The organism is Knoellia remsis (genome assembly GCF_003002895.1).
GTDB lineage: Bacteria > Actinomycetota > Actinomycetes > Actinomycetales > Dermatophilaceae > Knoellia > Knoellia remsis.
Genome location: NZ_PVTI01000025.1, coordinates 1 through 55,423, shown reverse-complemented (window position 1 = coordinate 55,423; position 55,423 = coordinate 1). Strand labels below are relative to the sequence as shown.

53 protein-coding genes, 1 tRNA gene, 1 pseudogene and 1 riboswitch are annotated in these 55,423 nt (G+C 71.9%); of the genes and pseudogenes, 21 read left to right on the top strand and 34 right to left on the bottom strand.

All coding sequences use genetic code 11. The annotated features are described in order from the left end of the window. Positions 1-253: 253 nt before the first annotated feature. The 3 genes from BCF74_RS13835 to BCF74_RS13825 all read right to left on the bottom strand — a co-directional run bounded on the left by BCF74_RS13835 (position 254) and on the right by BCF74_RS13825 (position 5,530). Positions 254-1,678 carry an aminotransferase class V-fold PLP-dependent enzyme gene (locus BCF74_RS13835; RefSeq protein ID WP_106298544.1) on the bottom strand — a complete coding sequence of 475 codons (1,425 nt, stop codon included), beginning with the start codon at positions 1,676-1,678 and terminating at the stop codon, positions 254-256. 45 nt (positions 1,679-1,723) lie between these two features. Next, positions 1,724-1,840, bottom strand: a riboswitch (SAM riboswitch). A gap of 170 nt (positions 1,841-2,010) precedes the next feature. Further along, positions 2,011-4,911 carry a leucine--tRNA ligase gene (leuS, locus tag BCF74_RS13830; RefSeq protein ID WP_106298543.1) on the bottom strand — a complete coding sequence of 967 codons (2,901 nt, stop codon included), beginning with the start codon at positions 4,909-4,911 and terminating at the stop codon, positions 2,011-2,013. 34 nt (positions 4,912-4,945) lie between these two features. Then, the gene (locus BCF74_RS13825; RefSeq protein WP_170070254.1) at positions 4,946-5,530 is read right to left on the bottom strand and encodes a lysoplasmalogenase; all 585 of its coding nucleotides are present in this window, start codon (positions 5,528-5,530) and stop codon (positions 4,946-4,948) included. A 117-nt stretch (positions 5,531-5,647) separates the two neighbouring features. Here BCF74_RS13825 and BCF74_RS13820 point away from each other — a divergent pair, with 117 nt between their 5' ends. Beyond that, complete coding sequence (locus BCF74_RS13820) at positions 5,648-7,768, top strand: heavy metal translocating P-type ATPase (protein WP_106298541.1); 2,121 nt, start codon at positions 5,648-5,650, stop codon at positions 7,766-7,768. 90 nt (positions 7,769-7,858) lie between these two features. Further along, the gene (locus tag BCF74_RS13815; protein WP_106298540.1) at positions 7,859-8,653 is read left to right on the top strand and encodes an arginase family protein; all 795 of its coding nucleotides are present in this window, start codon (positions 7,859-7,861) and stop codon (positions 8,651-8,653) included. Between the two features lie 119 nt (positions 8,654-8,772). On the opposite strand, the gene BCF74_RS13810 is transcribed toward BCF74_RS13815, so the two are convergent. Then, positions 8,773-9,567, bottom strand: coding sequence for a deoxyribonuclease IV (locus tag BCF74_RS13810; RefSeq protein ID WP_106298539.1), 795 nt, complete (start codon positions 9,565-9,567; stop codon positions 8,773-8,775). Positions 9,568-9,588: 21 nt separating this feature from the next. Next, a complete protein-coding gene (locus BCF74_RS13805; RefSeq protein ID WP_177426669.1) occupies positions 9,589-11,217 on the bottom strand; it encodes a flavin-containing monooxygenase in 1,629 nt (542 codons plus the stop codon). 108 nt (positions 11,218-11,325) lie between these two features. On the opposite strand from BCF74_RS13805, the gene BCF74_RS13800 reads away from it, so the two are divergent. From BCF74_RS13800 to BCF74_RS13780, 5 genes are all read left to right on the top strand, one after another. After that, entirely contained in the window at positions 11,326-12,477 is a 1,152-nt protein-coding gene (locus BCF74_RS13800; protein ID WP_106298538.1) for a metallophosphoesterase, read from the top strand. Positions 12,478-12,544: 67 nt separating this feature from the next. Next, positions 12,545-13,090, top strand: a complete 546-nt coding sequence (locus BCF74_RS13795) for a hypothetical protein (protein ID WP_146132976.1) — start codon at positions 12,545-12,547, stop codon at positions 13,088-13,090. 26 nt (positions 13,091-13,116) lie between these two features. Continuing rightward, positions 13,117-13,740: a DNA-3-methyladenine glycosylase I gene (locus BCF74_RS13790; protein WP_106298552.1), complete on the top strand. Its 624-nt coding sequence runs from the start codon at positions 13,117-13,119 to the stop codon at positions 13,738-13,740. A gap of 115 nt (positions 13,741-13,855) precedes the next feature. Continuing rightward, on the top strand, positions 13,856-14,506 hold the full coding sequence (locus BCF74_RS13785; protein WP_106298536.1) for an HNH endonuclease family protein: 651 nt from the start codon (positions 13,856-13,858) through the stop codon (positions 14,504-14,506). Between the two features lie 11 nt (positions 14,507-14,517). Next, positions 14,518-14,886 carry a hypothetical protein gene (locus tag BCF74_RS13780; protein WP_106298535.1) on the top strand — a complete coding sequence of 123 codons (369 nt, stop codon included), beginning with the start codon at positions 14,518-14,520 and terminating at the stop codon, positions 14,884-14,886. Between the two features lie 88 nt (positions 14,887-14,974). On the opposite strand, the gene BCF74_RS13775 is transcribed toward BCF74_RS13780, so the two are convergent. The 6 genes from BCF74_RS13775 to BCF74_RS13750 all read right to left on the bottom strand — a co-directional run bounded on the left by BCF74_RS13775 (position 14,975) and on the right by BCF74_RS13750 (position 18,451). After that, positions 14,975-16,240: a GNAT family N-acetyltransferase gene (locus BCF74_RS13775; RefSeq protein ID WP_146132975.1), complete on the bottom strand. Its 1,266-nt coding sequence runs from the start codon at positions 16,238-16,240 to the stop codon at positions 14,975-14,977. 119 nt (positions 16,241-16,359) lie between these two features. Continuing rightward, positions 16,360-16,432 (bottom strand) — tRNA-Ala (locus BCF74_RS13770). Positions 16,433-16,511: 79 nt separating this feature from the next. Continuing rightward, complete coding sequence (locus BCF74_RS13765; RefSeq protein ID WP_106298533.1) at positions 16,512-17,165, bottom strand: histidine phosphatase family protein; 654 nt, start codon at positions 17,163-17,165, stop codon at positions 16,512-16,514. Then, entirely contained in the window at positions 17,162-17,542 is a 381-nt protein-coding gene (gene rsfS, locus BCF74_RS13760; protein ID WP_106298532.1) for a ribosome silencing factor, read from the bottom strand. The genes BCF74_RS13765 and rsfS overlap by 4 nt, the downstream gene beginning before the upstream one ends. Beyond that, on the bottom strand, positions 17,529-18,176 hold the full coding sequence (gene nadD, locus BCF74_RS13755; RefSeq protein ID WP_106298551.1) for a nicotinate-nucleotide adenylyltransferase: 648 nt from the start codon (positions 18,174-18,176) through the stop codon (positions 17,529-17,531). Before nadD ends, rsfS begins: the two co-directional genes overlap by 14 nt. A 32-nt stretch (positions 18,177-18,208) precedes the next feature. Continuing rightward, a complete protein-coding gene (locus BCF74_RS13750) occupies positions 18,209-18,451 on the bottom strand; it encodes a hypothetical protein (protein WP_106298531.1) in 243 nt (80 codons plus the stop codon). A 525-nt stretch (positions 18,452-18,976) separates the two neighbouring features. On the opposite strand from BCF74_RS13750, the gene BCF74_RS13745 reads away from it, so the two are divergent. Next, positions 18,977-19,954, top strand: coding sequence for a glycosyltransferase family 2 protein (locus BCF74_RS13745; RefSeq protein WP_106298530.1), 978 nt, complete (start codon positions 18,977-18,979; stop codon positions 19,952-19,954). Positions 19,955-19,965: 11 nt separating this feature from the next. Here the strand turns inward: BCF74_RS13745 and BCF74_RS13740 are convergent, their stop codons facing one another. From BCF74_RS13740 to BCF74_RS13730, 3 genes are all read right to left on the bottom strand, one after another. Then, a complete protein-coding gene (locus BCF74_RS13740) occupies positions 19,966-20,316 on the bottom strand; it encodes a HepT-like ribonuclease domain-containing protein (protein ID WP_106298529.1) in 351 nt (116 codons plus the stop codon). Next, on the bottom strand, positions 20,313-20,756 hold the full coding sequence (locus tag BCF74_RS13735; RefSeq protein WP_106298528.1) for a helix-turn-helix domain-containing protein: 444 nt from the start codon (positions 20,754-20,756) through the stop codon (positions 20,313-20,315). The genes BCF74_RS13740 and BCF74_RS13735 overlap by 4 nt, the downstream gene beginning before the upstream one ends. A gap of 68 nt (positions 20,757-20,824) precedes the next feature. Beyond that, entirely contained in the window at positions 20,825-21,439 is a 615-nt protein-coding gene (locus tag BCF74_RS13730) for a TetR/AcrR family transcriptional regulator (protein WP_106298527.1), read from the bottom strand. An 85-nt stretch (positions 21,440-21,524) separates the two neighbouring features. On the opposite strand from BCF74_RS13730, the gene BCF74_RS13725 reads away from it, so the two are divergent. After that, positions 21,525-22,250 (top strand): GAP family protein, encoded by a 726-nt coding sequence (locus tag BCF74_RS13725; protein WP_106298526.1) that lies wholly within the window; start codon positions 21,525-21,527, stop codon positions 22,248-22,250. A gap of 28 nt (positions 22,251-22,278) precedes the next feature. On the opposite strand, the gene BCF74_RS13720 is transcribed toward BCF74_RS13725, so the two are convergent. Beyond that, entirely contained in the window at positions 22,279-23,577 is a 1,299-nt protein-coding gene (locus BCF74_RS13720) for a glutamate-5-semialdehyde dehydrogenase (protein ID WP_106298525.1), read from the bottom strand. A 218-nt stretch (positions 23,578-23,795) separates the two neighbouring features. Between BCF74_RS13720 and pdxY the strand changes: the two genes are divergently transcribed. Continuing rightward, complete coding sequence (gene pdxY, locus BCF74_RS13715) at positions 23,796-24,650, top strand: pyridoxal kinase PdxY (protein ID WP_245889365.1); 855 nt, start codon at positions 23,796-23,798, stop codon at positions 24,648-24,650. Between the two features lie 57 nt (positions 24,651-24,707). Here the strand turns inward: pdxY and BCF74_RS13710 are convergent, their stop codons facing one another. The 11 genes from BCF74_RS13710 to BCF74_RS13660 all read right to left on the bottom strand — a co-directional run bounded on the left by BCF74_RS13710 (position 24,708) and on the right by BCF74_RS13660 (position 37,614). Further along, entirely contained in the window at positions 24,708-25,151 is a 444-nt protein-coding gene (locus tag BCF74_RS13710; protein WP_218279277.1) for a guanyl-specific ribonuclease, read from the bottom strand. A gap of 200 nt (positions 25,152-25,351) precedes the next feature. Beyond that, positions 25,352-26,479 (bottom strand): glutamate 5-kinase, encoded by a 1,128-nt coding sequence (proB, locus tag BCF74_RS13705; protein WP_106298549.1) that lies wholly within the window; start codon positions 26,477-26,479, stop codon positions 25,352-25,354. A 9-nt stretch (positions 26,480-26,488) separates the two neighbouring features. Further along, complete coding sequence (gene obgE, locus BCF74_RS13700) at positions 26,489-28,045, bottom strand: GTPase ObgE (protein WP_106298523.1); 1,557 nt, start codon at positions 28,043-28,045, stop codon at positions 26,489-26,491. A gap of 10 nt (positions 28,046-28,055) precedes the next feature. Then, positions 28,056-28,646 carry a GNAT family N-acetyltransferase gene (locus BCF74_RS13695; RefSeq protein WP_218279276.1) on the bottom strand — a complete coding sequence of 197 codons (591 nt, stop codon included), beginning with the start codon at positions 28,644-28,646 and terminating at the stop codon, positions 28,056-28,058. A gap of 197 nt (positions 28,647-28,843) precedes the next feature. Further along, the gene (rpmA, locus tag BCF74_RS13690; RefSeq protein WP_106298522.1) at positions 28,844-29,116 is read right to left on the bottom strand and encodes a 50S ribosomal protein L27; all 273 of its coding nucleotides are present in this window, start codon (positions 29,114-29,116) and stop codon (positions 28,844-28,846) included. Between the two features lie 36 nt (positions 29,117-29,152). Continuing rightward, on the bottom strand, positions 29,153-29,458 hold the full coding sequence (gene rplU, locus BCF74_RS13685) for a 50S ribosomal protein L21 (protein WP_106298521.1): 306 nt from the start codon (positions 29,456-29,458) through the stop codon (positions 29,153-29,155). 127 nt (positions 29,459-29,585) lie between these two features. Then, on the bottom strand, positions 29,586-32,615 hold the full coding sequence (locus tag BCF74_RS13680; RefSeq protein ID WP_106298520.1) for an Rne/Rng family ribonuclease: 3,030 nt from the start codon (positions 32,613-32,615) through the stop codon (positions 29,586-29,588). Positions 32,616-32,791: 176 nt separating this feature from the next. Continuing rightward, positions 32,792-33,568, bottom strand: a complete 777-nt coding sequence (locus BCF74_RS13675; RefSeq protein WP_106298519.1) for a TIGR03936 family radical SAM-associated protein — start codon at positions 33,566-33,568, stop codon at positions 32,792-32,794. A 110-nt stretch (positions 33,569-33,678) separates the two neighbouring features. After that, a complete protein-coding gene (locus BCF74_RS13670) occupies positions 33,679-34,920 on the bottom strand; it encodes an endonuclease/exonuclease/phosphatase family protein (protein WP_106298518.1) in 1,242 nt (413 codons plus the stop codon). Between the two features lie 227 nt (positions 34,921-35,147). Beyond that, on the bottom strand, positions 35,148-35,603 hold the full coding sequence (locus BCF74_RS13665) for a GNAT family N-acetyltransferase (RefSeq protein WP_106298517.1): 456 nt from the start codon (positions 35,601-35,603) through the stop codon (positions 35,148-35,150). Between the two features lie 10 nt (positions 35,604-35,613). Continuing rightward, entirely contained in the window at positions 35,614-37,614 is a 2,001-nt protein-coding gene (locus tag BCF74_RS13660) for a TIGR03960 family B12-binding radical SAM protein (RefSeq protein ID WP_106298516.1), read from the bottom strand. A 79-nt stretch (positions 37,615-37,693) separates the two neighbouring features. On the opposite strand from BCF74_RS13660, the gene BCF74_RS13655 reads away from it, so the two are divergent. After that, the gene (locus tag BCF74_RS13655) at positions 37,694-38,299 is read left to right on the top strand and encodes an RNA polymerase sigma factor (RefSeq protein ID WP_106298515.1); all 606 of its coding nucleotides are present in this window, start codon (positions 37,694-37,696) and stop codon (positions 38,297-38,299) included. Further along, on the top strand, positions 38,296-39,201 hold the full coding sequence (locus BCF74_RS13650) for a hypothetical protein (protein WP_106298514.1): 906 nt from the start codon (positions 38,296-38,298) through the stop codon (positions 39,199-39,201). Before BCF74_RS13655 ends, BCF74_RS13650 begins: the two co-directional genes overlap by 4 nt. Before the next feature lie 126 nt (positions 39,202-39,327). Here the strand turns inward: BCF74_RS13650 and BCF74_RS13645 are convergent, their stop codons facing one another. Continuing rightward, complete coding sequence (locus tag BCF74_RS13645) at positions 39,328-40,644, bottom strand: sensor histidine kinase (RefSeq protein WP_106298513.1); 1,317 nt, start codon at positions 40,642-40,644, stop codon at positions 39,328-39,330. Beyond that, positions 40,644-41,354 carry a response regulator transcription factor gene (locus tag BCF74_RS13640; RefSeq protein ID WP_106298512.1) on the bottom strand — a complete coding sequence of 237 codons (711 nt, stop codon included), beginning with the start codon at positions 41,352-41,354 and terminating at the stop codon, positions 40,644-40,646. Before BCF74_RS13640 ends, BCF74_RS13645 begins: the two co-directional genes overlap by 1 nt. Positions 41,355-41,526: 172 nt before the next feature. Here BCF74_RS13640 and BCF74_RS13635 point away from each other — a divergent pair, with 172 nt between their 5' ends. From BCF74_RS13635 to BCF74_RS13610, 6 genes are all read left to right on the top strand, one after another. Beyond that, positions 41,527-41,973, top strand: a complete 447-nt coding sequence (locus BCF74_RS13635; protein ID WP_106298511.1) for a hypothetical protein — start codon at positions 41,527-41,529, stop codon at positions 41,971-41,973. Further along, complete coding sequence (locus BCF74_RS13630) at positions 41,970-43,124, top strand: AAA family ATPase (protein WP_245889364.1); 1,155 nt, start codon at positions 41,970-41,972, stop codon at positions 43,122-43,124. The genes BCF74_RS13635 and BCF74_RS13630 overlap by 4 nt, the downstream gene beginning before the upstream one ends. 4 nt (positions 43,125-43,128) lie before the next feature. Continuing rightward, positions 43,129-44,073 carry a DUF58 domain-containing protein gene (locus BCF74_RS13625; protein ID WP_106298510.1) on the top strand — a complete coding sequence of 315 codons (945 nt, stop codon included), beginning with the start codon at positions 43,129-43,131 and terminating at the stop codon, positions 44,071-44,073. Continuing rightward, positions 44,070-45,128: a VWA domain-containing protein gene (locus tag BCF74_RS13620; RefSeq protein ID WP_106298509.1), complete on the top strand. Its 1,059-nt coding sequence runs from the start codon at positions 44,070-44,072 to the stop codon at positions 45,126-45,128. Before BCF74_RS13625 ends, BCF74_RS13620 begins: the two co-directional genes overlap by 4 nt. 27 nt (positions 45,129-45,155) lie before the next feature. After that, positions 45,156-46,127: a S1C family serine protease gene (locus BCF74_RS13615; protein WP_106298508.1), complete on the top strand. Its 972-nt coding sequence runs from the start codon at positions 45,156-45,158 to the stop codon at positions 46,125-46,127. A 133-nt stretch (positions 46,128-46,260) separates the two neighbouring features. Then, a complete protein-coding gene (locus BCF74_RS13610; RefSeq protein ID WP_106298546.1) occupies positions 46,261-46,890 on the top strand; it encodes a protein-L-isoaspartate O-methyltransferase family protein in 630 nt (209 codons plus the stop codon). 30 nt (positions 46,891-46,920) lie between these two features. On the opposite strand, the gene BCF74_RS17980 is transcribed toward BCF74_RS13610, so the two are convergent. The 6 genes and pseudogenes from BCF74_RS17980 to rbfA all read right to left on the bottom strand — a co-directional run bounded on the left by BCF74_RS17980 (position 46,921) and on the right by rbfA (position 52,552). Then, complete coding sequence (locus BCF74_RS17980) at positions 46,921-47,463, bottom strand: hypothetical protein (protein WP_483868522.1); 543 nt, start codon at positions 47,461-47,463, stop codon at positions 46,921-46,923. Beyond that, positions 47,461-48,810, bottom strand: a pseudogene (locus BCF74_RS13605) (AMP-dependent synthetase/ligase); the annotation flags it as partial. The pseudogene BCF74_RS13605 and the gene BCF74_RS17980, both read right to left, overlap by 3 nt. Before the next feature lie 188 nt (positions 48,811-48,998). Beyond that, positions 48,999-50,198 (bottom strand): FtsW/RodA/SpoVE family cell cycle protein, encoded by a 1,200-nt coding sequence (locus BCF74_RS13600; protein WP_342747579.1) that lies wholly within the window; start codon positions 50,196-50,198, stop codon positions 48,999-49,001. Beyond that, positions 50,162-51,124, bottom strand: coding sequence for a bifunctional riboflavin kinase/FAD synthetase (locus tag BCF74_RS13595; protein ID WP_170070253.1), 963 nt, complete (start codon positions 51,122-51,124; stop codon positions 50,162-50,164). Before BCF74_RS13595 ends, BCF74_RS13600 begins: the two co-directional genes overlap by 37 nt. Before the next feature lie 10 nt (positions 51,125-51,134). Then, positions 51,135-52,052, bottom strand: a complete 918-nt coding sequence (gene truB, locus BCF74_RS13590) for a tRNA pseudouridine(55) synthase TruB (protein WP_106298506.1) — start codon at positions 52,050-52,052, stop codon at positions 51,135-51,137. Further along, a complete protein-coding gene (gene rbfA / locus BCF74_RS13585; protein ID WP_106298505.1) occupies positions 52,049-52,552 on the bottom strand; it encodes a 30S ribosome-binding factor RbfA in 504 nt (167 codons plus the stop codon). The genes truB and rbfA overlap by 4 nt, the downstream gene beginning before the upstream one ends. A gap of 117 nt (positions 52,553-52,669) precedes the next feature. On the opposite strand from rbfA, the gene BCF74_RS17400 reads away from it, so the two are divergent. The 3 genes from BCF74_RS17400 (at position 52,670) to BCF74_RS13570 (ending at position 55,272) form a co-directional block, all read left to right on the top strand. Then, complete coding sequence (locus BCF74_RS17400; protein ID WP_170070252.1) at positions 52,670-53,320, top strand: hypothetical protein; 651 nt, start codon at positions 52,670-52,672, stop codon at positions 53,318-53,320. 165 nt (positions 53,321-53,485) lie between these two features. Beyond that, positions 53,486-54,055, top strand: a complete 570-nt coding sequence (locus tag BCF74_RS13575; RefSeq protein ID WP_106298503.1) for a copper chaperone PCu(A)C — start codon at positions 53,486-53,488, stop codon at positions 54,053-54,055. Continuing rightward, complete coding sequence (locus BCF74_RS13570) at positions 54,052-55,272, top strand: Dyp-type peroxidase (RefSeq protein ID WP_106298502.1); 1,221 nt, start codon at positions 54,052-54,054, stop codon at positions 55,270-55,272. The genes BCF74_RS13575 and BCF74_RS13570 overlap by 4 nt, the downstream gene beginning before the upstream one ends. Positions 55,273-55,423 lie beyond the last annotated feature (151 nt).

Genomic DNA, 55,423 nt, shown 5'->3' with positions numbered 1-55,423 from the left:
CACTCCTGACCATCATCTGGCACCTCCTGACCGACCCGACCCAGAGCTACACCGACCTCGGCGCCGACTACTACGACCGCCACATCGACACCACACGCCGCACCCAGCGACACGTCCGCGACCTCCAAGCCCTCGGCTACCGCGTCACCCTCGAACCCGTCGCCTGACCAAAACCCCACACACCACCGCGCCACCCGCAGCACTCACCCCTGCCCCCATCACCTTCATTTTCTGGATCAGTCGCAGGGAGGGGTCACCAGGGCAGGTCGGTGAGAGCTGGACGCTCGTCGGCGCGGGGCTGCCAGCCCCGACCGTCGACGTGGTCGAACTCGACGCCCGGGCCGTCGGCGGCGAGGCCGGCGACCGCGGCGAGCAGCCGCTCCACGTGCTCGTCGGTCGTCGCGAGCCCAGCGCTGACCCGCACCGCGGTCGTCACCTCGGCGTCCTCGTCGGAGAGCAGCGTGTCGACGAGGAGGTGGGCGCAGAACTTGCCGTCGCGCACGCCGATGCCGTGCTCGGCCGACAGGGCCGCGGAGACGAGCGAGGAGTCGAGGCCGTCGACGGTGAACGTCACGACCGGGGCGCGGTCGGAGTCGTCGCCGAAGATGCTGAACGTCTCGACTCCGGCGATCGCCCGCAGCCCCTCGACGAGGCGTGCGGTGAGCCGCTGCTCGTGCGCCTCGACCGCGCCACGGTGCTCGCGGATCGCTGCGCAGGCGGCGGCGAGGGCGACGGCGCCGAGGACGTTCGGGCTGCCGCCCTCGTGCCGCGCCGGACCGGTCTGCCAGGTCGTGGACAGCGGGGTCACCGCGGCTGTCGCGCCGCCACCGGCGAGGTACGGCGGGGCCGCGTCGAGCCAGTCCGCGCGCCCGACGAGCGCGCCCGCACCGTACGGCGCGTAGAGCTTGTGCCCGCTGAAGGCAACCCAGTCCACCCCGAGCGTCTCGAGGTCGACCCGGCGGTGGCCGACGAGCTGCGCGCCGTCGAGCGCGACCCGGGCACCGCGAGTGCGGGCGATGGCGGCGAGCCGCTCGACCGGCCAGTACTCACCGGTGACGTTCGAGGCGCCGGACAGGACGACGAGGACGTTCGACGAGGTGGCGCGGCGCAGCGCGTCGGTGAGGAGCGCCTCGGCGTCGCGGTCGGTCAGCGGGACCGGCAGGCGAGTCGTCCGGCGGGCTTCCCACGGGAGCAGCGTCGCGTGGTGCTCGGTCGCGAAGACGATGACCTGGGTGCGCCGGGGCAGCGCCCGGGCGAGCAGGTTGAAGGAGTCGGTCGTGTTGCGGGTGAAGATCACCTCGTCGCCCCCGCGGGCGCCGACGAAGCGAGCGACCTCCTCGCGCGCGGCCTCGTAGTAGTGGCTCGACACCTGGCTCGCCCAGCCCTGGCCGCGGTGGACGCTGGAGTACGTCTCGGTCGCCCTCTCGACGGCGGCGCGGACGCTGAGCAGTGCCGGGGTGGAGGCGCCGTGGTCGAAGTTCGCGTACTCGACGGTGCGGCCGTCGCACGTCGGGACGAGCGGGGCGGGGGTCACGGCCGGCAGGTCGAGCGGGCGCTCGGAGTGCGGCGAGGGCTGCGTTGTCGGCCGCGGCTGCGGGACGGAGCGGAGCCAGGGCTGACGACGCTGCGGCTGGGCCGTCGTGGTGCTCGGGCCGGTGAGGGTGGTGGCGATGGACATGTGACGGGTCCCCTTCGGGAGTCGTTGGACTCCCGACTGCTCGCGAGTCCGCGCTTGCCGACCACCGAGATGGTGAGTCGACCAGGTCGTCACCCGGAGCACCCCACCGCGGAGGAGGGTTGCCGGCCAGCGAGCCGGGGCTTGTCACTGGCACTCATGACCTACGTCCGTGACTGTATGCCGTCCCGCGCGGCGTCGTCAGACCGTGTCCACATCCCGAACCCCTCGCCGTCGTCTCCGTCACCGCCGCCCTTGCGCTGCGTTGCGTCTGCGTGGCTGGTCAGGTTCTCAACCATCCACGCAGACGCAAACGAGCCGGGCGGCAGAGGTGCTCAGGCGGGGACGACGTTGACGAGCTTGGGTGCGCGCACGATGACGGTGCGCACTCCCCCGGCCGTGGCCTCGACGACCTTCGGCAGTGCGAGGACCTGCTCGCGCAGGGCGTCCTCGCTGATATCGGACGGCACCTCGATGCGGTCACGGACCTTGCCCTTGATCTGGACGACGCAGGTCACGGTGTCCTCGACGAGGAGCGCCGGGTCCGCGACGGGGAACGGGACGTAGGTGATCGTCTCGTCGTGCCCGAGCCGGCGCCACAGCTCCTCGGCGATGTGCGGCGCGATCGGTGCCACCATCTGCACGATGGCCTCGGCCGCCTCGCGCGGCACCGCATCGAGCTTGGTGAGCGCGTTGTTGAGCTCGATGAGCCGGGCGATGGCCGTGTTGAAGCCCAGGGCGGCGTAGTCGCGGGTCACGGCGTCGATCGTCCGGTGCAGCACGTGCAGGGTGTCCTGGTCGAGCGGCGCGTCGACGACGCGCACCTCACCCGTCTCCTCGTCGATCACGTTGCGCCACAGGCGTTGCAGGAACCGCTGGGCGCCGACGACGGCCCGGGTCTCCCACGGCTTGGACTGCTCCAGTGGCCCCATCGACATCTCGTAGACGCGCAGCGTGTCCGCGCCGTACGCGTCATACATCTCGTCGGGGCTGACGACGTTCTTGAGCGACTTGCCGATCTTGCCGAACTCGCGGGTGACGGGCTGGCCGTTCCACGTGAATGCGACCTCGCCGTCGGGGCCGGACTCGCCCTCGACGACCTCGGCCGCCGGCACCGGCTGCCCGCGGTCGTCGCGGTAGGCGTACGCCTGGATGTAGCCCTGCGAGAAGTACTTGCGGAACGGCTCCTCGCTCGTGACGTGACCGAGGTCGAAGAGCACCTTGTGCCAGAACCGCGCGTAGAGCAGGTGCAGCACCGCGTGCTCGACGCCGCCGATGTAGAGGTCGACGCCGCCGGGGTCCGCGGCACCCGCCGGCGCGCCCTCGACCGGAGCGTCGTGCCGGCCCATCCAGTAGGCCTCGTTCTCCGGGTCGACGAACGCCTCGTCGTTGGCCGGGTCGAGGTAGCGCAGGTAGTACCAGCACGACCCGGCCCAGTTCGGCATGGTGTTCGTCTCGCGGGTGAACCGGCGCGGCCCACGCCCGTCGCCCAGGTCGAGCTCGACGTCGACCCACTCGGTTGCTCGCGACAGCGGCGCCTCGGGGCTGGAGCTGTCGTCGTCGGGGTCGAACGTCTTCGGCGAGTAGTCGGGGACGTCCGGCAGCTCGACCGGCAGCATCGACTCGGGCACCTTGTGCGCGACGCCGTCCTCGTCGAAGACGATGGGGAACGGCTCGCCCCAGTAGCGCTGGCGGCTGAACAGCCAGTCGCGCAGCTTGTAGTTGACGGTCTCCTCGCCGTAGCCCTTCGCGACGAGCCACTCGATGATGGCGGCCTTGGCGTCGGCGACCGCGAGCCCGTCGAGCGAGATCTCGTCGTTGGCCGAGTTGATCGCGGGGCCGTCACCGGTGAAAGCGGTGCTGTCGTCGTGACCCTCGCTCGGCTGCACGGTGCGCACGATGGGCAGTCCGAACTTCTCGGCGTACTCCCAGTCGCGTGCGTCCTGCGCCGGCACCGCCATGATCGCGCCGGTGCCGTAGCCCATGAGGACGTAGTCGGCGACGAAGACGGGGATCTGCTCGCCGTTCACGGGGTTGGTCGCGTAGGCGCCCGTGAAGACGCCGGTCTTGTCCTTGCCCTCGGTCTGCCGCTCGACGTCGCTCTTGCGCGAGGCGGCGAGCCGGTATGCCGCGACCGCGTCGCGCGGGGTCGCTGCGCCTCCCGTCCACACCGGGTTGACGTCAGGGTCCCAGTCGCCCTGCGAGACGAGCGATTCCAGCAGCGGGTGCTCCGGTGCCACGACCATGAAGGTCGCACCGAAGAGGGTGTCGGGCCGCGTCGTGAAGACCTCGAGCGTCGCGTCCTGCCCGACGACGGGGAAGCGCACGAGCGCACCCTGGCTGCGCCCGATCCAGTTGCGCTGCATGAGCTTGACCTTCTCGGGCCAGTCCACACGGTCGAGGTCGTCGGCGAGCCGGTCGGCATACGCGGTGATCCGCATCATCCACTGGCGCAGGTTCGTCTTGAAGACGGGGAAGTTCCCGCGCTCGGACCGGCCGTCGCTCGTGACCTCCTCGTTGGAGAGCACGGTGCCGAGGCCGGGTGCCCAGTTGACCGGCGCCTGCGAGGTGTAGGCGAGCCGGAACCCGTCCAGGACCTCGGCCTGCTCGCGCTCCGACAGGCCAGCCCAGTCCCGACCGTCCGGTGTCGCCCGCTCCCCCGACGCGAACTGCTCGACGAGCTCGCTGATCGGCCGAGCGCGCCCCGTGCCGCCGTCCTCACGGACCGCGTCGACGTCGTACCACGCGTCCCAGATCTGCTCGAAGATCCACTGGGTCCACTTGTAGTACTTCGGGTCGATCGTCTCGATGGCGCGCCGGTCGTCGTGCGCCAGCCCCAGCCGCCGCAGCTGGCGCTTCATGACGACGATGTTCTCCTCGGTCGTCTTGCGCGGGTGCTGCCCGGTCTGCACGGCGTACTGCTCGGCCGGCAGCCCGAAGGCGTCGTAGCCCAGGCAGTGCAGGACGTTCTTGCCCGTCATCCGCTGGTAGCGCGCGAAGACGTCGGTCGCGATGTAGCCGAGCGGGTGGCCGATGTGCAGCCCGGCGCCCGACGGGTACGGGAACATGTCGAGCACGAGGAGCTTCTCGCGGTCGTCCACCTTGTCGGGCTCGGCCCAGGGCCCGGCCGGGTTGGGCGCGTGGAACGTGCCCTGCTCCTCCCAGCGGTCCTGCCAGGCGGTCTCGATCGTGTCGGCCAGCTCGGCGGTGTACCGATACGGCGTCGTGTCGCTCATCTCGTCCTTTGAATCCGTCGCGTTTGGACGGAGGTTAGCGCAGCAGGCCGATCACGATGAGGGCCTGTCCGACGTGGTAGGTCACCATGACGGCGACGTGACCGTGCCGCAGCGGCGCGACGAACCGGTTCCACGCGAGGATCGCGTCGCTGGTCATGAAGACGGTCGCGCCGAGCGCCACGAGCGGCCGCCCCGTCGCCCAGGCCGTCACGACCATCGTGCCGATGACGAGCAGGTATGCCGCACAGGCGCCTCCCAGCGCGGCCCCGCCTTCGCGGGCCGCCGCCGGGATGACGCGCCGGCCCACGGTGACCCCGGCGAGGACGACGAGAGCGGCACCGACGAGGGCGAGGCGCGCGGCCGGCATACCGGTGAGGGCGAAGGCGACGACGTAGGCGACGTGGGCGAGGAGGAACGCGGACAGCCCGGCGACGAACCTCGGCTCGCTCTCGGAGAGCAGGGCGATGTCGCCGAGCAGGCTGAGGACCAGTGCGGCGAGCACCCAGCGCCCTGCCGCGGTGTCGCCCGCCCCCATCCCCCACGCGGCGGCGATGAGCGCGACGAGGACGAGCGGCTTGAGGAGCCACTCACCCCTCCTGCCCGGGCGGCGACGCTCCACCAGTTCAAGGCGGCGGCGACGGTGGCGATGGCCCAGGCGGCTTCAGGCATGGGCGACAGCGTGCCACGACCGGCGCCAGGCCTTGCGCCAGATACCCCTAGGGGGTATACTGAAGGCATGAGCACACATCAGGGGCACGAGGGCCACGACATGGCGACGATGACCGAGGACCACGCCGGCCATGGCGGGGACACGAGTCGTGAGGGTCACGCGATGGCTGACGGCGGCCATGGGGGCCACGGCAGCCACGGTGGGCACGGCGACCATGTCGGGCAGTTCCGGCGGCTGTTCTGGGTCATGCTCGTCCTCGCCGTCCCGGTCGTGGCGTTCAGCCCGATGTTCGCCGACCTCGTCGGCTACGACCTCCCGCACGGTGGCTGGGTGCGGTGGGTCTCCCCCGTCCTCGGCACGGTGATCTACCTCTGGGGCGGGCGGCCGTTCCTCACCGGCGCCGTCTCGGAGATCCGCGCACGCAAGCCCGGGATGATGCTCCTCATCGGGCTCGCGATCACCGTCGCGTTCGTGTCGTCGTGGGGCGCGACGCTCGGCATCCTCGACATGGAGCTCGACTTCTGGTGGGAGCTCGCGCTCCTCGTCGTCATCATGCTGCTCGGCCACTGGATCGAGATGCGCTCGCTCGCGCAGACGACGTCGGCCCTGGACTCGCTCGCGGCGCTGCTGCCGGACGAGGCCGAGAAGGTCGTGGGCGACGATGTCGTCACCGTCTCCCCCGCCGACCTGGCCGTCGGCGACGTCGTCGTGGTGCGGCCCGGCGCGTCCGTGCCCGCGGACGGCCGCATCGTCGACGGGTCGGCGAGCATGGATGAGTCGATGATCACCGGCGAGTCGCGCACGGTCCGTCGTGAGGTCGGCGAGGACGTCGTCGCTGGCACCGTCGCCACCGACTCCGGCCTGCGGGTCGAGGTCACCGCGACCGGGGACCAGACGGCCCTGGCCGGCATCCAGAAGCTCGTCAGCGAGGCGCAGGCCTCGTCGTCGCGGGCGCAGCGCCTCGCGGACAGGGCTGCCGCGCTGCTCTTCTGGTTCGCCCTGGGTGCCGCCGTCATCACCGCGGTCGTGTGGACGGCGCTGGGTATGCCGGACAGCGCGGTCGTGCGCGCCATCACCGTCCTCGTCATCGCCTGCCCCCACGCCCTCGGGCTCGCCATCCCCCTCGTCGTCTCGATCGCGACCGAGCGCGCCGCCAAGGGCGGCGTCCTCGTCAAGGACCGGCTGGCCCTGGAGTCGATGCGCACCGTCGACACCGTCCTCTTCGACAAGACCGGCACGCTGACCAAGGGCGAGCCGACCGTCACCGCCGTGGAGCCGAGCGGTGGCCACACCGAGGACGACGTGCTGTCCCTCGCGGCCGCCGCGGAGTCCGACAGCGAGCACCCGCTGGCCCGGGCCATCGTCGGCTCGGCCCGCGAGCGTGGACTCTCGGTGCCGGCGTCCCGCGACTTCGCGAGCTCGCCGGCGGTGGGCGTGCGCGCGACCGTGGACGGCGCGACCGTCGAGGTCGGCGGGCCGCACCTGCTCGACGAGCGCGGTGTCAGCGAGCTGCCGGTCGCACAGTCGTGGCGGGAGGAGGGGGCGATCATCCTGCACGTCCTGCGCGACGGCGAGGTCATCGGTGCGCTGCGGCTCGCCGACGAGGTCCGCCCGGAGTCCCAGCAGGCGGTCGACGCACTCCACGCCGCCGGCGTCGAGGTCGTCATGATCACCGGCGACGCCGAAGCCGTGGCCCGCACCGTCGGCGACGAGCTCGGCATCGACCGCGTCTACGCCGGGGTGCGTCCCGAGGACAAGTCGGCCAAGGTCGCCGAGCTCCAGGGCGAGGGCCGCAAGGTCGCCATGGTCGGGGACGGCGTCAACGACGCACCCGCTCTGGCGCAGGCCGATGTCGGCATCGCCATCGGCGCCGGCACGGACGTCGCCATCGGCTCGGCGGGGGTCATCCTCGCTTCGTCCGACCCGCGCTCGGTGCTGTCGGTGATCCAGTTGTCGCGGGCGGCATACCGCAAGATGAAGCAGAACCTCTGGTGGGCCGCCGGCTACAACCTCGCCGCCGTGCCACTTGCGGCCGGGGTGCTCGCGCCCGTCGGGTTCGTCATGCCGATGAGCGTCGGCGCGATCCTCATGTCGGCCTCGACCGTCGTCGTCGCGCTCAACGCCCAGCTGCTGCGACGCCTCGACCTCACCCCCGAGGCCAGCGCCAGAGCCTTCCTCACTGCCTGACCCGGCCCGGCCCTGCCTCGCCCCGGTCCTCACAAGGGCGGCGCATCTCACGCCCTTGTGAGGACCGGGGATGTCTGTTTGTGTCGAACCATGAGCGCGAGCGACATCCTCTGCTACGTCGGCCCGGCCGGCGACCACAACGACCGGGCGATGGCGGCGTCACCGGAGCTGGCTCGCGCCTTCGCCGAGGCGACCGGTCGCGGGGTGAGGACGGTCGGCACGCCGGTCCCCGCCGAGCCGACGGCCTGGGACGTCGAGCTCGACCGAGCCCGGGCCGACCTGACCACGATGGCCCGCGCCGCCCACGAGGTCCTGGCCACAGGTCAGCAGCTCGTGGCAGCGAACACCCGCTGCGTCGTCGCGCTCGCCACGATTCCCGCGGTGCTGCGGCACCGGCCCGAGACCGTCGTCGTCTGGTTCGACGCGCACGCCGACATCCATGTCCCCGACAGCACGCCGACCGGCTTCCTCGGCGGCATGGCCTACTCCGGTCCCCTGGGCTGGTGGGACAGCGGGCTCGGCGCAGGCCTGCCCGACTCACAGGCCGTCCTCGTCGGCGCTCGCGACGTCGACCCGGCTGAGGTGACCCGCCTCGAGCAGGGCAGCCCGGCATGGGTGGCGAGCGGCCCGGGTCTCGCGCAGCGGCTCGCCGAGACGGTCGGGGACCGACCCGTCTTCGTGCACATCGACTGCGACGTCCTCGAACCGGGCATCGTCGCCACCGACTACCGCGTCGCCGACGGACTCACCCTCGACGACGTGGCTGCCTGCGCATCGGCCCTGTCGGGGCTCGACGTCGTCGGACTCGAGATCGGCGAGTTCGAGGGGCCTGCAGCCCACACCGCCGACGACCTCATTCGCGCCGTGTCACCCCTGCTGCGCTGAGTCGAGCGCTGGCCCCGCGACGAGCGAGTCACCGATGGCCGAGGCGAGCACCGAGGGGTGGTCGGCTGACCAATCGGTGACTCGCTCGAGCCCGCGCGCCGTGGGCCTCGAGGCCGACGTCAGAGGCGGTCGCGCAGCCAGGCGAAGTCGGCCCTGTGCTCCTCCGCGCCGCCCGGCGTCTCGCACACCACCGGCGCCCCCGCGTCGCGCACCACCGACGCGAGCAGGTCGGCGTCGATCTGCCCGGCGCCGAAGTTGGCGTGCCGGTCCGCGCCCGAGTCGAAGGCGTCGCGACTGTCGTTGCAGTGGACGAGGTCGATCCGTCCAGTGATGGCGCGCACATCCTCGACGACCGTCTCGAGGGCGTTGCCGCCCGCGTGGGCGTGGCAGGTGTCGAGACAGAACCCGACCATCTCGGCCTGGGATGCCGAGCCGATCGCGTCCCACACGCGCGCGATGCGGTCGAGGTAGCGCGCCATGGCGTTGTCGCCGCCGGCGGTGTTCTCGAGCAGGAGCGGCACTGTGAGGTCGGTGGCCTCGATGGCCTTGCGCCAGTTGTCGAAGCCGACCTCCGGGTCGTCCCCCTTGTTCACGTGGCCGCCGTGGACGATGAGGCCGCGAGCGCCGATCGAGGCGGCGGCGTCGACGTGCTGCTGGAGCAGCTTGCGCGACGGGATCCGGATCCGGTTGTTCGTCGTCGCGACGTTGATGACGTACGGCGCGTGGACATAGAGCGCGACTCCCGCGGCCTCGGCGTCCGCGCGCAGACCGTCGGCCCCACCGGCATACCGGATCTCCGGGCCCTTGTAGCCCTGCGGGTCACCGAGGAAGAACTGGACGAGGTCAGTGCCGCGCGCGGCAGCCTCGGCGAGCGGGTCGGTCTGGTCGACGTGGGCACCGATGGAGAGGGGCATGACCTCGAGTCTAGGAAGCCCCTACGACGGCGCGGTCTCGGCGTCGGGCCCGTCGGCAAGCTCCGCGCCCGCGACGACGGCCGCCGACGCCGCGACCGCGGCCGACAGTGCGGCCGCCGCCTCGATCACGCCGGGGTCCTGCGCCTGCTCCTCCCCGGGCGCATCCGACGTCGACACGACCTCGTCGCCGCCGCGCCGCACGACCGAGTACTCGAGCCCGGGGTCACCCAGACGACGCACCGACATGAGCCGGCGGTCGACGAGGTAGTTGTGCCGGGCTTGCCACGGAGCGCGCAGCCCCTGCTTCGGCAGGAGGTCCTTGGCCCGTTGCACGTAGCCCGAGGTGAGCGAGAACGGCATCTCGCCCTCCTCCATGCCAGGGTCGGCACGCGGGGTCACGGCATCGGCGCCGCGCCGGCGCAGCTCACCGAGCAACGCACAGACGAACCGGGACGTGAGGTCGGCGCGCAGCGTCCACGAGTTGTTCGTGTAGCCGATGCACAGCGCGAGGTTCGGGACTCCGTCGAGCATGGCCCCCTTGTAGAGGAACCGCTCACCCGGCACGACGGGCTCGCCGTCGACGAGGAACGTGATGCCACCGGCGAGCTCGATGCGCAGCCCGGTCGCGGTGACGATGGCGTCCGCCTCGAGCTCGCGCCCGCTCGAGGTCCGGATCCCCCGCGGCGTGAACGTCTCGATGGTGTCGGTGACGACCGACGCCCGGTCCCCACGCCGCAGCGTCCGGAACAGGTCCCCGTCGGGCACGACGCACAGCCGCTGGTCCCAGGGGTCGTAGCGCGGGGTGAAGTGCTCCCGCACCATCGCCCGCCCGACGCCGCGCGCATTGAGCGCCGCGATCCCCTTGCGCACTGCTCCGGGGAACCGCCGGCTGCCTTCGTACAGCGCAACGTTGCGCACGACGTTCCACGCGCGCACGGTGCGGTATGCCGCCCGCTCCGGCAGCACGCGCCGCACCGCCCGTCCGATGTCGTCACGCCCCGGCACGGGCAGCACGTAGGTCGGGCTGCGCTGCAGCATCGTCACGTGCTCCGCCCCCTGCTCGGCGAGCGCGGGGATGAGCGTGATCGCCGTGGCGCCCGACCCGATGACGACGATGCGCTTGCCCGTCGGGTCGAAGTCCTGCGGCCAGAACTGCGGGTGGATCACGGTCCCGCCGAAGGTCTCCTGCCCGGGGAAGTCGACGACGTGACCGCTCTCGTAGGAGTAGTAGCCGGTGCAGACGTAGAGGAAGCGGGCGGTGTGCTCGAGCAGTCCCTCGTCGGTCTCGGCGCGCACCGACCACCGCGCCGTCGCCGACGACCACGACGCCGAGATGACGCGCTGGCCGTAGCGGATGCGGTCCTCGATCCCCTGCTCGCGGGCCGTGTCGGCGATGTACTCGCGGATCGTCGCGCCGTCGGTGAGGGTCTCGTCGCGCGTCCACGGTCGGAACGGGTAGCTGAACGTCACCATGTCCGAGTCGGACCGGATGCCCGGGTAGCGGAAGAGGTCCCACGTGCCGCCCATGGCCTCGCGCGACTCGAGGACGGCGAACGTCGCGTCGGGGCGTTCCTGGACGAGCCGTGAGGCCGCGCCCACCCCGGACAGCCCGGCTCCGACGATGAGGACGTCGACGTGGAGGCTCTTCATTGAACCTACTTCAGGTAGTGATGACGGACCCCACCATGAGACCACGGATCACCGCGGAATGCACGAGTGCGACGATGAGGTCCCCATCACGACGACCCTGGACCAGGTGTGCTGCCCGTTGCCCTGATCGCGCTGACTCTCGTCGGCCTGCTCACCTTCTGGCTCCATCGGCGCCTTGTCGTGGCGCCGCGGTGGTCGACGCGGTGGCGGTATGCCGTGAGCGCGCTGCTCGTGGTCCTCACCGGGCTCGCGGTGCTCGCCCAGGCCGGGGGCCTGCGGTGGGGCAGCGCCGATGACACCCGGCCCGTGGCCTTCGTCGCGCTCTCCTGGCTCGTCGTCGCGCTCTACCTCGTCCTCGGGCTCGCCATCGCCCAGCTCGTCGCGCTCAGCCTCTGGGCCGTCCTGCGGGGTGAGCACCGCCGCGAGCGCCGCACCGTCGTGCTGCGCCGCGTCAACCGCGCCGCAGCGGTCGGCGTGACGACAGCGGCACTCGGCGCGACGGCATACGGCATCGCTCAGGCGCGCGACCCGCAGGTCACCGCGATGACCCACGACTCCCCCGGCCTGCCAGCAGCCTTCGACGGCATGCGCATCGCGCTCGTGACCGACCTGCACGCCGGCGTCGTCCACGGCAAGGACTTCACCCAGCAGGTCGTCGACCGGGTCAACGCCGCCCGACCCGACCTCGTCGTCCTCTCCGGTGACGTCGTCGACGCGCCGTTCCAGCGGCACCGCACCGAGGTGGCCCCGCTCGCAGAGCTCGACGCGCCGCTGGGTGTCTTCGCCGTCATCGGCAACCACGAGCTCTACACCGGCACGACCCGCGAGTGGCTCGCCGAGTGGGAGCGCCTCGGGGTGACAGTGCTCGAGAACGAGTCGACGACCCTGGCCCGCGACGGCGCCACCATCCGGCTCGCCGGCGTGCACGACCACGATGGCACCGGTCAGTGGGCGCCCGACCCGGACCGGGCACTCGCGGGCACCACTGACGCGTTCACCCTGTATGCCGCGCACCAGCCCCGCATGGCCCTGGACTCGAGCGGCCGAGGCGTCGACCTCCAGCTCTCCGGGCACACCCATGGTGGTCAGGTCTGGCCGTTCGACCTGCTCGTTCCGCTCCAGCAGCCCATGCTGGAGGGGCAGGCCGCCATCGACGGAGTCCCCGTGATCACCAGCCGCGGCGCCGGCACGTGGGGCCCGCCGGTGCGGGTCGGCGCCGACCCGCAGATCCCCGTCATCACCCTGCGAGCCGCGCCATGACGTCCAGCCGTGAAAAACTCACCCAATTGAACGCCCGGGAACTGAACGCCCGGGGACGAGTCACCGCATGACTCAGAGCCCGGTCGACAGCACCACGAGGAAGTCCCCTGCCATGTCCGACGCGACCCCGGCCGATGCCACGGCCCTCGGCGCACCGCGCTACCGCTCCGTCGTGCGGCCGATGAAGCCGCTCGTTGTCGTGGGCGCCCTCATCGCGACCGTCGGCGTCGTCTGCGCCCTGAGCATCGCCTCCCTCGGCGGCTGGTCGGTGCTTGTCGGCCTGCTCACCCTGCTCGTCCTCGGCGGGCTCGGCTGGCTCGTCGCGCGCGGCCCAGTCATCGTGACCGTCACCGACGCCGCCGTCCGGGTCACCTACCCTCTCGCCGCGAAGACGGTGCCCATGTCGGACGTCACCGACGTCGGGGTCGGCGACCACGTCGACGGTGTCGGCTACGGCTGGGGGGTGCGCTGGGAGGGCCGCGGCAAGTGGGCCTACCGGGTCGGTGGGCCGATGGCGACGCTCGTGCACCGCGGTGGCCGGCTCGGGGTGTCGGTCGCGGACCCGCACGAGTTCGTCGAGGCCGTGGTCGAGGCCCGCGGGAAGCTCGCGTGAGCGACGTGGCTGCCGGCGACGGCCGTATGCCGTCCGCGGCCGGTGGCGGTGCGCCCGGTGTCGTCGTGGGCGAGGACGGTCTGGCCCGGCCGGTGTGGGCCTCGGTCGACCCGATGCTGCGCGAGTACTACGACACCGAGTGGGGCATGCCGGTGCGCGACGAGCGCGGCGTCTTCGAGCGGCTCTCACTCGAGGCGTTCCAGTCCGGGCTGTCGTGGGCGACGATCCTGCGCAAGCGTCCGGCGTTCCGCGAGGCGTTCGCCGGGTTCGACCCAGAGGTCGTCGCCGACTTCGGTGACGACGACGTCGCCCGCCTCATGGCCGACGCCGGCATCGTGCGCAACCGCGCCAAGGTCCTCGCGACGATCCGGAACGCCCGCGCCACGCTGGCGCTGCGCGACGACCCCGAAGGCGACCTCGCGGCATACGTGTGGTCGTTCGCACCGGGCGACACGCCGCGGCCGCGCACGGTCGCTGAGGTGCCCACGACCTCACCGGAGTCCGTGGCGCTGTCGAAGGCGTTGAAACGCAAGGGGTTCACCTTCGTCGGACCGACGACGATGTTCGCGCTCATGGAGGCCATCGGCATCGTCGACACCCACCTGCTCGACTCGCACCGACGCGGCTCCTCCGGCGTCTGGACGGCCTGAGCCCGGTGTGGCAGCACGGGCGCCGCTGGTCTTGACCAAGCCTTGACGAAGGCTTTGCCGGACACTCACGTGCGAGCCACCGGCAGGTCGCGGTGCGCGTCCTAGCGTCGCAACCATGCACCTGCCACGTCACCTGTCCCGCACCACCCTCGTCACCGTCACCGTTGCCTCGTTCTGGGCGCTCACGCCGTCCAGCGCCTCGGCCACCGCCGCCCCGCCCGGCATCCCGTCCACGACGACCGCGAAGTCCCAGCTCGCCGCCCTGCCGGTCGAGGCCGAGGGCACGATGACCGGCTACAGCCGCGACCTGTTCCCCACGTGGACCACACCCTCGGGCTCGACGTGCAACACCCGCGAGACGGTCCTCAAGCGCGACGGCGACAACGTCGCGGTCGACTCGTCGTGCTACCCGACGCGCGGGACGTGGTTCAGCGAGTACGACGGCGTCACGATCTCGACGGCCTCCGGTGTCGACATCGACCACGTCGTGCCTCTCGCCGAGGCATGGCGTTCCGGCGCGAAGTCGTGGACGACGAGCCAGCGCCAGTCGTTCGCGAACGACCTCAACGGGCCGCAGCTCATCGCCGTCTCGGCATCCTCGAACCGCAGCAAGGGCGACCAGGACCCGTCGACGTGGTGGCCGACCCGAACGAGCTACCGCTGCACCTACGCGAAGATGTGGGTCGCGACGAAGTACCGCTGGGGCCTCTCGCTGCAGTCGAGCGAGAAGACCGCCCTGACCAACCAGCTCAACTCCTGCGCCTGAGAGGACCGACGATGACCGACACCGAGGCCGCACCCCGCAGCACGACCATCGACGCCCGTGAGGGCGGAATCATGACGACCGAGGTCGGCACGATCACCGGCCGCGTCGAGGTCGAGACCGCGCTCGACGGCGAGACCCCCATGACGCGGGTGCGCTACGAGGGCGCGGACGAGTGGTACACCCCCGAGGGGCTCACCCCGCCGACCGCGCCCGACGCCGACCTCGCGACCGTCCACGACGCTGCCGTGGCCGAGTTGAGCACCCCCGCCCCGAGTGCCGCGCGGGCCGAGGAGGACGCGGCTGACCCGGCACCCGGCACCGCGCCCCGCCAGGACGCGACCGACCCCGCCGCCGGCGGCTTCGGCTCGGCCCTGAACTGATCGGCGAGCCACGCGGGCGTGGCCGCAGATTGCGCGTGGTGACGCGGATATCTCTGCGTCACCGCGCGCAATCTGCGTCAGGCGTCGCTCAGAAGTAGTCGCGGATGTGCACGGGGCGACTGAGCCCCAGCGTGTCCCACAGCCTGTATGCCGCCCGCGCACCGTCGCCGTCGGACCTCGCCGTCGCGAGGCCGGCGGCGACGACACTCTCCACGGGCATGACCCCGGCCCACGTGAGCGCGAGCCCGCGCGGGGTGAACGCGACTGCCGCCTCCCCTGCCGGCTCATCGAGCCGCGTGCACGACAGCGCACCGTCCGTGACGTCGAGGCGGTAGGTGCCGTCCGTCCCGGCGAGGTCGTCACCGGCGACAGCGAACGTGGTCGCGCCGGTGACCCCCGGCGCGGGCGAGACGGCCGCGAGCGCACCGGGGACGTCGATGATGCGAAGCATGTACGGCGCGCGGTGCACGATGGTGGTCGCCGTCATCGGCAGGGCGACATCGAGCTCGGCGGTGCCGCTGGTCTCGATCCGGGTCGTGCCGGTGACGGAGGCGAACGTGCCCAGGGTCGCGAGGAGGGCGTCGCGGGCCGCGGCCGTCGTCCAGAAGAGGTCGTCCGCCGTGATCGTCGCCTCGGGTCCGTAGCCCTGGCCGCGTTGCCACGCGAGGACGCCCTGGACCTCCTCGCCGCCGTTCGGACGGTCGGCGATCGCGAGGGTCACCGCCGTGAACCCGGCGAGCCAGGCGTCGGCGTCCGCGGGGAAGAGGACACCATCCCGGGTGAGCGGTCCGTTGCGCACCGAGGCCCAGCACGCGTAGAGGTCGCGGACGGTGGTGAAGTCGCGGGCGGTGGCGCGCCGGGTGCGGATCCCGGCCGGCCGGCGCACCTGGGCCAGGGCCGCCGTCGGCACGGCGACACCGGTGAGCTCGCCGACGAGCTCCCACCCGAACCCGCGATAGATCCCCGGAGCGGTCGGGAAGAGCGTCGAGATGACGGCGCCGCGGTCGCGCCCGTCGGCGACGACGGCCCTGAGGAGCTCACGCAGCAGCCCGCTCCCCCTGTGCTCCGCAGCCACGGTGACCCCGGCGACGCCGCACGTGGCGACGCGCCGCCCGTGAAAGACGCTCTCGTATGCCCGCCCGCTCGCCTTCGCGACGAGCTCACCGCCGTCGAACGCGCCGAAGGAGGTGACCCCGTCCGCCGGCCACGTCTCATCCTGTGCCGGCTCCGACGACGCGGGGGTGCCCGGTGCCGGTGGTGGGGTCGGCGGCGCTCCCCCGCCGAAGGCCTCGCGGCTGAGCCGCAGGCTCGCATCCTTGTCGTCCCTGCCGAGGCGGCGCAGCTGCACAGTCACGCCCGCGATCCTCGCAGAACGCGCCCGACCACTCACCCGGCTTGCGCCACGGCTGGCGAGCGGACGGCATACGGACAACGACGAAGGGACCGGACGTGTCGTCCGGCCCCTTCGAGATGTGGAGCATAGGAGATTCGAACTCCTGACCTCTTCCATGCCATGGAAGCGCGCTACCAACTGCGCCAATGCCCCGAGCCGCCCCGATGCGGGGCGTCCCTTGCGGGAACTGCAGAAGTTTACGACGGGCTCCGGCCCGCAAACAAATCGGGGTTTAGGCGAGGTCGTCGCCTCGGGCTCCGGCCGCAGCGGCCGACTGGTTCCACGTCTGGATCCGCCACCCGGAGCGCCCCTCGACGAGCTCGGCCCAGTGGCAGTTGCCGAGGCCACCGAGGGCGAGCCACGACGTGCGCTGGTCGATGCCGACGAGGTCGGCCGCGAGCGCCCTCCCGGCGACACCGTGGGTCGCGATGACGGCGCACTCCCCCGGCCCGAGCTCGGCGAGCAGGTCCTCGACCCCGGCGCGGCAGCGCGCGGCGACGTCGGCGACGGACTCGCCGTCGCCACCGCGCTTGAAGTCCTCGCCGCGCAGCAGTCGGTCCATGTCCTCGGGGTAGCCCGCGCGAACCTCGTCACCGGTGAGCCCCTGCCACGCGCCGGCGTGGATCTCGCGGAAGCGCGGGTCGGTCGAGAACGGGATGTCGTCGACGCGTGCCACCGTCTGCCCCGTGTCGGCGGCGCGGGCGAGGTCGGAGGCGACGACGCGCACGGGGCGCAGTGCCGCGACGGCGGTGGCCGCGGCGGCGGCCTGGGCGATGCCGCGCTCGGACAGCGGCGAGTCGAGCTGGCCCTGCCAGATACCCGCGGCGTTGTGCGAGGTCTCGCCGTGACGGAGCACGACGAGCCGGCGCGGGCCAGATGCGGTCACCGGCTGCTCTGCTCGGTGCCGACAACGCCGAGGTCGATCTCGGGGCAGTCCTTCCAGAGCCGCTCGAGCTCGTAGAACTCGCGCTCGTCGTCGTGCTGGACGTGCACGACGATGTCACCGAAGTCGATGAGCACCCACCGACCGTCGCGCTGGCCCTCGCGGCGCACCGGCTTGGCGTCGAGCTCGCGCAGCGAGTCCTCGATGGCGTCGACGACGGCACCGACCTGGCGCTCGGACTCGGCCGAGGCGATGACGAAGACATCGGTGAGGGCGAGCTGCTCGCTCACGTCGATGCCGACGATCGTCGTCGCGAGCTTGTCCGCGCCCGCGTGGGCGGCGGCGCGAGCCAGCTGGAGGGAACGTTCAGAGGCTGTCACGGGACTCCTTCGCCGGAGCGGCAGGTGCGCCCGGAGGCGCAGCCGGCGCGGCGGCATACAGACGATGCTTGTTGATGTACTGGACGACCCCGTCGGGCACGAGGTACCAGACCGGCTCGCCGTCGGCGACGCGCTCACGGCAGTCCGTCGAGCTGATCGCCATGGCCGGCACCTCCTGGAGGGTGACCTTGTCGTCCGGCAGGCCGGACTCGGACAGCTCGTAGCCGGGCCGGGTGACGCCGATGAAGTGCGCGAGCTCGAACAGCTCGTCGGCGTCCTTCCACGACAGGATCTGCGCGAGGGCGTCCGCTCCCGTGATGAAGAACAGCTCGTCCTCGGGATAGAGCCGCCGCAGGTCACGCAGCGTGTCGATGGTGTAGGTCGGGCCATCGCGCTCGATGTCGACCCGGCTCACCTGGAAGCGCGGGTTCGACGCCGTCGCGACCACGGTCATGAGGTAGCGGTGCTCGGGCTCGCTGACGTCCCGGTCCGCCTTCTGCCACGGCTGACCCGTCGGCACGAAGATGACCTCGTCGAGGTCGAACAGCGACTGCACCTCGGACGCGGCGACGAGGTGTCCGTGGTGGATCGGGTCGAAGGTGCCACCCATGACACCGAGTCGACGGCGCGCCACGGGCGTCGACTGCGCCTGCTCGGGCACTGCGCTCAGCGCTTGGCCTCGGTCTCGTCGTGCATCGTGCCGCCGTGGGCGTGCGCGAGCTCGGTCGAGTGGTGGTCGTTGCGCTCACTGTCCGGCGTGTACTTCTGCGCGTTGCCGCGGAACGCCCAGAGGACCGCCAGCAGGATGGCGAAGATGACGAGGGCGAGCACTCCGAATCCCCACGCGGGCAGCGGCAGCTCGTTCACGACTTCCTCGCTGGTGAGGACACGGGCGGCATACGACGTCATGGACGCCAGCCTACCCGGCCCGGCTGGGGCGAGTTGTCCACCGGCTTCGTCCACAGGCCTGTGCACGGGAGCACGACGGTCGTCGGCAGACTGTGGACGACACGCGCGGGCGGAGCCGTTCATCGAGAAAGCCTCCGATCAGGTTGCGTCCCAACCGGTTTGGGCGCTAGACAGGACCCCACGAACACCCGCCGGGAGCCACTCCGGCTCGCGTCGGGAGTCGGGTCGAAGGAGAACGGCTGTGCCGCCGGCACCGGGCGACCGGGGTCGGATCTGGGGGCAACCCCACACCGTGAGCGACATCGCGGGGCACACCGCGGCCGACGGCCCGAGCCGAAGTTCGTCCCGGGAGACCGGGGCGGCGCCAATGTCGCGTGGCACCCTCGGCGGGTACGCCCGCCGGGACCGACCGGCTCACCACACAGGGTGTGACCCAGTGCCGCAGGCCCCCGATCTCATACATCGGGGGCCTTCGGTATGCCGTGCGCTCTCGTCGTCTGCGCCCCTCCCCCTACGCTGAACCCCATGTCCGCGCCGACCCCCGACGCTCCCGTGACGCTGAGCATCGTCATCCCGATGTTCAACGAGGAGGACGTCCTCCCCCTGCTCGTCGAGCGGCTGCGGCCGATCGCGGACGGCCTGGGCACGGCATACGAGATCGTCGCCGTCGACGACGGCAGCAGTGACGCGACTCCCCTGGTCCTCGAACGGCTGCGGCGCGACTGGCCGCAGCTGCGGGTGCTGCGGCTGCGTGCCAACGCCGGCCACCAGGCCGCGATCTCCGCCGGCCTCGACCGGGCCCGGGGGGACTACGTCGTCACCCTCGACGCCGACCTCCAGGACCCACCGGAGGTCATCCCCGAGATGCTGCGCATCGCCCGCGAGGACGGTGTCGACGTCGTCTACGGCGTGCGCGAGGACCGCTCGAGCGACACCGCGTTCAAGCGGGGCTCGGCGCGCGTCTTCTATCGGCTGATCCGCAAGGTGAGCGACATCGACGCCCACGTGGACGCCGGCGACTACCGGCTCATGTCGCGCGCCACGGTGGACGCGGTGAACTCCCTGCCCGAGTCCGGCCGGGTGCTGCGGTTCGTCGTGCCGGCACTGGGGTTCCCGTCGGGGACGGTCGGCTATGCCCGCGAGGAACGCGCGGCCGGCACCTCGAAGTACCCGCTGTCGAAGATGCTGCGCCTCTCGGTCGACTCGGTGACGGGGTTCTCCCTCGCACCGCTGCGGTTCGCGACGTGGCTGGGGCTCCTCGGCGGTCTTGCCTCGCTCTGCGTGCTGGCCTATGCCCTCATCGCGCGGCTGCTCGACCACGCCCTCCCCGGCTGGACGTCGACGGTCGTCATCGTCTCGGCGGTGGGGGCCGTGCAGCTGCTCGCGCTCGGCATCCTCGGTGAGTACGTCGGGCGGATGTATGCCGCGATGCAAGCCCGGCCGTCCTACTTCATCGCCCACGACTCCCTCGAGAAGGGCCGGCGACCCGACGGAGCCACCTGAGCGTCGCTGGCTCACAGTTCCTGGCGGACGACCTCGGCCAAGTAGGCGCGAAGCGCGGGGACGTCCCCGATCACCGTGCGCCACACCCGCCGCGGCTCGAGGTCGTCGTACTGGTGCACGGCCAAGTTGCGCATCGCCACGATCTGTCGCCACGGCTGTCCCGGAAACCGGTCCAAGACCTCGTCAGGGATTCGGTTGATCGTCTCGCCGATCCTGATCAGCCCCAGCTCGACCGCCCATTGGGTTCGGACGTCGGCCACGAACTCGTCCTCGCGCATCCGCACCAGATCGGTCAGCACATCGCACAGTGCGATGGTGCGCTCCACGGCGTCTCGCGCCTTCGCGGCCGGATCGGCGCTCACACCGGGACGGCTTCGCTCAGGACGCGCGCACGAACGTCACCGCGCAAGGTGTCGAGCCCGACCACGTCCACCTCGACCTGCAGCAGGTCGGTGAGAGCCAGACGCAGGCCCACCTCGTCCAGCAGGCTCGCCGAGTCGGAGAACTCGACGAGGAGGTCGATGTCGGACCCCGCCCGGTCCTCGCCTCGGGCGGCGGACCCGAAGACCCGCGCATCCCGGGCGCGGTGGGCAGCCACGAGCGCGCGGATCTCGCCCCGGTGGACATCGATGCGCCGCGCCGCAGGGACGTGAAGTGCCTCGCGGATTCGTCGCAACACCGCAGGGGACGGGGACCGCCGGGCGTTCTCGTACGCCGACAGGTTCGGTTGGGGCACGCCGGCTGCCCGGGCGAGCTGCGACTGGCTCAGCCCGGCAGCGAGGCGAGCCGCGCGGATGTCCATACCTGCAGCATACGCGCAAGGTTATCGACCGCGATATGTCACCAGCGGCGGCGACCGTCGGCACGCCCCTAGCTCGGCTCGTGCGCAAGTGCTGACAGCCGAGCCCGCAGGAGGGTCCTGGCTCGCGCCGGGGTGAGCTTCTCGGGCAGGGTCGCGCCGAGGAAGCTCAGGCCGTCGACGAACACCTGGAGCTCGTCGACGTCATCTCGCAGCGCCTTCGGCACGGCCCCGATCTGGCGCGGGTAGGGCCCGCCCCTGACATCGGCCAGGGCGAGGGCGCAGATGTGTCGTTCGCCGTGCCACACGGCTTCGGCCAGCTCCGGTCGCCCGTCTCGTGTCCGCTCGCGCGCCATGAACGCGAGATAGACGCGCACCTCGGCGATCCGGTCGGAGTCGAGCGGGAGCAGCTGCACGAGCAACGCCATGGCACGGTCGAGGCCGGGTTCCATCGTGTCGAGGACGTCCTGTATGCGTGCGGGCACCCCCGCGACCATGTCGTTCACGGCGAAGTCGAGCAGCTCGTCCTGGCTCGTGAAGTAGTAGCGCAGCGCTCCCACGGACCAGCCCGCCTCGGCCGCCACGGCCCGCACCGTTGCACCCGCCACGCCGTGGTCGGCGACGACGCGACGGACGGCCGCGCCGAGCTCGGCGCGGCGGGCATCGTGGTCGACAACCTTGGGCATCCGGCTATTTTGACACAGCCGTGCGGTTATGGTCCACTGGAGGCATCGTTCCGATACAAACGTGTTGAAAAAGGGGTCAGGGACCATGGAACTCGCAGCACTCGGCGGACTGGCAGTGCTCGCCCTCATCGACAGCACGAGCTTCGGCACCCTCGGGGTGCCCGTCTGGATGCTCGTGCAGCCACGTGTGCGCATCGCGGCCGTGCTCACCTACCTCGGCGTCATCGCCGGCTTCTACTGGCTCCTCGGGCTCGTGCTCCTCGGTGGCGCGAGCGCGCTCGCCGGCCTCTCCGACGACCTCGCCACGCTCGCCGACAGCCCGGCGTTCCTGTGGGGCCAGCTGGCCGTCGGCGTCGGGCTCTTCCTGCTCAGCTTCCGGTTCGACAAGAAGCGCTCGGCCGCCCGTCGTGCCGCGCGCGGCGGCAAGCCCACCCGGATGGAGCAGCTCAGCCAGCGCGCCGTCGGCCCCGACGCGACGTTCGGGACGGTGGCCACGATCGCGCTCGTCGCCGGCGTCATCGAGGCGGCCTCGATGCTCCCCTACCTCGCCGCCGTCGGCATCATCACGACCGCGGGGCTGGGGTTCGCCGCCAATGCCGGGCTGCTCGCAGGGTATGTCGTGGTCATGATCGTCCCGGCACTGGTCCTGCTCGGGTTGCGGCTCTCGCTCCACGAGCGGATCGCCCCGGTGCTCGGCAAGGTCAACGACTGGCTGCAGCGGTCCAAGGACGAGATGCTCGCGTGGGTCCTCGGGATCATCGGGTTCCTCGTCGCGGTCAACGCCGTGCAGGCGCTGGGTCTCATCGAGTGACGACCCGGGGACGGCGCGGTCAGCGCGGTCAGCGCACCTGACCGTCGCCCTCGACGATCCACTTCGTCGTCGTGAGCTCGGGCAGCGCCATCGGCCCGCGCGCGTGGAGCTTCTGGGTCGAGATGCCGATCTCGGCGCCGAACCCGAACTCGCCGCCGTCGGTGAACCGCGTCGAGGCGTTGACCATGACCGCAGCAGCATCGACCTCCGTGGTGAACCGGCGCGCGGCTGCCCGGTCCTGCGTGACGATCGCCTCGGTGTGTCCGCTGCTGTGCTCGCGGATGTGCGCCAGGGCCGCGTCGAGGTCGGGGACGACGCCGACGGCCATCTCGAGGGCGAGGTACTCGGTGTCCCAGTCCTCGTCCGTCGCGTCGTCGTGCGGTATGCCGGCCGCGTCCGCCGCGCTGCCGGCCGCCGGATCCGTGTGGAGACGGACGCCGCTGTCGGCGAGGGCCGTGAGCACTCGGGGCAGGAACTCGGCGGCCACGGACTCGTGGACGAGGAGCGACTCGGCGGCGTTGCACACGCTCGGCCGGTGGGTCTTGGCGTTGACGGTGATGGCGAGCGCCGTGTCGAGGTCGGCCGCGGCGTCGATGTAGACGTGGACGTTGCCGACGCCGGTCTCGATGACCGGGACGGTCGACTCGGTGACGACGGTCTGGATGAGGCCCGCTCCCCCGCGCGGGATGATGAGGTCGACGAGCCCGCGCGCGGTGAGGAGGTCCCTGACGGCCTCGCGGCCACCCTCGAGGAGGCCGATCGCGTCGGCGGGCAGCCCCTGCTTCTCGAGCGCGCCGCGCATGACGGCGACGAGCGCCCGGTTGGTCTCCTCGGCCGCGGACCCGCCGCGCAGGATGACGGCGTTGCCCGACTTCAGGCCGAGCCCGGCGGCGTCGACCGTGACGTTGGGGCGGGCCTCGTAGATGATGCCGACGACGCCCATGGGCACGCGGACCTGGCGGATCTGGAGGCCGTTGGCGAGCGTCGAGCCGCGGACGACCTCACCGACGGGGTCGGGCAGGGCGGCGATGTCGCGCAGGGCGGTGGCGCAAGCGGCGACCCGCTCGGCGTCGAGGGTGAGCCGGTCGACGAGCCCGTCGGCCATGCCATCGGCGCGACCGCGTTCGACGTCCTTTGCATTGGCGGCGACGATCGTGTCGGTCGCGGCTTCGAGCGCGTCGGCCATGGCGTGCAGGGCCGCGTCCTTGTCGCCGCGGGAGAGCCCGACGAGGGTGAGCGAGGCGGTGCGAGCGCGGGCCGCGAGCACGCCGACGCCCGCCGCGGTCTCCGTGGCGGGGTCGAACGTCTCGGCAGTCTCGGCAGCCATGGCTCCAGCGTAGGTCGCTGCTGGACCGACGGACGTGCAATGCCCAGCCATCGAGTCCTCCGACCCGTGCGGCCCCGCATGCTTCCCACAACCGTGACCCATTGCACGTCCGTCGGTTCGACCCGGACGGCGAGCGGACGGCATACGCGACCGCCGAAGGCACAGCGCGAGGGGACGGCATACCTGATCGTCCGACCGGCGGTGGGAGGATGGCGGACGTGACGACGATCCTCTCCATCCAGTCCGCGGTCGCCTACGGCCACGTCGGCAACAGCGCGGCGGTCTTCCCGATGCAGCGCCTCGGTGTCGAGGTGTGGCCGGTCAACACGGTGCACTTCAGCAACCACACGGGGTATGGCGCGTGGCGCGGACCGCTCATGGCTCCCGGTGACGTGCGCGACGTCATCACTGGCGTCGAGGAGCGCGAGGCGCTGGCGGAGGTCGACGCGGTGCTGTCGGGCTACCAGGGCGGCGAGGAGATCGGCGACGTCATCCTCGACGCGGTGGCCCGGGTCAAGGCCGCCAACCCGGACGCGATCTATGCCTGCGACCCGGTGATGGGCAACGCGAAGTCAGGGTGCTTCGTCCACCCAGCGATCCCGGTGCTGCTGCGCGAGCGGGTCGTGCCGGCGGCCGACCTCATCACCCCGAACCAGTTCGAGCTGGGGTTCCTCACCGAGACCGAGCCCGAGACGCTCGAGGACACGCTCGCCTCGGTGGACCGAGCCCGGGACATGGGTCCGTCGACGGTGCTCGTGACGTCGGTGCTGCGGCCGGACCGACCCGCCGACACGATCGAGATGCTCGCCGTCCACGGCGACGGCGCGTGGATCGTTCGGACCCCGCACCTGCCGATGAAGGCCAACGGTTCCGGCGACGTCACGGCGGCGCTGTTCACGACGCACCTGCTCCAGACCGGTGACGCCGCAGTCGCGCTCGGCCGGACGGTGTCGAGCGTCTTCGACCTGCTGCAGCGGACGCTGGACTCGGGCCGGCGCGAGCTGCAGCTCGTCCAGTCGCAGGAAGAGATCGCGAACCCGCGGATGCAGTTCGAGGTCGAGCAGATCCGCTGACGCCGGACCCTCGTTGCGGTATGCCGGCCGGGCACCAGCGTGTGCGTGCGCGCCCCCTCAGACGCCGGTGATCGTGCAGAAGGATGCGTAGTGGTCGGCGGTGTAGTACCAGTTCGGCGGGTCGGTGAGCGGAGCTCCGCCGGTCACGATGCGCCGTGCGCCGCGGTCCGGCGAGCCGGGTGTCTCCACGGTGTACTCGTGGTAGTAGCCGGTCGTCTTCGGCGGGAGCAGACCCTCCCGGTTCTGGAAGACGCCGCCGTCGGCGCTGTAGGGGAAGGGCCCGCCGGCCTTGATGAGGTTCGCGGTGTCCGTGGCCTCGGGCGGCAGGCTCGACAGGGCGCACTCCGGCAGGGCCGCGGTGCGGGTCTCGAGCGCGGTCGCTCCCGGGGCCGTGCGGGGCTGGGTGTCGGGTTGGGCCTGGGCCTGCGCGCCAAGCAGCAGTCCGGTGGCGAGAACGGTGGCGGAGGTGAAGCGGCTGGCCCGTCGGGTGATCGTCATCATGACCACGAGGCTGCCTCAGTGACTCGCCTGCCCGGGTGAGCAGCGGATGAGGAGTTGGTCAGCACTTGGCAAAGCGTCGTCCCGAACCGTCCAATTGGGTGACATCGGGACGGCCGCCTCGTCCCGAACCGTCCGATGGGGTGACATCGGGACAGCGGCCTCGTCCCGAACCGTCCGATGGGGTGAGATCGGGACGGCGGTCAGAGCAGGACGAGGTCGTCGCGGTGGATGACCTCGCGCTCGTAGGCCGCACCGAGGTCACGCGCGAGCTCGTGCGTCGTCCGCCCCAACATCGGCGGTAGCTCGCTCGACGAGTAGTTCACGAGGCCGCGGGCCACCGCTCGCCCGTCCGGGGCGCACACGTCGACGGGGTCGCCGCCGGTGAACGTCCCCTGCACCTCGACGATCCCCGCGGGCAGGAGCGACGTGCGCCGCTTCGTCAGTGCCGCGACCGCGCCGTCGTCGACGACGAGTCGGCCACGTGGCGCGGTCGCGTGCGCGATCCACAGCTGACGGGATGCCTTGGTGCGCGACCCCGGCGCGAACACCGTGCCGACGTCCTCCCCCGCCAGCGCACGTCCAGCGTCCGCGAGCCGCGTGAGCACAGTTGGTATGCCGGCCGCGCCGGCGATGCCGGCCGACTCCACCTTGGTCGTCATGCCACCGCTGCCGACGCTCGAGCCGGTGCCGCCGATCTCGACTCCGTCGAGGTCGGCCGGTGACAGGACCGCGGGAATCCGTGACGAACCCGCTCGGGTGGGCGGGCCGTCATACAGGGCATCGACGTCGGTGAGCAGGACGAGCGCGTCGGCACCGACGAGGTGCGAGACGAGGGCGGCGAGCCGGTCGTTGTCGCCGAAGCGGATCTCCTGGGTCGCGACGGTGTCATTCTCGTTGACGACGGGCACGATGCCAAGGTCGAGCAGGCGGGTGAGGGTGCGCCGGGCGTTGGTGTAGTGCGTGCGCCGGGTGACGTCGTCGGCCGTGAGCAGGACCTGGCCCACGGTGAGGTGGTGTCGCGCGAAGGCCCGAGCGTAGGCCGCGACGAGGGCTCCCTGCCCGACGCTCGCCGCCGCCTGCTGGGTCGCGAGGTCGCGGGGCCGCCGGTTCAGGCTGAGTGGGCCGAGGCCGGCAGCGATGGCACCGGAGGAGACGAGGACGACCTCTCCCCCGCGCGCCCGCACGCGAGCGAGCTCGTCGACGAGGCCGACGAGGCGGGCCTCGTCGAGGGCGCCACCGCCCGGGCCGGTCAGCGAGGACGAACCGACCTTGACGACGACGCGGCGGGCCTCGCCCACCGCGGCGCGCAGGACCGCCTCAGTGCCCACGGTCACCGCTCACGCGTCGCCGGTGCCGGCGGACTCGTCCTCGTCGCCGTCGCGCACCGTCGCCCAGTGCCCGGCCCGGCGCTCGGCCGCGAGCTCCTCGCGCGCGGCGGTCTGGGCGTCCTTGCGGCCGTGGAACTCCTCGCGCTTCTGGCTGCGGGTCTTGCGGTCGGACTCGTCGAGGCGCAGGTCGGTGCCGCGCGGACCGGTGAGCAGCTCGGCACCCGCGGCCATGGTCGGCTCCCAGTCGAAGACGACGGAGTTCTCCTCGGGACCGATGACGACGGTCGAGCCGGCGACGGCACCGGCCTTGAACAGCTCGTCCTCGACACCGAGGCGGTTGAGCCGGTCGGCGAGGTAGCCGACGGCCTCGTCGTTGGAGAAGTCGGTCTGCCGGATCCACCGGGTCGGACGCTCGCCGAGGACGCGGAAGATCTCGCCCTCGCTGGTGTTCTCGCGACGCACGGTGAAGCCGGAGTCGTCCACGGCCTTGGGTCGGATGATCGTGCGCGGCCGCTCGACGACCTCGGCCTCGAGCTCTGCCCGAGCTTCGGCGACGTGACGGGCCAGCGCGAACGACAGCTCCTTGAGGCCGATGTGCGCGACGGCGCTGACGATGTGCACCTCGAGTCCCCGCTCCTCGAGCATCGGCTTGACCATCTCGGCGAGGTCGCGCGCCTCGGGCACGTCGGCCTTGTTGAGGACGACGATGCGGGTGCGCTCCGAGAGCGGACGGCCACCGAGGGAGTTGTCGGGGACGTAGGCCGCGAGCTCGGACTCGATGACCTCGAGGTCGGTCATCGGGTCGCGGCCGGGCTCGAGGGTCGCACAGTCCACGACGTGCGCCAGCACCGAGCAACGCTCGACGTGACGGAGGAACTCCAGGCCGAGGCCCTTGCCCTCGCTCGCACCCGGGATGAGGCCGGGCACGTCGGCGATGGTGTAGCGCTCGCTGCCCGCGGTGACGACCCCGAGGTTCGGTACGAGGGTCGTGAACGGGTAGTCCGCGATCTTGGGCTTGGCCGCGCTGAGCACCGAGACGAGCGAGGACTTGCCCGCGCTGGGGAAGCCGATGAGGGCGACGTCGGCAAGCGACTTCAGCTCGAGGACGATGTCGAGGCTGTCTCCGGGCTCGCCGAGCAGGGCGAAGCCGGGAGCCTTGCGCCGTGCGGATGCGAGCGCCTTGTTGCCGAGCCCACCGCGGCCGCCGCGAGCGACGACGAACTCGGCGTCGGCACCCACGAGGTCGGCGAGGACGTCGCCGGCGGCATTCTTGACGACCGTGCCCTCGGGGACGGGCAGGACGAGGTCTGCGCCGTCGCCGCCGTTGCGCTCGTCGCCGGCGCCGGGCTTGCCGTTGGCGGCACGCCGGTGCGGGCTGTGGTGGTAGTCGAGCAGTGTCGTGGCCTGCGGATCGACTCGCAGGATCAGCGAGCCGCCCTTGCCGCCGTTGCCGCCGTCGGGCCCGCCGAGCGGCTTGAACTTCTCGCGCTTGACGGAGGCGACACCGTGTCCGCCGTCACCGGCCGCGACGTGCAGGACAACGCGGTCCACGAAGTTGACGGCCATACCCGCCAGTCTATGCGGGGCGCCGCACCATCCCCCACACCGGCGGAGCGCCCTCGGGCCCGCCGTCGAGCCGGGACGTCACCTCGAACCCGAACCGCTCGTAGAGGCGCAGGTTCCGCTCGTTGCTGTTCTCGAGGTATGCCGTCCGCCCGCCTTCGCGGTCGAGCTGCGCGAGGCGGTAGTTCAGCAGGGCCGACCCGACACCCTTGCCGGGCTCGGTGGCGCCGAGGTGGGCGAGGTACCAGAACGGCTCCTGCGGCCGGTGCCGCGCCATCCACTCCTCGACCTGGGCGCCCTTGCGCGCGTCGCGTCCGAGGGCGCGCAGGAAGCCCGGGCCGGCGCGCAGCCGCGACATCAGCGACGGTGCGTGACCCGGCGGGTCCCAGACCCCGACGCCGACGACCCTGCGCCCGTCGACGGCGAGGTCGACGCTGGCAGCGTCACCGTGCTGGAAGCGGAGCAGGGTGTCCCAGAGGATGCGGTCGCGCTCGGGGCGGCTGCCGATGAACCGGTTGACCGGGTCGTAGCGGAACGCCGTCGCGAGAGCCGCCGCCGCGTCCTTGCGCTCACCCTGTCGCATCTCCCGCACCGTCACCGCCATGCCCCCATCCTGCCCGCTCTCCCCCGACTGATTGCGCACAGTTCGCATCCTCGCTTCGCGTCGGATGCGAACTGTGCGCAATCAGTCGGGGCAGTTCTGCCGGGAACCGGCAATCAGTTGGGGTGGGGACAGCGAAAGGCGCCCGTATGTCGCGTGGTGAGCACGCGGCATACGGGCGCCTTGTCGGTGCGCCGAGGTCACTCCGCGGAGGCGGTCTCCTCGACGGGGACGATGTTGACGACCTTGCGGCGACGCTTGGTGCCGAACTCGACGTTGCCGGCGACGAGCGCGAAGAGCGTGTCGTCACCGCCGCGGCCGACGCCGTCGCCGGGGTGGAAGTGCGTGCCACGCTGGCGGACGATGATCTCGCCCGCGTTGACGAGCTGGCCGCCGAAGCGCTTCACGCCGAGTCGCTGTGCGTTGCTGTCACGACCGTTGCGGGTCGAGGACGCACCCTTCTTGTGTGCCATGTCTGCTGCCTACCTTCGTGAGTCTGGGGGAACCGCTCAGGCGTCGATCGCGGTGATCTTGACCTGGGTCAGCGGCTGACGGTGGCCCTGACGCTTCTTGTAGCCGGTCTTGTTCTTGTACTTCATGATCGTGATCTTGGGGCCCTTGGCGGCCTTGACGACCTCGGCCTTCACGGACACCTTCGCCAGCTTCGCCGCGTCGGAGGTGACGGTCGAGCCGTCGACGACGAGGAGCGGGGTCAGGTCGATGCTGTCGCCGGCCTGGCCGGCCTTGTCGATCAGGAGGACGTCTCCGACGGAGACCTTCTCCTGCCGACCGCCTGCGCGAACAATCGCGTACACAGTTGGACTCACTTTCGGTTCAGGATGCGCTCGCTCTTCGGTGACCGGCTGATAGCTACCCCACTGCCCGCGTGCTCAGCACTCGGGACACAGGACATCGGCTCGGTGGGCGCACCGACTGTCTAGGTTACTGGCTCGCCTCGGGCTGGTCCAAATCCGCGCTGGCCTGCTCGGTCACCGGATCGCCCGCCGGCTCGTGGCGGGGCGGACCGGCCGGTGCGACGACCCGGCCGCGCTTGCGGCGCGGGCGCACAACTGGCTCCTCGAGCGGCGCCTGGACGGTGACGGCCGCGGGGTCGGCGGGCACGTCGGCCGTGGTGGCCTCGGTGGTCGCGCCCGAGGGTGACTCGGTGGACGCCGGCTCGACGATGACGCGCGGCGTCTCGTCGGCCGCCGTGGCGTCAGCCGCAGTCGTGTCGTCCGTCGCCGTGGTCCCGTCGGTCGCCGTGGTCCCGTCGGTCGCGGTCGTGTCGTCGGTCGCCATCGTCCCGGCGCTGGTGTCGGACCCCGGCTGCTCGGTGGCGGCGAGCTCGGCGACGTCGTCGTCGGCGGCCTCCCCCGACATCGACTTGATCGCCGCCGCGTGCGCGGCCGCCGCGATCTGGGCAGCGGTCGGGCCGCTGGAGGCGGGCTTGTCCTCGGTCGCGGAGGCCTTGTCGGCCGAGCCGTCCGAGCCCTTGCCGCGCCGGCCACGGCCGCGACCGGAGCCGCCGCCGCTGCCGCCCTGGCCGCCGTGGTTGTGGCTGCCGCCACCACCGTTGCCGCCCTCGCCGCCACCGGAGCGCTCGATCGGCTCGCTGTGGATGAGGAAGCCGCGGCCGTCGCAGTGGGTGCAGGTCTCGCCGAAGACCTCGATGAGGCCCGAGCCGACCCGCTTGCGGGTCATCTGCACGAGGCCGAGCGAGGTGACCTCGGCGACCTGGTGCTTCGTCCGGTCGCGGCCGAGGCACTCGAGGAGGCGTCGCACGACGAGGTCGCGGTTGGACTCGAGGACCATGTCGATGAAGTCGATGACGATGATTCCGCCGATGTCGCGCAGCCGGAGCTGGCGGACGATCTCCTCGGCGGCCTCGATGTTGTTCTTGGTGACCGTCTCCTCGAGGTTGCCGCCCGAGCCGACGAACTTGCCGGTGTTGACGTCGACGACGGTCATCGCCTCGGTCCGGTCGATGACGAGCGAGCCACCCGAGGGCAGCCAGACCTTGCGGTCCATCGCCTTGGCGATCTGCTCGTCGACGCGGTAGTGCGCGAAGAGGTCCTCCTCGGAGGTCCAGTGCGTGAGGCGTGCCGCGAGGTCGGGTGCGACGTCCTCGACGTAGCCGCTGACCTCGGACCACGCCTGGTCGCCGGAGACGATGAGCTCCTTGAAGTCCTCGGTGAAGACGTCGCGGATGACCCGGACGGTGAGGTCGGCCTCGCCGTGGAGCAGGACCGGCGCGCCGCCGCTGCTGGCCTTCTTCGCCTTGGCGGAGTCGACCTTCTTCTGGATCTTCTCCCACGCCTTGGTGAGCCGCTCGACGTCGGCGCGCAGCTCCTCCTCGCTCGCACCCTCGGCGGCGGTGCGCACGATGACGCCGGCGGACTCGGGCACGACCTCCTTGAGGATCTTCTTGAGACGGGCCCGCTCGGTGTCGGGAAGCTTGCGCGAGATACCCGTCATCGAGCCCTCGGGCACGTAGACGAGGTAGCGGCCGGGCAGCGAGATCTGGCTCGTGAGCCGGGCGCCCTTGTGGCCGATCGGGTCCTTCGTCACCTGGACGAGGACGGTGTCGCCGGAGGAGAGGGCGTTCTCGATCCGCTTGGGCTGGTTCTGCTCCAGGCCCGCGGCGTCCCAGTTGACCTCACCGGCGTACAGGACGGCGTTGCGGCCCTTGCCGATGTCGACGAAGGCGGCCTCCATCGACGGCAGGACGTTCTGGACCCGGCCGAGGTAGACGTTGCCGGCCATCGACGCGTTCGTCTCGCGGGAGACGTAGTGCTCGACGAGCACCCCGTCCTCGAGGACGCCGATCTGGGTCTTGTCGCCCTTGCCGCGCACCGTCATGACGCGGTCGACGGACTCGCGGCGGGCGAGGAACTCGGCCTCGGTGATGATCGTGCGGCGGCGTCCGGCCTCGCGGCCCTCGCGACGCCGCTGCTTCTTGGCCTCGAGACGCGTGGAGCCCTTGACCGCGGTCGGAGCGTCGCGGTCCTTGCGCGGCTCACGGACCTTGGTCACGGTGCCGGGCGGGTCGTCTCCCTCGGTCGCGCCACCGGAGCGTCGGCGCCGACGGCGGCGACGGCTCGAACCGCTCTCGCCGTCCTTGTCGTCCCTGTCGTCCTTGTCCGCGTCGGACGCCTCACCATCACGGTCGTCGGAGTCCTTGGCGGACGTCTTCCCAGACTTGGCCTTGCCCTCCGTGTCGTCCTGCGACGACTTCTCCTGCTCGTCACCCTGGTCGGCCTTGTCCCCGCCCCGTCCGCGGCGGCCACGGCCGCCCCGGCGGCGACGCCGGCCGCCGCCCTGCGGGTCGTCGGCCTCGTCGGACGTCGCGGGGTGATCGGCCCCCTCGGCCTCGGCGGGCGCCTGGTCCTCGTCCCGGTCGGCGGGCCGCTCGGCGGGGGCCTGCGCGGGAGAGGTGGCGCGACGGCGCCGCGGGGCCTTGGTGAGGTCCGGGGCCTGGAAGAGGAGCCCGAAGGTCGACGTCGCGGCAGGAGCCTCAGCGGTGTCGCCCTCGTCGGTGGTCGCCTCGCTCTGCTGCTCTGCGGCGGGGTGCGTATCCGCGAGCTGTTCGTCGGCGGCTGCGGACTCCTCGGAGGCGGGAGCGGCGTCCCCGTCCTCGGCGGCCTTCGTGCTCGCCTTCTTCGCACCCTTCTTGGTCGCCTTCGCGGCCTTCTTGGCGGTCTTGCGGGCCCGTTTCTTGGGTGCGCCCTCGTCGGCGGCCGTCTCGGTGGTGGGCTCGTCGGGTGTGACGTCAGCGGCGGCGGCGTCGCCGGTCGCGGGCTGCGCCTCGGGTGCCGGAACCGGCTCCGGCGCGGCGGCCTTCTTCGTGGCGCGGCGCCGCTTCGGCTTCGCCGTGGGCGCCTCGGCGGTCTCGACGGGCGCGTCGGTCCCCGCGTCAGCGGTGACCGTCACGTCCGTCGTGGGTTCGTTGGTGGTGTCGTCCTGGGTAGCCATCGGCTCTGGCCCTTCCGGCGCCACGATGGCCGTCAGCCACACCACCAGGACCAGTCCTGGTCTTCCGGCCCCGTGGGGCTCGTGTTGGGGTATCGCACCGGTTTTTCAGGTCCGGCACGGAAGTCGTGTGCTGTCCCTGCTCCGGTTCGCGCGGAGGCTTCCGCTGCGTCACCGGGTCAGGAACCGACGGCGTCCTTGTCGGCAGCCAACGGGTCGGCCACCCCAGCAGCTGCGTCTGTCAACGGGCCCTGGGCGAGCCGGGTGACCCGTGGCGGGACCGGTGCCTGGAACTCGGTGACGGCGTGCAGTGCGGTCAGGATGTCATCGGGGCGAACGGACGGTGTGGTGTGCCGTACGACCATCTGCAGTATCGCACACGGCCCCTCCTCCCCCGCGGCGGTCGTCGCCGGTGCGTCGTCCACCACGTCCATCGCCAGGACCGCCGAGCGGGTGTCGAACGTCTTGGGCCCGGTCTTGAAGGTGCGGGTCACCTCGGCGACCTCGACCGCGAGGAAGCGCTCCACGGCATAGGAGAGCTCGTCCTCGGTGACGCCGTGCAGCTCGAGACGCCACACGCTCGCCTCGAGCCGCTCGGCGAGCGAACCGGGGCCGGCCTCGACGACCTCGATGATCTCGAGGTCGTCCGGGAGTGCCGCGTCGAGGGCCGCGCGCACCGCATCCGGGTCGACCCGCTCGGTCACGGAGATCTCGAAGTACTCCGCCTCGCTCGCGGTCCCGGTCGGCGCGGCACCGGCATACGAGATCTTCGGGTGCGGGTGGAAGCCGGCCGAGAAGGCCATCGGCACGCCGGAGCGCCGCAGCGCGCGCTCGAGCGCGCGACCGAAGTCGCGGGTCGAGGAGAACCGCAGGCGGCCGCGGCGGGCATAGCGGATGCGGAGCTTCTGGACCGGCGGTGGGGGCGGTGGGCCCTCGGGAGTGCGCTTGCGAGCCATGGTGCGGGCCAGCCTAGGTCAGCGCGCGCGCAGAGCCGATTCGGTATGCCGCCCGCTCTCGGTGAGCGGGCGGCATACCTCCCGTTTCGTCGGCCTTCCTCGACGACGCGTCAGCGCAGGGAGACGTCCGTCCAGACGAGACGGTGGTCGCTCGTCGGGAACGGGTACTCGCCGGTGAGGCGCCACAGCGGGTCCGAGCGGACCGGCCAGAAGACGCCGGCGTCGGTCGGGCGCAGGTGCTTCGACAGGAGCGTGTAGTCGATGCGCAGGTTGCCGGGCGTGGTGTCGGCGAAGTCGGCGGTGTCGTACTTCGGGTCGCCCTCGTGGGTGAGGTTGGCGCCACCCTGCTCCTGCGAGGCCTCGACCGCGCCCTCGGAGGAGTTCAGCGGGTCGACGACACGCTTGTTGTCGAGCAGCTGGTTGATGGCGCCCTGGTAGGAGTCGCCGTCATAGGGGTCGGCGTTGTAGTCGCCGAGGATGACGAACGGCTCGCTCGGGTTGAGCCCGCCGGTGGTGCCGGCGTCGTCGTAGATGTACTTGCCCTTGCCCGGGGTGATGTAGTCGGCCCAGAACCGGATCTCGTCGTGGTTGCGGCGGCCGTTGCGGTCCTCGGGGCCGTCGAAGGTCGGCGGGGTCGGGTGGGCGGCGAGGACGTGCACGGTGCGCTTGCCGACGGTGATCGGCACGTCCCAGTGCGACTTGCTCGAGAGCCGGAAGATGTCCTGCTCCTGCGGCGAGTACCAGTCGGTCGGCATGACGTTGCCGGGCATGTCCTTCCAGAGGAAGTTCTGGAAGGTGCGGACGTTCTCGGTCTGGATGGGGTACTTCGAGAGGACGACCATGCCGTACTGGCCGGGGAACAGCCCGAAGCCGTAGGCGTCGTCGCCGCCTCCGACCGTGCCGTCGTTGTTGAGGTCGAAGCCGCTCGGGACGCCGGTGTTGACGGGCGCGGTGTAGGCGTACGGGTAGGTGACCGCGGGGGCGCCGTTCTGCGAGCGCTCGAGGTAGTTGTCGCGGAAGAGGTCGACGGCCTTGCCGCCCGCGACGTAGTCGAACTCGTTGAGCAGGACGACGTCGGGGTTGGTGCGCTGGATGACCTCGGCGACGTTGCGGGCCTGGGTGTTGTCGGGCGTCGAAAGGTCGCGGACGAGCTGGCCCTCGGTGCTGCGGTTGAGCGAGAGGTTGTAGGTCGCGACGCGCAGTGAGTCGACCTTGCCGTTGGGCTGGTCCTTCTCCGAGTTCTTCTGGCCGGCGGCCGGTGACGGCGCAGCGGACGAGCTCTGCGCGGCGGCGACTGCGGTGAGGGCGAGGAGTGACGCGGCGGCGGCCGCGGCGACACGGGAGCGGTTCATGGGAGTCCTGACGTCAGGGGATGTCTGCTCCCGCCAACCTAGCCACGCGCACGCCCTCCGGGTGGGTTCGAAGGTGAATGCCTCGTGAACCCCGCGGCGGGCGAGCTGCGGCACATATCCGTTTCCACGTCTATGACCGATAAGTACTCATACGTACCTATCCGTCATAGACGCGGAGCGGACGCCCATGGCCCACGGGCCACATCCGCCGCCGGCCGGCGGTGTGCTCAGGCGAGGTCGAGGCGCATGAGGTCGTCTGCCGGGCGGAAGCCGAGCGAAGCGTAGAACGGCACCGACATCTCGCTCGGAGCGAGCACGATGCGCACCATGCCTTCTTCCCGGGCCCACCTGACGATCTCCTGCATCAGCGCGGCCGCGACGCCCTGTCGCCGGTGTTCGGGCAGGACGAAGACGTTGGCGACGTAGGCCCACCTCGCGGACCCGCGTCCGGGGACCGGCATCCGTTCGAAGATCGCCGCATTCGCCACGCGCCTCGCGATCCACGCGCGCCGTCCAGCGCCATTGGTTCGCCACCACCGTCGCTCGTCGTCAGCCAATGCGTCCGCGGCCGCGTCGGAGGACGCAGGTTTCCACGCGAGCCGCAGGGCGACGACGTCGTCGAGGGCCGCGTCGTCCGTCACGAGCTCGACCGCGACCGCCTCGCTCCGGGACGGCTCGCTCATGGCGCGGCCATCACGCGTGGCTGTGCTCGGCCATGGCCTTCCTGCCCGCCCCGAGGACGGTGAGCGGCAGGAGGGTCTTGCCCGTCGGGCCGATCTCGATCTCGGTGTTCATCTGCGGGCAGACGCCGCAGTCGAAGCACGGCGTCCAGCGGCAGTCGTCGACCTCGGTCTCGTCGAGGGCGTCGAGCCAGTCCTGCCAGAGCCACTCCTTGTCGAGGCCGGAGTCGACGACGTCCCACGCGAGGACCTCGGACTCGTCGCGCTCGCGCGTCGTGTACCAGTCCACCGAGATCGGCCACTCCGACTCGGCGAAGACCCGGTCCGCGGCCGCGACCCAGCGGTCATACGAGAAGTGCTCGCTCCAGCCGTCGAACCGGCCGCCGTCGCGCCACACCTCCTCGATGACCGCACCGACGCGACGGTCGCCGCGCGAGAGCAGCCCCTCGACGATGCCAGGTTTGCCGTCGTGATAGCGGAATCCGATGGACGACCCGAACCGGCGGTCCGAGCGGATCGCGTCCCGCAGCTTCTCGAGCCGGGCGTCGGTGTCGTCGGCGGACAGCTGGCCGACCCACTGGAACGGGGTGTGCGGCTTCGGCACGAACCCGCCGATGGAGACGGTGCAGCGGATGTCCTTGCGACCACTTACCTGGCGGCCCGTCTCGATGACGCGCTTGGCGAGATCGGCGATCTGCAGGACGTCCTCGTCGGTCTCGGTCGGCAGTCCGCACATGAAGTAGAGCTTGACGTTGCGCCAGCCCGCACCGTAGGCCGCGGTGACGGTCTGGATGAGGTCGTCCTCGGTCACCATCTTGTTGATGACCTTGCGGATCCGCTCGCTGCCGCCCTCGGGGGCGAAGGTCAGCCCGGAGCGGCGTCCGTTGCGGGTCAGCTCGTTGGCGAGGTCGATGTTGAAGGCGTCGACGCGGGTCGACGGCAGCGACAGTCCGGTCTGCGTGCCCTCGTAGCGGTCGGCGAGGCCCTTGGTGATGTCGGCGATCTCGGAGTGGTCCGCGCTCGACAGCGACAGCAGCCCGACCTCCTCGAATCCCGTTGCGGCAAGGCCCTTCTCGACCATCTCGCCGATGCCGGTGATGGACCGCTCGCGCACGGGCCGGGTGATCATGCCGGCCTGGCAGAAGCGGCAGCCGCGGGTGCAGCCGCGGAAGATCTCGACCGACATGCGCTCGTGGACCGACTCGGCGAGTGGCACGAGCGGTTGCTTCGGGTACGGCCATGCGTCGAGGTCCATGACGGTGTGCTTCGACACGCGCCACGGCACGCCCGGCTCGGTCGGGGCGATGCGCCGGATCCGGCCGTCGGGCAGGTAGGACACGTCGTAGAACGCCGGCACGTAGACCCCACCGGTGCGCGCGAGGCGCAGCAGCAGCTCGCGGCGACCACCCGGCATACCCTCGCTCTTCCAGCGCGCGACGAGGTCGGTGACCATGAGCACCGCCTCCTCGCCGTCGCCGATGATCGCGGCGTCGACGAAGTCGGCGATCGTCTCCGGGTTGAAGGCGGCGTGCCCGCCGGCGATGACGATGGTGTCGCCGTCGACGCGGTCGCGCGCGTGCAGCGGGATGCCGGCGAGGTCGAGCGCGGTCAGCAGGTTCGTGTAGCCGAGCTCGGTCGAGAACGAGACCCCGAGCAGGTCGAAGTCACCGACGGCGCGGTGGTTGTCGACGGTGAACTGCGGCACCCCCGCGGCCCGCATGAGGTCCTCCATGTCGGGCCACACGGCATACGTCCGCTCCGCGAGCGCGTCGGGCCGCTCGCTGATGACCTCGTAGAGGATCATCGAGCCCTGGTTCGGGACGCCGACTTCGTAGGCGTCGGGGTACATGAGCGCCCAGCGCACGGTCTGCCCGTGCTCGCTGTCGGCGCCGCAGTCCCAGTCCTTGACCGTCGAGTTGAGCTCGCCACCGACGTACTGGATCGGCTTGCTCACCTGCTCGAGCAGCGGCTCGAGCTCGGTGAACAGGGAGGTGCCGGGAGTACGCGTGTGCATACGTCAAGGGTACGTTCGGCCCGGGCAGGTCCCCAAAGTCGCGCGACACACTCTCGGCCTCCGGAGGCATGTAGGGGTCATGAGCCACGACAGCATCGGGCCGCCGCGCGAGGACGACGCGCTGCGGGTCCGTTTCGAGACGGTGTACGACGCGACGTATGCCGCGGTGCTGCGTTTCGTGCAGCGGCGCGTCCACCCGTCGCACGCGGAGGACGTGGTCGCCGACGTCTTCGTCGTGGCATGGCGCCGCATCGCGGACCTGCCCGAGGACGCGGAGGAGGCGCGAGCCTGGCTCTTCGGCATCGCTCGGCGCGTCCTGCTCGCCGCCCACCACGGTGAGCAGCGGCGTCAGGCCCTCACGGTGCGCATCGCCGACGACCAGGTGAGCCGGCTACAGGGGGCCGGCTCACCTGGCTCGGCCCCCGACCCGCTGCTCGCGATCGAGCACGTCGACCTCGCTCGGGCGTGGCGTCGGCTCAGCCCCGTCCACCAGGAGAGCCTCGCGCTCGTTGCGTGGGACGACCTCACCTCCACCCAGGCCGCTGCCGTCCTCGGCATCTCGCCCGTGGCCTTCCGCCTGCGGCTGAGCCGGGCCAGACGCGTCCTGCGACATCACCTCGGGCACCCGGCGCGTACTCATGCCGCACCCGCGGCCACACCCGCTCGCGAAAGGAGCACGTCATGACCCCCACTCCCACCGTGTCTGGCCACGAGCTCGACACGCTCGTCCGCCGCCTCGACCCCACCTCTGTCGGCGTGGAGCTCACCGCGCGAGAGGCGCGGCACCGCGACGACCTCAAGGCGCGGATCCTCATGTCTGCCGCAGAGTCGACACCGACTCCACAGCTCTCGCCGGAGCCCCGGCGCCGTACCGGACGCCGACGGGCGGTCGCGGCCGGGCTGGGTGTCGCCGCGGTCACGGCCGCTGGACTGGTCGTGCCGCAGCTGTTCGGCGAGGAGCGCCGCCCGTCGGCGTGGTCGGCCACTCCGACCGCGCTCAGTGCGGATGCCGCCCGCGAGGCCGGCGAGGCCTGTCTCAGCGCGACCGAGAAGCTCGTGACGCGGCCGAACCAGCCGCCTCCGGAGGGCTCCTTCGCACCGGAGCAGCGGCGGGCGATGCGCGTCGTCGTCAGCGAGCGACGCGGGCCCTACGACCTCGTCGTCCTCGCCAACGAGGCCGGGTTCGACCTGACCTGCACGTCCTACGACGGTGGCGACCCGATGGCCTCGGGCAGCCGGTTCCCGCTGACCGACCCAGAGGCCACCTCGGTGTCCGTGACGGGGCACGCCGAGACGTTCACCTCCAACGGCGGCCCGGTGGCCGTCACCGACGGCGTCACCGTCGTTGCGGGCCGGGTCGGCGCGCAGGTCAGGGGTGTCACTCTCCTGACTCCCGCCGGTGAGGTCTCCGCCAGCCTGTCGACAGGGTGGTTCGCGGCGAGCTGGCCGGCGTGGTCGAACGCGCCCGAGGATCCTTTTGCCACCGTGGAGATCAGCATGACGCTCGCCGACGGGACGACGACCGACCCGGCACCGTTCGCCTCGTTCCCGCAGCGGGACGTCCCCGCCGAGCTCGGCGGCAGCTGAGCCAGGCGGCGGTCGCCCGGCCGGCCGCCCGGTCGGTGACGCACTTCCCGCGCCAGGACGCGGAAAATACTGCGCCGTGGCGCGGGAAGTGCGCCCGGGCTCGCCTGCCACCGGGAACAGCAGCGTTCAGCGGCGGCCGAGGGGGTCGTCGGTGGGCGGGGTGCGGTCACGCTCCCCCGGACCATCGGCGTCGCGGGCGAACGGGCTCTGCTGGCCACCGTGGAAGACCCGATCCGGCAGCCACACGACGAAGGTGCTGCCGACGCCGACCTCGCTGAAGAGCGCGATCCGGCCCTCGTGCGACTCGACGACCTGGCGGGCGATGGCCAGTCCGAGGCCGTGCCCCTCGCCGTTGCCCTCGGCCGGCCCGGTCCGCCGGAACCGGTCGAAGACGCGCTCCCGGTCCTCGGCGGCGATCCCCGGGCCCTCGTCACGCACGGCCACCCAGGCCCAGCCGGCACGCGACCCGGACGCGACGGTCACCTCGCTGCCACCGGGGGCCAGGCGCACGGCGTTGGACAGCAGGTTGTCGAGCGCCCGGGTCAGCGACTCGGGGTCGGCGATGACGCGCGGCCCGGGCGCGAGCCGCAGCACGAGCGACACCCCGCGCGAGGACGCGAGCAGCCGGAACTCCTCGGCCGCCTCCTGGGCCAGCGCCGACAGGTCGACGTCCCGCTCGACGAAGGCGCCCGATCGCAGCCGGGCCGTCGCGAGCAGGTCCTCGACGAGCCCGCCCATCCGGTTCGTCGCGCGCTGCACGACGGCCGCCGCCTGGGCCCGCTCGGCCGGCGTCACGTCGTCGCGCGAGAGCACGGCGTCGAGGTTCGCCTGGACCACGGCGACCGGGTTGCGCAGCTCATGGGACACGTCGTCGACAAGGTCGCGTTGCGCGGTGAACGCGGCCTCGAGCCGGTCGAGCATGCCGTCGAGCGTGTCTGCGAGAGTGCGCAGCTCGTCCTGTGGGCCGGTCGCGGCGATGCGCCGGGACAGGTCCGATCCGGTGATCTCGCGAGCCGTCGCCGTGATCGCACCGACTGGACGGAGCGCCCTCCCCGCGACCCACCAGCCGATGAGCAGGCTGAGGACGAAGAGCACCGCGAGCGCGATGAAGGAGTAGGTCCGCAGGGTCTGCAGCGTCGTGAAGTTGACGTAGGCCTGCACGTCCGCGACGTCGGCGGCCTGGAACTCCGCGCCCGGCTTGTAGTGGATCCGTCCGTCCGGGCCGCGCTCGAACTTCTTCACCGTCACCGGGTCGAGCGGTGCGGCGTCGATGGTCTGTGCCAGAGCGACATACAGACCACCGACGAGCAGCGCGGCGACGAGGAAGAGCAGCCCCGAGTACGTGAGCGCGAGCCGAGCGCGCACGGTGCGCGCCCACGCCGGCAACTGCGCGGTGAGCCGCACCAGCCAGCCCGGGACCCCGCCTGCCGCCGGCTGGTCCATCACGCCGTCCCCGCGACCGGCGGCCGTGACCGGAGCCGGTAGCCGCGGCCGATGACGGTCTCGATGAGCGCCGGCTCATCGTCGACGGTGAGCTTGCGCCGCAGCGTCCCGACGGTGACGCGGACGGTCTGCGTGAACGGGTCGGCGTTCTCGTCCCAGACGTGCTCGAGCAGCTCCTCCGACGAGACGACGTGGTCGGCGCGCGTCATGAGGTAGCGCAGCACCGCGAACTCCTTGAGCGTCAGCGACAGCTCACGGCTCCCCCGGTGCGCGAGCTGTCGAGCGGCGTCGAGGCTGACGTCGCCGACGCGCAGCACCGAGCTCGCGGCACGCACGTCACGACGCAGCAGGGCGCGCAGCCGGGCGGTGAGCTCGGCCAGCGCGAACGGCTTGACGAGGTAGTCGTCGGCGCCGACGTCGAGCCCGCGCACCCGGTCCGGCAGACCGGCACGGGCGGTGAGCATGAGGATCCGCACGTCCGCTCCCGAGGGGCCCTCGGCCGCGCCGCTGCGGATGTCCTCGGCGAGGTGGAACCCGTTGCCGTCAGGGAGGTTCACGTCGAGGAGGACGACGTCGTATGCCGTGAGCGCGAGCTTCTCGCGCGCCTCACCGTCCGTCGTGGCGACGTCGACGGCATACCCCTCACGGGCCAGGCCGATGCGCAACGCGTCCGCCAGACCCTCCTCGTCCTCGACGATCAGGAGCCGCACGCTCCAACGGTAGCCCGCGCGCCGCAAGGTCCCGGAACGCTCTTTCGCTGCGCTTTCGGGCTGACTTCCGCTGGTTTTCGGTGTTGGCTGGTGGGCTGGGACGCAGCCCGCCGGAAGCGGTGGGTCTCGACATCGCACCGATGCCGATCGACCGCAGTCCCAGGAGCGAACGATGACGCACCCCACGCCAGACCCCACGCCTCGCGACGAGGTCCTCCCCGGTCCGACCGAGGACAGCGCCCGCAGGCTCCGCCGAATCGCCGGTGTCGGCCTCGCCGCCCTCGCCATCGTCGCCGGCGGTGCGACTGCGGCGTACGCCGCGACCCAGACCGACACCGAGACGGGCTGGGCGACCGTCGTCGACACCGAGTCGGCCACCCCGGGCGTCTCCGACTCGTCGACGACGACGGACGACTCGACCACCGAGGGCACGAGCCCGGGCTCCCCGTCGTTCTCGTCCCAGGAGCGCAGCGGCGGCAGGGCCGACTGCCCCGACAAGGCTGGTTCCGGGTCTGGCGAGTCGACGCAGCCCGGTGACTCGGGTCAGGCTGGACCCAGCCAGGACGGATCCCCCCAGGATGAGGCGCCCTCGCCGGCGCCGGACACGGAGACGCTGTGACCGAGCCCACCACCAACGTGCCGGACGCTCGCGTGGGCGAGCGAACGGCATACGACACCCCCTCCCCGGCCGTGCACCCCCTCGCGGCCGGGGAGGGGGCCACCCCGCCGCAGTCGGAGCGGGAGCACCCGACGCAGCAGGTGCCGCAGACCCAACAGTCCTACGGCGCCCCGCTCGAGCGGGCCATGTTCGAGGTGAAGCGGGTCGTCGTCGGCCAGGACCGGATGGTCGAGCGGATGCTCGTCGGCCTCCTCGCCCGCGGTCACCTCCTCCTCGAGGGTGTGCCCGGTGTGGCCAAGACCCTCGCGGTGCGCACCCTCGCCGATGTCATCGGCGGCTCGTTCACGCGACTGCAGTTCACGCCCGACCTCATGCCCGGCGACATCGTCGGCACGCGGGTGTGGCGGCCGAGCGCGGAGTCGTTCGACACCGAGCTGGGGCCGATCTTCGCCAACCTCGTCCTCGCCGACGAGATCAACCGCGCCCCGGCGAAGGTGCAGTCGGCGCTGCTCGAGGCCATGGCCGAGAAGCAGGTCAGCGTCGGCGGCCAGACCTACGCGCTCCCCCGGCCGTTCCTCGTCCTCGCGACGCAGAACCCGATCGAGTCCGAGGGCGTCTACCAGCTGCCGGAGGCCCAGCGCGACCGGTTCCTCCTCAAGGTGCACGTGCCACACCCGACGGAGGTCGAGGAGCTCACCATCCTCCAGCGGATGAGCGTCGACCCCCCGCGGGCGCACCGCACGCTGTCGATCGAGGACGTCGAGCGGCTGCAGCGCGCGACCGACGAGGTCTTCGTCCACCACGCGGTGGCGCAGTATGCCGTCGCGCTCGTCATGGCGACGCGCGAACCGGCGCGCTACGGGCTGGGTCAGCTCGACGGCGTCATCGAGCTCGGTGCCAGTCCCCGAGGCACCCTCGGTCTCGTCGCTGCCGGGCGCGCGATGGCGCTGCTGCGCGGACGGGACTACGTCCTGCCCGGCGACATCGCCGACATCGCCTCGGACGTGCTCGCCCACCGGCTCGTGCTGTCCTTCGACGCCGTCGCCGACGGGGTCGACCCGCGCAGCGTGACCGACCTCGTCGTCTCGACGCTCCCGCAGCCGCGGGTGGCGCCGGCGCAGGACGGCGCCCGCCACGAGAACGGGATCTGAGCCGATGCAGCTCGCCGACGGCTCCGTCATCCGCGACCCGGACCGGGCGTTCCAGGCGCTCGACCTCGTCGTGCGCCGGCGTCTCGACGGGCTCCTCCAGGGTGACAACGCCGGCCTGCGGCTGGGCGCCGGATCCGACCCGGAGGAGGTCGTCCGCTACCGCCCCGGAGAGGACGACGTCCGCCGGATCGACTGGAACGTCACCGCCCGCAGCAGCGAGCCGCACGTGTGGCGGCCGCTGGCCCAGCACGAGCTCGACACGTGGGTGCTCGTCGACGAGACCGCGAGCATGGACTTCGGCACCGTCTCCGCGGAGAAGCGGGACGTCGCCGCCTGGGTGACCGCAGCCATCGGTCTCCTCACCGACGGCCCCGGCAACCGGATCGGCGTCGCCAGGCACACGGCATACGGAATCCGTTGGGAGACACCGCTGCCCGGCCGCATCGCGGCACGCCGCGCGCTGCGGCGCACGGACGCGAACCGAGCGCAGTCCGGGGAGGCCGTTGACCTCGCCCATGCCATGAGCGCGCTCGAACGACGCCAGCGCCGACCCGGCCTGCGCGTCATCGTGTCCGACTTCGTCGAGCCCGACGGTACGATCGACCGGCCGCTGCCGTGGGAGCCCGCGTTGCGACGCCTCGCCGCGCGGCACGACGTCGTCGTCGTCGACGTGTCCGACCCGCGCGACCTCGAACTGCCCGACCTCGGGCACCTCGTCCTCACCGACCCCGAGAGCGGGCGCCAGCGCGAGGTCTACACCTCGCCGGACCTGCGCCGGCGCTACGCCGCGGCGGCCGCGGCCCACCGCGGTGCCGTCGCCGAGGCGGTGCGCGCGACCGGCGCCGGCCACGTCGCCCTGCGCACCGACAGCGACTGGGTGCGCGACCTCGCCCGATTCGTCCGGACCCGGCGGCGCGCGCCGCGGGTCGCGAACAGGAGTCTTCGATGACCTTCCTCTCCCCGTGGTGGCTGCTGCTGCTCGTGCCCGTCGTGGCGCTCCTCGCCGCCTACCTCGTCATGCACCGGCGGCGGAACCGGTATGCCGTCCGCTTCGCCTCCCTACCCCTCCTCGACAAGGTGGCCCCGGAGAAGCCGGGCTGGCGGCGTCACGCCCCGGCGGCGGCCTTCCTCGTCGCGATGGGTCTGCTCGGGCTGGCGGCGGCCCGGCCCGAGGTGAACCTCCGGGTGCCGCACGAGCGGGCGACGATCGTCGTCGCCGTCGACGTGTCCCGCTCGATGGAGGCGACCGACGTCGAGCCGAACCGGATGGAGGCCGCTCGCACCGCCGCGCGAAGCTTCATCGAGGGGCTCCCGGACAGCTTCAACGTCGGCGTCGTGACCTTCGCCGGCTCGACCCAGGTCCTCTCGCCCCCGACGCAGGACCACAAAGCTGCCGCGGCGAGCCTGGACTCGCTCACGCTCGCCGACAGCACCGCGATCGGCGAGGCCGTGTTCACCTCGCTCGAGCAGATCGCGTCGATGGCGCCGGACGACGCCGAAGGCACCGACGGGGGCCAGGGGGCGGACGGCTCGGGTGACCCGAACGGCAACGGGGACAACGGTTCTCCTGGTGACGGCTCCGGCACGGAGGGCGACCAGCCGGACGCCGCCGACCGGGTCCCGGGACGGATCGTCCTGCTGTCTGACGGCACGAACACCCGCGGCCGCGACCCGGGCCAGGCCGCCGAGGCCGCGACGCAGGCCGGCGTGCCGGTGTCGACGATCGCCTACGGCACCGACGAGGGCACGGTCGAGATCAACGGCCAGCTCGTCCCCGTCCCGGTCGACGTCGAGGCCCTCGCGACCCTCGCCGACGCGACCAACGGGCAGGCCTACACGGCGACGAGCGGTGAGGAGCTCGAGTCGGTCTACGAGGACATCGGCTCCTCCATCGGCTGGCGCACCGAGGCCCGTGAGATCACCCCGTGGCTCGCGGCCGCCGCCTTCCTCCTCCTCCTCGGGGCCGGTGCGATGTCGCTGCGCTGGTTCTCGAGACTCCCCTGACCCACCCGTGCCCTCGAAAGGTCCGACATGACCACTCCCTCCCGCGGCCCATCGTGGTGGCGTGGGCTCGGCAAGCCCGCTGGTCCCGAGTTCATCGGCCATCCGTCGCCGCCACCCAGCGCGCCCGCGGCTCCGCCACCGCTGCCGCAGGTCGCGCCGCCCGACGAGGCGGCCCCACCGACTCCGGGCCCGGCCGGGGCATCCCCTGTGCCCCCCGGCCGGGTCCGGGCTGACGAGCCGGGCACGCGAAGGCGCGCGGCCGGCATACCGACCGTGCTGCTCACGGCGCTGCTCGCCGGCGGTCTCGCCGGCGCAGGAACCGCGTGGGTCCTCGACGACGACCCCGTCGCCACGGACGCGGGCCCGCAGATCCCGCAGGCCCCGCCACGCGGCGGTGCCGCCCCCGCCGGCACCCAGGAGGCCGCGGCGGAGGCGATCCTGCCGAGCGTCGTGCAGATCCGGGCGGGCCGCTCGACCGGGTCCGGGTTCGTCCTCGACGACCGCGGGCACGTCATGACGAACCATCACGTCATCGACGGCGCGAGCAGCGTCCGCCTCCAGCTCTCGACGGGGCGGGTCGTGTCGGCAACAGTCGTCGGCAGCGACCAGGGCAACGACATCGCCGTGCTGCGCGCCGACCCCGCGACCCTGACGGCCGCCGAGATCGGCACGTCCCGCGACGTGCGCATCGGTCAGCCGGTCATCGCGGTCGGCTCCCCGCTCGGCCTGTCCGGCACGGTGACGAGCGGCATCGTCAGCGCGGTCGACCGCGAGGCCCAGCTCGGCGGCCAGGGCGCGCGCACCGTCATCCAGACCGACGCGTCCATCAACCCGGGCAACTCCGGCGGCCCGCTCGTCAACCTCGACGGGCAGGTCGTCGGCGTCAACACGGCGATCGCGACGGTCGACGGTCGCTCGTCCGGCAACATCGGCATCGGGTTCGCCGTGCCGATCGACCGCGCCGTCGAGGTGGCCGAGGACCTCATCGCCAACAACTGACCCACCAACCCCACCCGCCTCTCCCCTCCCCCGACTCATTGCCGGTTCCTGACAGGTCGGCGTGCCGGGAACCGGCAATCAGTGGCGAGGTGTGCGTGTTTGGGCCGTCGGTCTCGGGGGCACGATGTCGGTGATGACAGCTTCGTCACGAGTCGCCCGGCGCGTCGCCGACGCGATGACGGTCGTGCCCCGCGAAGGCTTCCTGCCGCCCACAGATCGGGAGAACGCCGACTACGACGGGCCCATCCCCATCGGCTCCGGTCAGACGAACTCCCAGCCGCGCACCGTCGCGGCGATGCTCGAGCTGCTCGACGTGCAGCCGGGCATGCGGGTCCTCGACGTGGGTACCGGATCCGGCTGGACGACAGCGCTTCTCGCGCACCTCACCGGACCCGGCGGCAGCGTCGTCGGGGTCGAACGGCTCGCCGAGGTCGCGGGCTTCGGCGCTGCGAACCTCGACCGAACCGGTATGCCGTGGGCGCGCCTCGACGTCGCGTCTTCCGGTGTCCTCGGCGCACCGAAGCAGGCGCCCTTCGACCGCATCCTCGTCTCGGCGGGGGCGACTCGGCTGCCGCAGGCCCTCCTCGACCAGCTCGCTCCCGGGGGAGTCCTCGTCGTCCCCGTCGACGGCATCATGCACCGCGCGCTCCGTCGCACAGGCGACGGTGACGCCGCCGCGGACGGTCGCGAACGGCATACGGACGACGATGTCGAGGTGACCACCCACGGGGCGTACCGCTTCGTCCCCCTCGTCGAGGACTGAGCGACCCAGCCGTCCGGACGTCCGGCCCGGCTACGCCTCCGCGTAGTGCGCGTCGAGTGCGTCCTTGTGCCGCTCGGTGACGACCTTGCGCTTGAGCTTGAGGCTCGGCGTCAGCTCGCCGCTCTCGACCGTGAGGTCCGCGTCGAGGATGGTGAACTTCTTGATCGTCTCCCATCGGTTGAGCCCGGCGTTGAGCTGGTCGACGTAGCCCTGGACGAGCTCGCGCGCCTGCGGCGAGGTGACGATCTCGGAGTACGACCTGCCGCCGAGCCCGTTGGCGTCGGCCCAGCCCTGGATGGCGTCCGGGTCGAGGGTGACGAGCGCGGAGACGAAGTTGCGGTCGGCGCCGTGGACGAGGAACTGGCTGACGTACGGGCACAGCCCCTTGAAGGTCGACTCGATCGCCGACGGCGCGACGTACTTGCCGCCGGAGGTCTTGAAGAGGTCCTTCTTGCGGTCGGTGATCGTGAGGAACCCGCGATCGTCGAGCTGACCGATGTCGCCGGTGTGGAACCACCCGTCGGCGTCGATCGACTCGGCCGTGGCGTCGGGGTTGTTGTGGTAGCCATCCATGATGCCGTCGCCGCGCAGCAGGACCTCACCGTCGTCGGCGATGCGCGCCTCGGTGCCCGGGACGGGCCAGCCGACGGTGCCGTAGCGGTAGGCCGCCGTGCGGTTGACGAAGGCGGCGGCGCTGGACTCGGTGAGCCCGTAGCCCTCGGCGATCTGCATCCCCATCGCGTCGAACCACCGGGCCACGTCCTGGTTGAGCGCGGCCGAGCCGGAGATGAAGAACCGGATCCGCCCGCCGAACCGGTCGCGGATCTTGCTCATGACGAGCTTGTCGGCGAGGGCGTACTTGCGGGCGAGCAGGCCGCTGGGGTCCTTGCCCTCGGCGCGCAGGTCGCTCACCTCGCGCCCGACTCCCTCGGCCCAGCCGAAGAGCTTCGCCTTGATGCCGCCCTCCTCGGCCACCATCATCGTGATCCGGCCATAGGCCTTCTCGAAGATGCGCGGCGCGGCCCCCATGAACGTCGGCTTCACGACGGCGAGGTTGTCGACGATCTTGTCGATGCGGCCGTCGATGGCCGTGGCAAAGCCGATCTGGAGCGGCGAGGTGAGCAGGACCTTGCCGAAGACGTGCGCGAGCGGGAGCCAGAGGTACTGCAGGTCGTCCTCGTCGAGGATGCCGATCGCGGTGATCGTCGCGGCCTGGTAGGTCCACGTCGAGTGCAGCAGCCGCACGCCCTTGGGACGCCCGGTCGTGCCGGAGGTGTAGATGATCGTCGCGAGCCGGTCCGGCGTGATCGCGTCGATGCGCGCGTCGATGAGGCCGGGGTCGCGCTGCAGACCCGTGCGACCGAGCTCCTCGAGCGCGTCGAGCGAGATGACCCAGTCGTCCCCACCGTCGGCGGCCTCGGCGTCGAAGGTGACGACCTTGCTCACCCCGGGCAGCTGGTCGTGGATGCCGCGGAGCTTGGCAACCTGCTCGGCGTCCTCGGCGAAGACGACCTTGGTCTGGCTGTCGGTGAGGATGAACGCGACGTCGTCGGCGATGGTCGTCGGGTAGATCGTCGTCGTCGCGGCGCCCGCGACCATGACGGCGAGGTCGGCGATCGCTCACTCGTAGCGCGTGCCCGACGCGATCGCGACCCGCTCCTCGGGCCCGACGCCGAGCGCGATGAGCCCGGCGCCGATCGCGTAGACGCGGTCGCGGACCTGCGCCCAGGTCTCGCTCACCCACTCGTCCGCGCCGTCGGTGCCCGCGTCGACCTTGGCGTACATGAAGGCGGTGGAGTCGGGGGTCTTCTCGACCCGGTCCCGGAACAGGTGCCCGACGCTCGGTGAGCGGTTCTCGAGCAGGCTGTTGTCGATCGGCTCGTCGGCCGGCGAGTGGATCTGCGGGGTTGCCTTGAGCATGGCGGTGTCCTCGTCATTGGGGAGCTCGTGGCCGTGATGCTCCCACAGGCTCCACTCACCTCGGGAGCGTTTGCAGCCAAACGTGACCGATGAGTAACGAACCGTCTCGTATGCCGTCCGCGCGCCCCTCGCGGTCGCTCACCTCGTGGGTCGCTCACGTCGCGGGCCGCGTCAGAATGCGGGGCGGGTCAGGAACGCGGACGCTGCCCCGCGGCATACGCCGCATTGACGACGCCGATGGCGAGCCAGGACGCGAACATCGACGACCCGCCGTACGAGACGAACGGCAGCGGCAGCCCGGTGACGGGCATGACGCCGAGGTTCATGCCGACGTTCTGGAAGACCTGGAACCCCAGCCAGGTCCCGACGCCGACGCCGACGAACCGACCGAAGGCGTCGCGGGAGCGGCCCGCCACGACGAACACCCGGATGACGATGAAGGAGAGCAGCACGAGCAGCCCTGCGGCGCCGAGGAACCCGAGCTCCTCCCCCGCGACCGAGAAGATGAAGTCGTTGAGCTGGAACGGGATGAACCCACCCTGCGTCTGCCGGCCCTCCATGAAGCCCTGACCGGTCCAGCCGCCGGAGCCGATCGCGAGCCGCACCTGGCGGGTCTGGTAGCCGATGCCCTGCGGGTCCGCGCTCGGGTCGGCGAAGGCGAGCAGCCGGTCGCGCTGGTAGTCGCTGAGCAGCGGCGTCGTGAGCGCGGCGACGAGCAGACCCACGGCGAGCGCCGCGATCCCGACGACCCACCGCCGCGACGCGCCCGCGACGGCGATGACGACATAGGCCAGCGCCCCGAGGACGACCGCCGAGCCGAGGTCGGGCTGGGCGAGGATGAGCACGACGGGCACGGCCGCGAGCGCCCACCCCACCGCGACGTCCCGACCTCCCGGCGCGACGCCGCGCTCCCAGCGGTCGGCGAAGACGAACCCGAGCACGAGCGCGAGCCCGAGCTTGGCGAACTCCGCCGGCTGCAGCGTGAACCCGGCCGCGACGGGGATCCACGACCGGGACCCGTTGACGGTGAGACCCAGCGGGGTGAGCACCGCAACAAGCCCGAGCACCGCCGCGCCGTAGAGCCACGGCGCGACGAGCCGCAGCCCGTGCTGCCCGAGCCGGGAGACGGCGACCGCGAGCGCGATCCCGATCGCGGTGTTGAGCAGGTGACGGACGAGGTATGCCGTCCCTGCGGCTTCGTTGGTCGCGGACCACACGAGGAGGGCGCCCACGACGGAGGTGCCGGCGGCTCCGATGAGCAGGCCGAGGTCCTGACGCAGCCAGGACCTCGACGCGACACCGCCGCGACCCGCGCCCCGCCCGGGGACGTCACCGGCCAGCGGGAAGCGGCTCAGGAGTGGACGATCTGGGTGAGCACCGCGCGGCACTGCTCGACGTCCTTGGCCATGGCCTCGAGCAGCTCGTCGATGCTCTCGAACTTCAGGGTCGGGCGGATCCGCTCGACGAACTCGACGACGACCCGCTCGTCGTAGAGGTCGAGGTCGTCACGGTCGAGGACGTAGGCCTCGACCGTGCGGCGGTCGAGCGTGTCGAAGGTGGGGTTGGTGCCGATGCTGATCGCGGCCGGCATGGTGCGGTCGGGCTCGCCCGGTGCGATGTCGAGGCGGGTGAGCCACCCGGCATACACACCCTCGGCGGGAACGAGCCCGTCGGAATCGGCGGCGAGGTTCGCCGTGGGGTAGCCCAGCTCGCGACCGCGATGGTGGCCGTGCACGACCGTGCCGACGACACGGTGCGGCCGGCCGAGCACGCGCGCGGCGGCGGCGACGTCGCCCTCGGCGAGGTCGCGCCGGACCGAGGTCGAGGACCAGCGTTCGCCGTCGCCGACGTCGTCGAGCGCGACGACCTCGAAGCCGTGCTGCTCCCCCAGCTCGCGGAGGGTGCCGACGTCGCCGGAGTTCTGGTAGCCGAAGCGGGTGTCGTGGCCGACGACGACGACCTGCGCGCCCAGCCCCTCGACGAACGTCGTGCGGACGAACTCCTCGGGCGACTGCTGCGCGAACTCGCGGGTGAACTCCATGACGAGCAGCCCGTCCAGACCCGTCGTCGCGAGCAGGTCGTCGCGGATCGCACCCGGCGTGATGAGCGCGGGGGCGCGCTCGGGGTGGAGCACGGCGAGCGGGTGCGGGTCGAAGGTCACGGCGACGGCAGGCAGGTCACGCTCGCGGCCGATCTCGACCAGCCGGGAGATCACCGCCTTGTGCCCGCGGTGGACGCCGTCGAAGTTGCCCAGCGTGACGACACAGGGACGGAGCTCGTCCGGCGTCTCGGCAGGGTCGGTGAAGCGGTGCACGGTGGACACTTTACGGACGTGCCGGAGCGAAGACGACGTGGCTTCGGGCTGTGGTCTTCGTCTCGTCGAGCATGGCGACGAGGGTGCCGTCGGGGGCGAACGCGGCCACTGGTTCGTCGCGCCCCGGCTGCGCCGACGGCAGGCGCTGGCCATAGCCGACGGTGCGTGCCTCGGCCTCGGTCAGCTCACGGACGGCGAACGCCGCGCGCGCGGCGTCGGCGAGCGGGACGACGGGCATCGGCTCACCCTGGCGGGCCTCGAGCTCGGCCAGTGGGTGTGCGGTGTCGAGACCGAAGCCGCCGACGCGGGTCCGGCGCAGGGCCGTGAGGTGTCCGGCGGAGCCGAGAGCCGCACCGAGGTCGCGGGCGAGCGCACGGACATAGGTTCCGGACGAGACAGTGACCTCGACGTCGACGTCCCGCAGCTCCGTGCCGTCGTCGAGGGCGACAGGACGGATGTCGCGAATCCCGAAGTGCGACACCGTGATCGGGCGCGCCGGCAGGTCGACGGCCTCCCCCGCGCGAGCCCGGTGGTAGGAGCGCTGCCCCTGGACCTTGATCGCGCTGACCGCGCTCGGAACCTGGTCGATGTCGCCGGTGAGGGTGTCGACGGCATCGGCGATCGCCTCGTCGGTGACGTCGGCGGCACCGGGTGTGCTCGTGACCTCGCCCTCGGCGTCGTCGGTGAGCGTGCTCTGCCCGAGGCGGATCGTCGCCGTGTAGTCCTTGTCGCAGCCGACGAGGAAGGTGAGCAGCTTCGTCGCCCGGCCGATGCCGAGGACGAGCACGCCCGTCGCCATCGGGTCGAGGGTGCCGGCGTGCCCGACCTTGCGGGTCTGCGCGAGCCGGCGGGTGCGCGCGACGACGTCGTGGCTCGTCCAGTCGGCGGGCTTGTCGACGATCAGCAGGCCGTCGACGGTGTCGCTCACTCCCTGCCCTCGTCCTCGGGTGTGCTCGACCGCGTGGCCCCGTCCCGGTCGGTGTCGTCCTCGACGGAGCCGTCGCCTTCGTCGTCCTCGTGGCGGTACGGGTCGGACTCACCGGCATACGCGGCACCGGCCGCGGTGGCGGCGACCTGGGCGTCCCGCTCCCGCGCCTCCGCGAGGAGGGTCTCGAGGTGGGCCGCCGTCTCGGGGATGGCGTCGGCGATGAACTCCAGCGACGGGGTGAGCCGGATGCCGAGCCCGCGCCCGACGTGGCTGCGGAGCTTGCCCCGGTTGGCCTCGAGGATCTCGGCCGTCGTGGCCCGCTGGGCGTCGTCACCGAAGACCGTGTAGAAGACCGACGCGTGCTGGAGGTCGTTCGTCACGCGCACGTCGGTGATCGTGACGAAGCCGAGGTCCGGGTCCTTGACGACCTGCTCGAGGCCGGCGGCGATGAGGGTCTTGATGCGGTCGGCGACCTTGTGGGCGCGGGCGGCGTCCGCCATGGCGTGCTCCTGATCCGTGGTCGGTGCGGGCCCGTGGGACGGGCCGTATGAGTGCGTCCTCCAGCCTAGTTCCGGACCGATGAGAGGAGTCACGCGGCGCACCGTAGGATGACCGCCGTGATCGAGGCCCGGCACGGAGTCGTTCGCGCGCTGCGCGCGAGCGTGCTGAGCGTCCTCATCCTCGCCCTGGGGTCGGCCGCGCACGCGATGGCCGGTGGCCACGTCCCCCCGCCGATCCCCCTCGTTCTGCTCGCCGTCCTCGTCTGGCCCGCCTGTCTGGCGCTGACCTCGCGACGACTGGGCGGGCTGTCCGCGGGCGCCGCGCTGGCCCTGGGCCAGGTCGCCACCCACCTCGGGCTCACGGCGATGACCCTCCCCGGCGCCACGGGTGTGAGCGCCGGTTCCGCGCCCGCGATGTCGGCGGCCGACCACGCCGCCATGTCGGGCGGCCCGGTCCTCACCGGGGCCGCAAGCGTTGCGGGCACGACCGGCACGACCGGGATGGAGGGCATGGCCCACGGCCTCACCGGGTCGATGCTCGCGTGGCACGCCGTCGCCACGGTGCTCCTCGCGCTGCTCGTCCGCCACGGTGAGCGCGTGCTCTGGGCCGTTGTCGCCCGGGCGCTGCCGCAGATCGCGAGCGCCCGGATCCCCGCTCTGCTCCGCGTCGCCGTCCGGCCCGCGGCGCTCACGTGGGCCTCGACCGTCGTCGCGGCCGCGACCCGGCCTCGCGCGCCGCCGCACGTGGCCCGCGCCGTCGCCACCTGAGCGACTCCGTCGCCGCCCGAGCGACCCCGTCGACGTCTGCGCGACGTCCTCGCCCTCTGAGCGGCTCCTTCGGCGACCTCACAGCCCATGCATTTCTTCCCGCACGGCACACCGGCGCTCACCCCTTGAGCGCTGCCGTGCACCCATACCCCTTTGGAGACACCCATGTCCCGCACCACCCGCATGTCCACGTCCACCCTGCGGCGCGTCGCCGTCGCCTCCGCCCTCACCCTCGCGGTCGGTCCCCTCGCCGCCTGCGGCGGTGGCAACGGTGACGCGTCGAGCGACACGTCGAGCCCCTCGACGACCTCGCCGGCGTCGACGTCCGCGGCCGAGCCCCTCGTCATGGAGAAGGGTTGGGTCAAGGCCCTGCCGAAGCTCGACAAGATGGCGATGTCGGCGATGTTCGGCGTCCTGCGCAACACCACCGACGCGCCGGTGACCATCACCGCCGCGTCGTCCCCCGTCGCCGGCAAGGCCGAGCTGCACGAGACCGTCGGCGAGGTCGGCGCCATGACGATGCGTCCCGTCAAGGAGATCGTCGTCCCGGCCGGAGGCACCTTCGAGCTCAAGCCGGGCGCCAACCACATCATGCTCATGGAGCTGCCGAAGCCGATCAACATCGGCGACGAGGTCTCCGTCGAGCTGACGACCTCCGCCGGCAAGGTCGACCTCACCGCTCCCGCGCGCTCCTTCGAGGGCGCGAACGAGAGCTACCAGCCCGGCAAGTCGTGACCGGGCAGCCTTCGCGGCGCCACACCATCGCGGCCGGCCTCGCCGGGCTGGCCGCGGTGGGTGGCGTCGGCGCCTGCACGCGTGCACTCGGTGACTCCGACGCCGACAAGGCAGCCAACCCGGCACTCGAGATGTGCCTGCCCGGGCCGGAGCACACCGCACGCGAGTTCCGCGGGCCGCGCCAGGCCGGGATCATCGAGGACCCGCAGTCCCACGGCGCGTTCGTGGCCCTCGACCTCGCCACGACCGCGACCCGGGACACGCTGCGCCGCATCCTCAAGGTGTGGACCGACGACATCGAGCGGCTCATGTCCGGCAGGCCCAGCCTGACCGACCAGGAGCCGGAGCTCGCGGCATCCCCGGCGAACCTCACGGTGACAGTCGGCGTCGGCCCCCGGACCGTCGCGGTCGCCGGGGCCACCGCTCCGGCGTGGCTCGCGCCGCTGCCGGCGTTCCCCTCGATCGACCGCCTCGAGCCGCGCTGGTCCGGGGGCGACCTCCTCCTCCAGATCACCGCGGACAGCCCGACCACCGTGCACCACGCCCAGCGCCGGCTGGTCTCGGGGACCGGCGACCTCGCGGCGGTGCGGTGGGTCCAGCGGGGGTTCCGCGACCCCTTCGAGACCGCGAAGCGTCCGATGCGCAACCTCTTCGGACAGGTCGACGGGACCGTGCAGCCGCGCACGGACGGTCCGGACGACGCCCGCCTCTGGGTCGGCGCCGACGGGCCGGAGTGGCTGCGCGACGGTTCGGCGCTCGTGCTGCGGCGCATCCGGATGAACCTCGACACGTGGGACGAGGCGGACCGCGGCACCCGCGAGAACGCCGTGGGGCGCCGTCTCCCCGACGGCAGCCCGCTCACCGCGAAGGCGGGGTCGGGTCCGGACGTGCCGAGCGACCTCTCGGCAACGAACTCGCTCGGGTTCCCCACGATCCACGAGGGAGCGCACATCCGCCGAGCCGCGGCGACGGCAGCACACGAGGTGTTCCTGCGCCGGCCCTACTCCTACGACGACTCGGTCGGGTCGACGTCGGACGCGGGCCTGCTGTTCGCGGCCTACTGCGCCGACCCGGTGCGTCAGTTCGTCCCGGTGCAGCAGCGGATCGCCGACGGTGACCTGCTCAACACGTGGATCACCCCGGTCGGGTCGGCGGTCTTCGCGATCCTGCCCGGAGCCCGCGACGGGGAGATCCTCGGCCAGGCCCTCGTGACCTGACTGGGACTTCTTGCGACTTCGCAGAGTGAGGAGCGCCGCGACGAACTCTGCGAAGTCGCAATCAGTTCTGTGCGCCCGTTCCGGGCGGCCCGTTCCGGGGAGAAAATGGGCATGCGGGTGCCTGTTCACGTCGGCCGACATTGACCCTTGA

What these genes read in the sequence shown, in the direction of transcription:
- BCF74_RS13835 (WP_106298544.1), bottom strand. Translation starts at nt 1,678, where the DNA reads ATGTCCATCGCCACCACCCTCACCGGCCCGAGCACCACGACGGCCCAG.
- leuS (WP_106298543.1), bottom strand. Translation starts at nt 4,911, where the DNA reads ATGAGCGACACGACGCCGTATCGGTACACCGCCGAGCTGGCCGACACG.
- BCF74_RS13820 (WP_106298541.1), top strand. Translation starts at nt 5,648, where the DNA reads ATGAGCACACATCAGGGGCACGAGGGCCACGACATGGCGACGATGACC.
- BCF74_RS13815 (WP_106298540.1), top strand. Translation starts at nt 7,859, where the DNA reads ATGAGCGCGAGCGACATCCTCTGCTACGTCGGCCCGGCCGGCGACCAC.
- BCF74_RS13810 (WP_106298539.1), bottom strand. Translation starts at nt 9,567, where the DNA reads ATGCCCCTCTCCATCGGTGCCCACGTCGACCAGACCGACCCGCTCGCC.
- BCF74_RS13805 (WP_177426669.1), bottom strand. Translation starts at nt 11,217, where the DNA reads ATGAAGAGCCTCCACGTCGACGTCCTCATCGTCGGAGCCGGGCTGTCC.
- BCF74_RS13795 (WP_146132976.1), top strand. Translation starts at nt 12,545, where the DNA reads ATGACTCAGAGCCCGGTCGACAGCACCACGAGGAAGTCCCCTGCCATG.
- BCF74_RS13790 (WP_106298552.1), top strand. Translation starts at nt 13,117, where the DNA reads ATGCCGTCCGCGGCCGGTGGCGGTGCGCCCGGTGTCGTCGTGGGCGAG.
- BCF74_RS13785 (WP_106298536.1), top strand. Translation starts at nt 13,856, where the DNA reads ATGCACCTGCCACGTCACCTGTCCCGCACCACCCTCGTCACCGTCACC.
- BCF74_RS13780 (WP_106298535.1), top strand. Translation starts at nt 14,518, where the DNA reads ATGACCGACACCGAGGCCGCACCCCGCAGCACGACCATCGACGCCCGT.
- BCF74_RS13750 (WP_106298531.1), bottom strand. Translation starts at nt 18,451, where the DNA reads ATGACGTCGTATGCCGCCCGTGTCCTCACCAGCGAGGAAGTCGTGAAC.
- BCF74_RS13745 (WP_106298530.1), top strand. Translation starts at nt 18,977, where the DNA reads ATGTCCGCGCCGACCCCCGACGCTCCCGTGACGCTGAGCATCGTCATC.
- BCF74_RS13735 (WP_106298528.1), bottom strand. Translation starts at nt 20,756, where the DNA reads ATGGACATCCGCGCGGCTCGCCTCGCTGCCGGGCTGAGCCAGTCGCAG.
- BCF74_RS13730 (WP_106298527.1), bottom strand. Translation starts at nt 21,439, where the DNA reads ATGCCCAAGGTTGTCGACCACGATGCCCGCCGCGCCGAGCTCGGCGCG.
- BCF74_RS13725 (WP_106298526.1), top strand. Translation starts at nt 21,525, where the DNA reads ATGGAACTCGCAGCACTCGGCGGACTGGCAGTGCTCGCCCTCATCGAC.
- BCF74_RS13720 (WP_106298525.1), bottom strand. Translation starts at nt 23,577, where the DNA reads ATGGCTGCCGAGACTGCCGAGACGTTCGACCCCGCCACGGAGACCGCG.
- BCF74_RS13710 (WP_218279277.1), bottom strand. Translation starts at nt 25,151, where the DNA reads ATGATGACGATCACCCGACGGGCCAGCCGCTTCACCTCCGCCACCGTT.
- obgE (WP_106298523.1), bottom strand. Translation starts at nt 28,045, where the DNA reads ATGGCCGTCAACTTCGTGGACCGCGTTGTCCTGCACGTCGCGGCCGGT.
- BCF74_RS13695 (WP_218279276.1), bottom strand. Translation starts at nt 28,646, where the DNA reads ATGGCGGTGACGGTGCGGGAGATGCGACAGGGTGAGCGCAAGGACGCG.
- rpmA (WP_106298522.1), bottom strand. Translation starts at nt 29,116, where the DNA reads ATGGCACACAAGAAGGGTGCGTCCTCGACCCGCAACGGTCGTGACAGC.
- BCF74_RS13680 (WP_106298520.1), bottom strand. Translation starts at nt 32,615, where the DNA reads ATGGCTACCCAGGACGACACCACCAACGAACCCACGACGGACGTGACG.
- BCF74_RS13675 (WP_106298519.1), bottom strand. Translation starts at nt 33,568, where the DNA reads ATGGCTCGCAAGCGCACTCCCGAGGGCCCACCGCCCCCACCGCCGGTC.
- BCF74_RS13670 (WP_106298518.1), bottom strand. Translation starts at nt 34,920, where the DNA reads ATGAACCGCTCCCGTGTCGCCGCGGCCGCCGCCGCGTCACTCCTCGCC.
- BCF74_RS13665 (WP_106298517.1), bottom strand. Translation starts at nt 35,603, where the DNA reads ATGAGCGAGCCGTCCCGGAGCGAGGCGGTCGCGGTCGAGCTCGTGACG.
- BCF74_RS13660 (WP_106298516.1), bottom strand. Translation starts at nt 37,614, where the DNA reads ATGCACACGCGTACTCCCGGCACCTCCCTGTTCACCGAGCTCGAGCCG.
- BCF74_RS13655 (WP_106298515.1), top strand. Translation starts at nt 37,694, where the DNA reads ATGAGCCACGACAGCATCGGGCCGCCGCGCGAGGACGACGCGCTGCGG.
- BCF74_RS13650 (WP_106298514.1), top strand. Translation starts at nt 38,296, where the DNA reads ATGACCCCCACTCCCACCGTGTCTGGCCACGAGCTCGACACGCTCGTC.
- BCF74_RS13645 (WP_106298513.1), bottom strand. Translation starts at nt 40,644, where the DNA reads ATGGACCAGCCGGCGGCAGGCGGGGTCCCGGGCTGGCTGGTGCGGCTC.
- BCF74_RS13635 (WP_106298511.1), top strand. Translation starts at nt 41,527, where the DNA reads ATGACGCACCCCACGCCAGACCCCACGCCTCGCGACGAGGTCCTCCCC.
- BCF74_RS13625 (WP_106298510.1), top strand. Translation starts at nt 43,129, where the DNA reads ATGCAGCTCGCCGACGGCTCCGTCATCCGCGACCCGGACCGGGCGTTC.
- BCF74_RS13620 (WP_106298509.1), top strand. Translation starts at nt 44,070, where the DNA reads ATGACCTTCCTCTCCCCGTGGTGGCTGCTGCTGCTCGTGCCCGTCGTG.
- BCF74_RS13615 (WP_106298508.1), top strand. Translation starts at nt 45,156, where the DNA reads ATGACCACTCCCTCCCGCGGCCCATCGTGGTGGCGTGGGCTCGGCAAG.
- BCF74_RS13610 (WP_106298546.1), top strand. Translation starts at nt 46,261, where the DNA reads ATGACAGCTTCGTCACGAGTCGCCCGGCGCGTCGCCGACGCGATGACG.
- BCF74_RS17980 (WP_483868522.1), bottom strand. Translation starts at nt 47,463, where the DNA reads ATGGATGGCTACCACAACAACCCCGACGCCACGGCCGAGTCGATCGAC.
- rbfA (WP_106298505.1), bottom strand. Translation starts at nt 52,552, where the DNA reads ATGGCGGACGCCGCCCGCGCCCACAAGGTCGCCGACCGCATCAAGACC.
- BCF74_RS13575 (WP_106298503.1), top strand. Translation starts at nt 53,486, where the DNA reads ATGTCCCGCACCACCCGCATGTCCACGTCCACCCTGCGGCGCGTCGCC.